The 51888-nt window shown below is 44.0% G+C and carries 43 protein-coding genes and 2 tRNA genes; 4 read left to right on the top strand and 41 right to left on the bottom strand.

Annotated elements, in window-relative coordinates:
- Positions 1–162: 162 nt before the first annotated feature.
- From deoC to pnp, 7 genes are all read right to left on the bottom strand, one after another.
- Positions 163–936 carry a deoxyribose-phosphate aldolase gene (gene deoC, locus L2755_RS15180; protein WP_248981528.1) on the bottom strand — a complete coding sequence of 258 codons (774 nt, stop codon included), beginning with the start codon at positions 934–936 and terminating at the stop codon, positions 163–165.
- 514 nt (positions 937–1450) lie between these two features.
- Entirely contained in the window at positions 1451–2278 is an 828-nt protein-coding gene (locus L2755_RS15175; protein ID WP_248981527.1) for a nucleoside-specific channel-forming Tsx family protein, read from the bottom strand.
- Positions 2279–2619: 341 nt separating this feature from the next.
- Positions 2620–3894 carry a NupC/NupG family nucleoside CNT transporter gene (locus tag L2755_RS15170; protein WP_248981526.1) on the bottom strand — a complete coding sequence of 425 codons (1275 nt, stop codon included), beginning with the start codon at positions 3892–3894 and terminating at the stop codon, positions 2620–2622.
- 176 nt (positions 3895–4070) lie between these two features.
- On the bottom strand, positions 4071–4889 hold the full coding sequence (locus L2755_RS15165; RefSeq protein WP_248981525.1) for a TatD family hydrolase: 819 nt from the start codon (positions 4887–4889) through the stop codon (positions 4071–4073).
- Between the two features lie 173 nt (positions 4890–5062).
- Positions 5063–6643: a peptide chain release factor 3 gene (gene prfC / locus L2755_RS15160; RefSeq protein ID WP_248981524.1), complete on the bottom strand. Its 1581-nt coding sequence runs from the start codon at positions 6641–6643 to the stop codon at positions 5063–5065.
- A gap of 171 nt (positions 6644–6814) precedes the next feature.
- Complete coding sequence (gene nlpI, locus L2755_RS15155) at positions 6815–7708, bottom strand: lipoprotein NlpI (RefSeq protein ID WP_248981523.1); 894 nt, start codon at positions 7706–7708, stop codon at positions 6815–6817.
- Between the two features lie 224 nt (positions 7709–7932).
- Positions 7933–10038, bottom strand: a complete 2106-nt coding sequence (gene pnp / locus L2755_RS15150; protein WP_248981522.1) for a polyribonucleotide nucleotidyltransferase — start codon at positions 10036–10038, stop codon at positions 7933–7935.
- A gap of 200 nt (positions 10039–10238) precedes the next feature.
- On the opposite strand from pnp, the gene L2755_RS15145 reads away from it, so the two are divergent.
- Entirely contained in the window at positions 10239–12290 is a 2052-nt protein-coding gene (locus L2755_RS15145; RefSeq protein ID WP_248981521.1) for a putative bifunctional diguanylate cyclase/phosphodiesterase, read from the top strand.
- Positions 12291–12386: 96 nt separating this feature from the next.
- Here L2755_RS15145 and rpsO read toward each other — a convergent pair whose 3' ends face one another.
- The 14 genes from rpsO to rlmE form a co-directional block, all read right to left on the bottom strand.
- The gene (gene rpsO, locus L2755_RS15140) at positions 12387–12656 is read right to left on the bottom strand and encodes a 30S ribosomal protein S15 (protein ID WP_202286037.1); all 270 of its coding nucleotides are present in this window, start codon (positions 12654–12656) and stop codon (positions 12387–12389) included.
- A gap of 125 nt (positions 12657–12781) precedes the next feature.
- Positions 12782–13732: a tRNA pseudouridine(55) synthase TruB gene (gene truB, locus L2755_RS15135; RefSeq protein WP_248981520.1), complete on the bottom strand. Its 951-nt coding sequence runs from the start codon at positions 13730–13732 to the stop codon at positions 12782–12784.
- Positions 13732–14160 carry a 30S ribosome-binding factor RbfA gene (gene rbfA / locus L2755_RS15130; protein ID WP_248981519.1) on the bottom strand — a complete coding sequence of 143 codons (429 nt, stop codon included), beginning with the start codon at positions 14158–14160 and terminating at the stop codon, positions 13732–13734. The genes truB and rbfA overlap by 1 nt, the downstream gene beginning before the upstream one ends.
- Positions 14161–14231: 71 nt before the next feature.
- On the bottom strand, positions 14232–16892 hold the full coding sequence (infB, locus tag L2755_RS15125) for a translation initiation factor IF-2 (protein ID WP_248981518.1): 2661 nt from the start codon (positions 16890–16892) through the stop codon (positions 14232–14234).
- A 26-nt stretch (positions 16893–16918) separates the two neighbouring features.
- Entirely contained in the window at positions 16919–18418 is a 1500-nt protein-coding gene (gene nusA / locus L2755_RS15120) for a transcription termination factor NusA (RefSeq protein ID WP_248981517.1), read from the bottom strand.
- 27 nt (positions 18419–18445) lie between these two features.
- A complete protein-coding gene (gene rimP, locus L2755_RS15115; protein ID WP_248981516.1) occupies positions 18446–18901 on the bottom strand; it encodes a ribosome maturation factor RimP in 456 nt (151 codons plus the stop codon).
- 158 nt (positions 18902–19059) lie between these two features.
- A tRNA-Met gene (locus L2755_RS15110) sits at positions 19060–19136 on the bottom strand.
- A gap of 106 nt (positions 19137–19242) precedes the next feature.
- Positions 19243–19329, bottom strand: a tRNA-Leu gene (locus tag L2755_RS15105).
- 111 nt (positions 19330–19440) lie between these two features.
- A complete protein-coding gene (secG, locus tag L2755_RS15100) occupies positions 19441–19776 on the bottom strand; it encodes a preprotein translocase subunit SecG (RefSeq protein ID WP_248981515.1) in 336 nt (111 codons plus the stop codon).
- 2 nt (positions 19777–19778) lie between these two features.
- Positions 19779–20561 carry a triose-phosphate isomerase gene (gene tpiA / locus L2755_RS15095; RefSeq protein ID WP_101089995.1) on the bottom strand — a complete coding sequence of 261 codons (783 nt, stop codon included), beginning with the start codon at positions 20559–20561 and terminating at the stop codon, positions 19779–19781.
- 186 nt (positions 20562–20747) lie between these two features.
- A complete protein-coding gene (glmM, locus tag L2755_RS15090) occupies positions 20748–22085 on the bottom strand; it encodes a phosphoglucosamine mutase (protein WP_248981514.1) in 1338 nt (445 codons plus the stop codon).
- Positions 22086–22168: 83 nt separating this feature from the next.
- Positions 22169–23011 (bottom strand): dihydropteroate synthase, encoded by an 843-nt coding sequence (folP, locus tag L2755_RS15085; protein ID WP_428847802.1) that lies wholly within the window; start codon positions 23009–23011, stop codon positions 22169–22171.
- Between the two features lie 58 nt (positions 23012–23069).
- A complete protein-coding gene (gene ftsH, locus L2755_RS15080; RefSeq protein WP_248981512.1) occupies positions 23070–25013 on the bottom strand; it encodes an ATP-dependent zinc metalloprotease FtsH in 1944 nt (647 codons plus the stop codon).
- A 69-nt stretch (positions 25014–25082) separates the two neighbouring features.
- On the bottom strand, positions 25083–25712 hold the full coding sequence (rlmE, locus tag L2755_RS15075; protein ID WP_248981511.1) for a 23S rRNA (uridine(2552)-2'-O)-methyltransferase RlmE: 630 nt from the start codon (positions 25710–25712) through the stop codon (positions 25083–25085).
- 91 nt (positions 25713–25803) lie between these two features.
- On the opposite strand from rlmE, the gene yhbY reads away from it, so the two are divergent.
- Positions 25804–26103, top strand: coding sequence for a ribosome assembly RNA-binding protein YhbY (yhbY, locus tag L2755_RS15070; protein ID WP_248981510.1), 300 nt, complete (start codon positions 25804–25806; stop codon positions 26101–26103).
- A 95-nt stretch (positions 26104–26198) separates the two neighbouring features.
- On the opposite strand, the gene greA is transcribed toward yhbY, so the two are convergent.
- From greA to dnaK, 8 genes are all read right to left on the bottom strand, one after another.
- Positions 26199–26675, bottom strand: coding sequence for a transcription elongation factor GreA (gene greA / locus L2755_RS15065; protein WP_248981509.1), 477 nt, complete (start codon positions 26673–26675; stop codon positions 26199–26201).
- 367 nt (positions 26676–27042) lie between these two features.
- Complete coding sequence (gene carB, locus L2755_RS15060; protein WP_248981508.1) at positions 27043–30264, bottom strand: carbamoyl-phosphate synthase large subunit; 3222 nt, start codon at positions 30262–30264, stop codon at positions 27043–27045.
- Positions 30265–30292: 28 nt separating this feature from the next.
- Positions 30293–31465 (bottom strand): glutamine-hydrolyzing carbamoyl-phosphate synthase small subunit, encoded by a 1173-nt coding sequence (carA, locus tag L2755_RS15055; protein WP_248981507.1) that lies wholly within the window; start codon positions 31463–31465, stop codon positions 30293–30295.
- A 175-nt stretch (positions 31466–31640) separates the two neighbouring features.
- Positions 31641–32456, bottom strand: a complete 816-nt coding sequence (gene dapB / locus L2755_RS15050; protein ID WP_248981506.1) for a 4-hydroxy-tetrahydrodipicolinate reductase — start codon at positions 32454–32456, stop codon at positions 31641–31643.
- A 63-nt stretch (positions 32457–32519) separates the two neighbouring features.
- Positions 32520–33137, bottom strand: a complete 618-nt coding sequence (bamJ, locus tag L2755_RS15045) for a BamJ family beta-barrel-assembly machinery protein (RefSeq protein ID WP_248981505.1) — start codon at positions 33135–33137, stop codon at positions 32520–32522.
- Between the two features lie 82 nt (positions 33138–33219).
- Complete coding sequence (locus L2755_RS15040) at positions 33220–34020, bottom strand: M48 family metallopeptidase (protein WP_248981504.1); 801 nt, start codon at positions 34018–34020, stop codon at positions 33220–33222.
- A gap of 582 nt (positions 34021–34602) precedes the next feature.
- Entirely contained in the window at positions 34603–35733 is a 1131-nt protein-coding gene (gene dnaJ / locus L2755_RS15035) for a molecular chaperone DnaJ (RefSeq protein ID WP_248981503.1), read from the bottom strand.
- Positions 35734–35822: 89 nt separating this feature from the next.
- Positions 35823–37748, bottom strand: a complete 1926-nt coding sequence (dnaK, locus tag L2755_RS15030) for a molecular chaperone DnaK (protein ID WP_248981502.1) — start codon at positions 37746–37748, stop codon at positions 35823–35825.
- A 300-nt stretch (positions 37749–38048) separates the two neighbouring features.
- Here dnaK and L2755_RS15025 point away from each other — a divergent pair, with 300 nt between their 5' ends.
- The gene (locus tag L2755_RS15025; protein WP_248981529.1) at positions 38049–38966 is read left to right on the top strand and encodes a DMT family transporter; all 918 of its coding nucleotides are present in this window, start codon (positions 38049–38051) and stop codon (positions 38964–38966) included.
- A gap of 122 nt (positions 38967–39088) precedes the next feature.
- Here L2755_RS15025 and L2755_RS15020 read toward each other — a convergent pair whose 3' ends face one another.
- From L2755_RS15020 to L2755_RS14995, 6 genes are all read right to left on the bottom strand, one after another.
- The gene (locus L2755_RS15020) at positions 39089–39733 is read right to left on the bottom strand and encodes a hypothetical protein (protein ID WP_248981501.1); all 645 of its coding nucleotides are present in this window, start codon (positions 39731–39733) and stop codon (positions 39089–39091) included.
- Positions 39734–40172: 439 nt separating this feature from the next.
- Positions 40173–41441, bottom strand: coding sequence for a glutamate-5-semialdehyde dehydrogenase (locus tag L2755_RS15015; protein WP_248981500.1), 1269 nt, complete (start codon positions 41439–41441; stop codon positions 40173–40175).
- Complete coding sequence (gene proB, locus L2755_RS15010; RefSeq protein ID WP_248981499.1) at positions 41438–42556, bottom strand: glutamate 5-kinase; 1119 nt, start codon at positions 42554–42556, stop codon at positions 41438–41440. Before proB ends, L2755_RS15015 begins: the two co-directional genes overlap by 4 nt.
- A 391-nt stretch (positions 42557–42947) precedes the next feature.
- Positions 42948–44384: a carbon starvation CstA family protein gene (locus L2755_RS15005; RefSeq protein WP_248981498.1), complete on the bottom strand. Its 1437-nt coding sequence runs from the start codon at positions 44382–44384 to the stop codon at positions 42948–42950.
- A 247-nt stretch (positions 44385–44631) separates the two neighbouring features.
- Positions 44632–45342: a two-component system response regulator BtsR gene (gene btsR, locus L2755_RS15000; protein ID WP_248981497.1), complete on the bottom strand. Its 711-nt coding sequence runs from the start codon at positions 45340–45342 to the stop codon at positions 44632–44634.
- Positions 45339–47015 (bottom strand): sensor histidine kinase, encoded by a 1677-nt coding sequence (locus L2755_RS14995; RefSeq protein ID WP_248981496.1) that lies wholly within the window; start codon positions 47013–47015, stop codon positions 45339–45341. The genes btsR and L2755_RS14995 overlap by 4 nt, the downstream gene beginning before the upstream one ends.
- Before the next feature lie 151 nt (positions 47016–47166).
- Here L2755_RS14995 and L2755_RS14990 point away from each other — a divergent pair, with 151 nt between their 5' ends.
- Positions 47167–47421: a DUF2492 family protein gene (locus L2755_RS14990; protein ID WP_248981495.1), complete on the top strand. Its 255-nt coding sequence runs from the start codon at positions 47167–47169 to the stop codon at positions 47419–47421.
- Between the two features lie 5 nt (positions 47422–47426).
- Here L2755_RS14990 and L2755_RS14985 read toward each other — a convergent pair whose 3' ends face one another.
- The 6 genes from L2755_RS14985 to L2755_RS14960 all read right to left on the bottom strand — a co-directional run bounded on the left by L2755_RS14985 (position 47427) and on the right by L2755_RS14960 (position 51567).
- Positions 47427–48716, bottom strand: coding sequence for an NCS2 family permease (locus L2755_RS14985; protein ID WP_248981494.1), 1290 nt, complete (start codon positions 48714–48716; stop codon positions 47427–47429).
- 622 nt (positions 48717–49338) lie between these two features.
- On the bottom strand, positions 49339–49650 hold the full coding sequence (locus L2755_RS14980) for a hypothetical protein (RefSeq protein WP_248981493.1): 312 nt from the start codon (positions 49648–49650) through the stop codon (positions 49339–49341).
- Positions 49647–50231, bottom strand: a complete 585-nt coding sequence (locus tag L2755_RS14975) for an RHS repeat-associated core domain-containing protein (protein WP_248981492.1) — start codon at positions 50229–50231, stop codon at positions 49647–49649. Before L2755_RS14975 ends, L2755_RS14980 begins: the two co-directional genes overlap by 4 nt.
- Positions 50232–50268: 37 nt before the next feature.
- A complete protein-coding gene (locus L2755_RS14970) occupies positions 50269–50565 on the bottom strand; it encodes a hypothetical protein (RefSeq protein ID WP_248981491.1) in 297 nt (98 codons plus the stop codon).
- Between the two features lies 1 nt (position 50566).
- Entirely contained in the window at positions 50567–50794 is a 228-nt protein-coding gene (locus tag L2755_RS14965; RefSeq protein WP_248981490.1) for a hypothetical protein, read from the bottom strand.
- A 155-nt stretch (positions 50795–50949) separates the two neighbouring features.
- Positions 50950–51567, bottom strand: a complete 618-nt coding sequence (locus L2755_RS14960) for a hypothetical protein (RefSeq protein WP_248981489.1) — start codon at positions 51565–51567, stop codon at positions 50950–50952.
- Between the last annotated feature and the right edge of the window lie 321 nt (positions 51568–51888).

The raw sequence follows: 51888 nt of genomic DNA, 5'->3' as shown, positions 1-51888 counted from the left end.
GGACCACAAGGTTACTAATCTTTACTGATTAAACTTGTTGTTAAGTGTGATCTAAATCTAATTAGGTGTATCAAAAGTCCGTTAGTATGTAACTATATTACGACTTTTGATACACCTAATTAGATTTAGATCACACTTAACAACAAGTTTAATCAGTAAAGATTAGTAACCTTGTGGTCCTTTTGCTACATCACCTAGCTCAAGCGTATGCAGTAGGTTGGTTAGTAAGCTAGAAGCGCCAAAACGGAATGTAGCTGGAGTCGCCCAGTCATCACCAAGAAGACGTGCAGCAACACCTAAAAACTCTGCAGCAGCTGCTGCATCTTTTACGCCGCCAGCTGGCTTAAAGCCAACCTTAGTGTTCTTTTCGCTGATAACCGTCATCATGATCTCAGCCGCTTCAAGTGTCGCGTTAACGGCAACTTTACCTGTAGAGGTCTTAATGAAGTCTGCACCAGCATCAATTGCTAGCTCTGAAGCCTTACGAATAAGAGCAGGGTCTTGTAGTACACCTGACTCAATGATGACTTTTAAGATAGCTTCATCGCCACAAGCTTCTTTACAGGCTTTAACGAGTTCGAAACCAACAGTCTCATTACCCGCCATTAGCGCACGGTATGGGAAAACCACATCAACTTCGTCTGCGCCGTAAGCGACAGCGGCACGGGTTTCCAATACTGCGATAGCAATATCATCGTTACCGTGTGGGAAGTTAGTCACTGTTGCAATCTTGATATCATCGCCACCAATCTCATTAAGCGTTTTGCGCGCGATAGGAATGAAGCGAGGGAAAATACAGATGGCAGCAGTATCGCCAGCAGGTGTCTTGGCTTTATGACATAAGTCGATGACCTTTTGATCGGTATCATCATCATTTAGCGTAGTAAGATCCATTAAACTAATGGCTTGTTGTGCTGCTTTTTTTAAGTCGCTCATAATAGCTCTCCGAGACATATTCAAATATGAAAAATTTTGATAGAAATTTGTCGTATGGCTGCGCTTAGAGGTGGCTTTATTTTGATTATTGTTTTGGGCCGGGCCTTCGAGCATTGCCAGACCTTAAATGATGAATAGTGGTGAACCATATTCAACTTAAGGTCAATATTCAGGTATCCACATTGCAACATCTTGTGCTGCAATAATCTTGACACGAGTGTCACGACTTGAATCCATGAAGACCGGGAAGGGAGATAAATACTACTTATGTCTGCCTTTCCGCGAAAAGTCCGTTTTAGCGCGTAATAAATCTTATATCAGTTTCAATTAATGCTTACCTAAACAAGCTATCTAAATATAGTCCATGCTTAAGTAAAAATTAAGATGTTTATCTAACCAAATCGATAAAAGTTTCGCTATAACTTAACGGTTAATTTTGCGGTTAAGTTAAATGAGTTAGAGCCGCGAAACATCGCGGCTCTGACATATACTTAGCTATGTTTTAAGCGACTGCTTAGAACTTGTAAGTAGCTGAAACGTAATGGCTGAAACCGCTAGATTTAAAGCCGTCTGAATCTTTAATTAGGTAAACATCTTTAAATGATTTTAAACCATAACCAAGTGCAAAGTTCTCTGAATGCCAGTAAAGTCCGTTAAACATTACACCGCCAGCAGACGCTTGAGAATCTGAAAAATCATCATCACTTGCGAATTGGTAATCTAAGTAACCCTGGTAAGAAATAAATGAACCATTATCAAAGTTAATGAATGGCTTGAACCAGTTCATAGAGAATTGGTAACCATTCCAAGCTTTAGCTTGGATTTCATAGTACTTGTAAAGGTTCACGCTTACTTTACCGAACCATGGAACCATAACATCAGCACCAATACCGATTGAAGCATTGTTCACATCACCAGCGCCTTGGCCGTAAAGGTTTGCGTCACCGCCACCCCAGTTAAATAATGTAGAAATATATACTTCTTGGATTGGACCAGCTGATAAGTCCATACCAGTCATCGCATCGATAGAGAAACGAGGGTTAAACTTCATGAACATTTTTGGGCTACCAGACTTGTCGCTATCTGGACGCTCACTTGGGTTAAACACATCAACATAACCATATAGGTCAACGATGCCAGCGCGGCCGCCGAATTCCATCTCTAGGTAATCATGGCTGCCTTCACCTGGAAGCTCATCAAATGCATACATGTAGTTAAACTGCATCCAGCTGTAATCACCAGCATGGATATCTTCGCCGCGATCTGCTGCGAAAGTTGGTGCAGACATTGCTGCTGTTGCTGCTAGTGCTGTAGCTAGCGCGATAGTTTTAACGTTTTTCATCATCAACCCCATTTATTTTATGGTTTGCTGCTCTACTTTATGAAGAGTCAGCGTTTCTTTTTTATGGCGTCGCATTTTACTTAATTTACGTCAAACTTCAACTGTATTAATGTAAAAATACGAACGCTAAGTTTTAACATTAGGACAAAGTCATGATTTATCGACAGATTAAGCTGCCATATCATTGTTATTGCCGTTTTTATGCCGAAAGGAACCCTAACCTTAGTTATTGATCATTTCGTAAAAATTCTTAATTGGAAAACGATTGACTTAATAGTGGCTCTACTCAAAGGGAGCAGAGCCTAGATTGGGCGACGATTGTCGACCCAATCTCTAAGTGCTTACAATGCTAGGAATAGACCTGCAAGTGTTGCACTCATAAGGTTTGCAAGCGATGCCGCGATAACTGCACGAACACCAAGCTTAGCAAGGTCATGACGACGGCTTGGAGCCATAGCGCCTAGACCACCAAGTAGAATTGCGATTGAAGATAAGTTAGCAAATCCACAGAGTGCGAATGAGATGATAGCTTTAGTTCTATCAGTCATAGCAAGACCTGTTTCAGCAACTACCATACCGCCATCAGCAATATCTTTAAGGTAAGGTGCGAAGTTTAGGTAAGCGACGAATTCGTTAACAATGACCTTCTGACCAATGAATGAACCAGCAACCAGTGCTTCACTCCAAGGTACACCGATTAGGAATGCAAGAGGCATAAAGATATAACCTAGGATAAGTTCCAGAGTTAAGTTCTCGAGACCAACAAGACCACCTAGACCACCGATCATGCCGTTAAGCATGGCGATAAGACCTACGAAGGCGAGTAGCATAGCCCCAACGTTAAGTGCTAAGTGCATACCAGATGCAGCACCAGCAGCCGCTGCGTCGATAACGTTAGCCGGCTTGTCAGTGTCTTCTGGCAAGTCGTCCATTTCGTTTTTAGTGTTTTCAGTCTCTGGATGGATAAGTTTAGCCATCATAAGACCACCAGGTGCAGCCATGAAAGATGCAGCAACCAAGTACTCAATCTTAACGCCCATACCGGCATAACCAGCAAGTACCGCACCAGCGATAGAAGCCAGACCACCAACCATGATGGCGAAAAGCTCTGAGTTTGTCATAGTCGCAATGAATGGACGTACAACAAGTGGCGCTTCAGTTTGGCCGACGAAGATGTTTGCTGTCGCAGCCATAGACTCAGTACGGCTTGTCCCTAGCGCTTTTTGCAATCCACCACCGATGAACTTGATGACAAGTTGCATGATGCCTAGGTAGTAAAGTACTGCGATTAAAGAAGAGAAGAAGATAATGACAGGTAGTACGCGAATAGCGAAGACGAAGCCAACACCGTTTGCGAACATAGCGTCAGTACCTAGACCACCAAATAGGAAGTCGATACCAGCTTGAGAATAACCAATAACATTGGCAACACCCATTGAAACACCACCAAGCACTTCTTGCCCAATGGGTACGTACAATACGAAACCACCGAAAGCGGCTTGAATTGCTAATGCACCAAAAACGGTACGTTTGTTAATTGCTTTTTTATTATTTGAAAGCCCGAAAGCGATCGCAAGTAAGGTGACCACCCCTACTAAACTCATTAAAATATCCATTAACCATCACCCTATTGTTAATACTTTTTAATTATGTTGTTAACCAACCTTTTTCCGCGGTCGATTATACCCGACCGGAACTCTAAAAGCGTCGTATTGATCAAATTTTTGAAGTTTTATTTCAATGATTTGGTTAGTTATTCTGATGCGAGTTACATCTGTTTAACCAAAAAAAACTAAAGGTCAAAGAGTTGCGTAACATTCAAATACAGCTGTTCTGATATAAGAACGTTGGTTTTTTTTTGTAAACTTGCCACCTTTCTGAGTAATAACGGCAAAATCAATGGTGAGTTCCGAACATTTCCACTACTTCTAGGGCTCATAGCAGGGGAATCTGTTTCTAATACAAATGCGCTAACAGGCAATTGCGCGACCGTTTGCTGCAGTTTTTTAGCGCCGTCATTTAATAGTAAACCTCCGATCCCTAGCTTGTAACCTAAATTAACATAACGTAAAGCAAGCTCTGGTCCGCCATAAAAGCCATGGATCACCCCTTTTTTGGCATTTTGGGCGTTTTTTAGTAGGCACAACATCTCTTCATGGCTTTTTACACAATGAATAATGAGAGGTAGATCAAATTCTTCAGCTAAGGTAATTTGAGCTTTGAATACTGCCAATTGTGTAGTGAAATTACTTTTATGTAACTTATCTAGGCCACACTCGCCAATGGCAACGAGTTTCTGCGGTTGACGCACGCTCAACAATAGTTGCCTGAGATTAGGTAACGTTTGTTCTGTCATCGAATGACAGAACCACGGATGTACACCTAAAGCAAAAGGACAATTATAGGCCTTAGCAATGCGAAGTTGATTAGACCATTTTTGTTCCGAAACGCCTGGGATCACAACTTGAGTGATCCCTTGCTCCCTCATTTTTTGGAACAGTTCAGCTCTATCATGATCAAATTCTTGAAAGTCTAAATGTGCGTGGCTGTCTATTAGGGGACTCACTATAATCTTTTCATTGGGGCCGGCTTTTATACTTAATGTTTCCATTTACGCTCAAGCTCCCTACAGTTTAATTCGTTCGCGCTGTGACAATTGCATTTTAGTCTATTTATACCCATAGCATTATTAGCCACTAGTGCCAATGACACTAGCCGTATACTGCAGCCAATAAAAAACCCAAGCTGTGGCTTGGGTTTTCTATTGAACATAATCAGCTGAGATTAGTTCTCACGCGTCTTAGCAAATTCGATATCTGGATAACGTTCCATCGACAGGTTTAAGTTAATCATTGTTGGCGCGATGTAAGTCAGGTTATTGCCACCATCAAGCGCAAGATTCATGCTGCACTTACGTCTAAACTCATCAAGCTTCTTATGGTCATCACAATAGACCCAACGAGCTGTCGCTACGCTAATGGCTTCATATATTGCTTCAACTTTATATTCAGACTTTAATCGACCGACGACGACCTCAAACTGCAATACACCAACGGCACCAACAATGAGGTCATTGCTATCTATGGGCCTAAAGACCTGTACTGCGCCCTCTTCAGAAAGCTGTACTAGCCCTTTAAGCAACTGCTTTTGTTTTAGCGGGTCTCTTAAACGAATGCGGCGGAACATTTCCGGAGCAAAGTTAGGAATACCGGTAAAACGCAGCTTTTCACCTTGAGTAAAGGTATCGCCAATACGAATAGTACCGTGGTTATGTAAACCAATAATATCACCTGGATAAGCGGCTTCAGCTCGGTTACGGTCACCCGCCATAAAGGTCAACGCATCACTGACATTAACATCCTTACCTAAGCGTACATGATGCATTTTCATGCCCTGCTCATAACGACCTGAACAAACACGCATAAAGGCGACGCGGTCGCGATGTTTAGGGTCCATATTGGCTTGGATCTTAAAAATAAATCCACTAAACTTAGATTCTTCCGGCTCGACAACTCGCGTTTCGGTTTCACGAGTTTGAGGCGTCGGCGCCCACTCGACGATACCATCAAGAATATGGTCAACACCAAAGTTACCCAGTGCGGTACCAAAGTAAACAGGTGTTAGTTCGCCTTTTAAGAACAACTCACGATCAAACTCATGTGCAGCACCGACAACAAGCTCCATCTCCTCGCGCACTTCGTCAGCATAAGTGCCGATAGCGTCATCAAGATCAGGGTTGTTCAAGCCTTTAATAATTCTTGAATCTTGTATTGTGTGTCCCAAACCACCTTGATAAAGGATAACCTCATCCCGTAGTAGGTGATAAACCCCTTTAAACTCTTTACCCGCACCAATCGGCCAAGTAATAGGTGCACATTTTATATTGAGCACCTCTTCAACTTCATCCATCAGCTCGATAGGATCGCGTATATCACGATCGAGTTTGTTCATAAAGGTGACAATTGGAGTATCACGTAAACGCGTCACTTCCATCAATTTAATCGTACGTTGCTCAACACCTTTGGCTGAGTCAATAACCATTAAACATGAGTCGACAGCGGTTAGAGTACGGTAAGTATCTTCAGAGAAGTCTTCGTGACCTGGCGTATCGAGAAGGTTAATTAAGGTATCATGATATGGAAACTGCATCACAGAAGTGGTAATTGAAATGCCACGATCTTTTTCCATCTCCATCCAGTCAGACTTTGCATGCTGACCTGACTTTTTGCCTTTTACTGTGCCCGCTTTTTGTAAAGCGTTGCCGAATAAAAGAACCTTTTCAGTAATGGTGGTTTTACCCGCATCTGGGTGAGAGATGATGGCGAAAGTGCGACGTTTGTCTACCTCAACTTTATTGCCTGACATGTTTACCTGTATTTATGGGAGTTTACAAAGGCGGCAATTATAGCTGTTCACCTATATTTTGGCTACCAGTACAGTCGTCTAAATCGATGCTGAAACTGATTTGAAATATCAATAGATCAATAAAAAAGCCTCCAGTAAGGAGGCTTTGTTTAAAATAAATCGCAATAACGTTTAATTAACGACCTTTGCGATAGCCGCATTAACGCGAGCAAGCTCTAAGCGTGCATATCGGTGCTCAACAAAATCGTAGATGTTAGTGGCTAGTGCCAGTCTAAAGTAGTTAGCAGCTTCGGTGTTATCACCCCGCTGCTGGGCTATCTTAGCCATATAAAAATAGGCTTCACATAAACGCTCTGCATACTCATTCGGATGCTTTAAACCCGCTTTCGCTAAAGAAAATACCGCGTCTTTATCTTTGGTCCCTATATAATAGTCAACCAGCGCCGTTGACCAAGCATCTGGATTTAATTTAGCTCGGTTTGCGGTCATTCTCTCGGTAGCGATTTGTGCGTCGACTTCCCTCTCTGCAAGGTACAGCCACAGTACACGGTAACCGTCTGATGTGTCTTTGTTATAAAATGCGGCCATGTCAGCTACTGCCAGTTCAGAACGCTCACCATAGTAAAGTGAAATGCCGCGATTAAGATAAGCGTAATCATATTCTGGTGACAGCTCTAACACCGCATCAAACGCTTCATAGGCGCTTTCGAACTCATTTTCTTGGGTGTAATAAATACCGAGGAAATTATAAGCATCGGCAAGATCAGGTTGTAACTTTAATGCTTGATGGAAATCAATTCGACTGAGAATACGCAGACCAACGCGGTCATAGATCACGCCACGATCATAATGAAAACGCGCCCGCTGTTCCTGCGTCAACTCCATGCTCGACAGTATTTCATTGAGCTTAGCTAAGGTTATTTCTAATTTATAATCAGGGGAAACTGGCGCGACTTTGATGGAGGCTTGTTGGTTGCGACCTGATTGAGTTGAGACACACCCAGTCAGCAATATACTGATCCCAGCCATCACCGCAACCATGATAGTACGCATCTTTTGATTCATCCATTTAACCTTTTGAGTTCAGCAATAGCTCCAATAATAGCAATCCCCTGTTACTACTGCTATCAAGGAATTGAAAAATAATCTCATTTACACTAATAATTAGCCTACGGTAGCGCCTATTTAGTCCTTATTTAGACAATATGCTCGTCTCAATAATGGCTAAAGTAAATGCCAGCCACAAAAAAGGAGGCCCTATGGCCTCCTTTTAAACAAACTATTATCGTTTATTCTGCAGCAGGAGCTTCAGCTTTAGGTGCAGCTTCTTTCATAGAAAGACGCACGCGACCTTGGCGATCAACTTCCATTACCTTAACTTTAACGTCTTGGCCAACTTCTAAGTAGTCAGACACATTCGCAACACGCTCTTCAGCGATTTGTGAAATATGCACTAGACCATCTTTACCAGGAAGAATGGTTACGAAGGCACCGAAGTCTACGATACGAACAACTTTACCATTGTAAATTGTTCCTACTTCAACTTCAGCAGTGATCTCTTCGATACGACGGATAGCTTCTTTAGTGGCTTCGCCATTTGAAGAAGCAATCTTCACTGTACCGTCATCTTCTAACTCAATCGTAGTACCCGTTTCTTCAGTAAGGGCACGAATTGTTGCACCACCTTTACCAATAACGTCACGGATCTTCTCAGGGTTAATCTTAATCGTGGTGATACGTGGAGCGTGAGCAGAGATGTCATCACGATGTGTACCAATAGCTTGGTCCATTACGTTTAGGATATGAACACGAGCACCATAAGCTTGCTTTAGAGCAATCTCCATGATGTCTTTAGTGATACCTTCGATCTTGATATCCATCTGCAATGCAGTAATACCGTCGCGAGTACCTGCAACTTTAAAGTCCATGTCACCAAGATGATCTTCATCACCTAAGATGTCAGAAAGAACAACGAAATCGTCACCCTCTTTAACTAGACCCATTGCAATACCAGCAACAGAAGTCTTAATTGGAACACCTGCATCCATAAGCGCAAGAGAGGTACCACAAACAGAAGCCATTGAGCTTGAACCGTTAGATTCAGTGATCTCTGATACTACGCGAATGCTGTATGGGAACTCTTCTGCAGAAGGCATAACCGCGTTAATACCACGCCAAGCTAGCTTACCGTGACCAATTTCACGACGCTTAGGCGAACCAACAAAACCCGTCTCACCAACACAGTAAGGAGGGAAGTTGTAGTGCAGCATAAAGCGGTTAGTGTATTCGCCCATGATGCTATCAACTTTCTGTGCATCACGCTCGGTACCTAGAGTACAAGTCACTAGTGCTTGAGTCTCACCACGAGTAAATACCGCGCTACCGTGAGTACGTGGAAGTACACCGGCCATCACGTTAAGACCACGAACCATATCTGGCTCACGACCATCGATACGAGGCTTACCCGCTATGATGCGACTACGTACGACTTGCTTCTCAACGCTACTTAATATCTTACCAACTTCACGTAAGTCGACATCCGCATTTTCAGCAACGAGTGTCTCGATAGCGTCACTCTTAAGTACGTTAACCGCGTCACGACGTTCACTCTTATCAGCGATCTGATATGCAGCTGAGAATTTCTCTTCTGCAAGCGCCTTAATTTTAGCGACCAAATCTGCATCAGATACAGGAGCAGTCCAATCCCATGTAGGCTTGCCTGCTTCGGCTTTAAGCTCCTTGATGGCAGTGATCACAACTTGCTGTTGCTCGTGACCATAGGCGACGCTGCCTAGCATCACTTCTTCAGCCAATGAGGCGGCTTCAGACTCTACCATCAATACTGCGCCTTCAGTACCTGCGACGATTAGGTCTAGGTCACTCTCGGCTAACTGACTAACTTCAGGGTTAAGTATATATTCGCCGTTGATGTAACCAACGCGTGCCACACCAAGTGGGCCGTTGAATGGCAGGCCTGAGATAGCTAGGGCTGCGGAAGTACCTATCATAGAGATAACATCAGGATTGATTTCAGGATCCACAGAAACTACTGTGATAATTACCTGAACTTCATTCTTGAAGCCATTAGGGAATAGAGGACGAATGGGACGGTCAATTAGACGTGCAATCAGTGTTTCGCTTTCAGATGGACGACCTTCACGTTTGAAGAAACCACCAGGGATCTTACCAGCAGCGTAAGTTCTTTCCTGATAATTAACCGTTAGCGGGAAAAAGTCACGCCCAGGCTCTTCAAATTTCTTTCCAACAACAGTTACTAATACTGTTGTATCACCCATACTCGCTAAAACAGCAGCGTCGGCTTGACGTGCGATAACACCCGTTTCTAATGTAACGGTGTGCTGACCATATTCAAAACTCTTTACGATTGGATTCACGTGAACCATTCCTTAAATTTAATTACCTTAATTACGCGCGTAAGTATACTTCAAGTTTATTCAATAGATAAAGGGAATAGATTAATGACAAAGCGGAATCTTTTCTCTAAAGTGAGCATATTACTAAAAGTATGTTTCGGAACTACGACGACTCGCCAAGCAAAGAATACATAAGCTATTGAAATAACGGAAAAGAGTTGATGAAGGGAAATTTCAAATCACTGACATGGAAGCAAACAACGCTGGTAGTTTCCGCTACTTTATTTTTTGCTGTTGCTATTTTTCTTGTTGAAATATCGCTAGTTTTTGTTAACGCACGCCAGCAACTTATCTCAACACAGCAAGAATTGCTCAATTCAGTTGAGCAACCGGCGACCAATGCAGTCTGGGCAATGGACGAAACGTTAGCAGCTCAAACCATACAAGGTTTGTTGAAGGTCGATAATATCGCTGCTGCTACCATCGAATTAGACGATGATAGCCGTTTTGTCACCGTCAGCAGTGCGCTGCCAGATGAATCATCTGCGCTATTTCAAAATATCAGTGATGAACTGTTTGGCGACCTCAATCAAATATCTCGCACGCTTTACCGTCCTTTTTTCAGTAGCAGTAACGATAAGATAGAGCTCATTGGTAAACTAACGGTCCATTATGATACACAAGCGCTAACGAGCTCGTTATTCTCGACTTTACGCTATAGTTTCTGGGCCACCTTAGCCCGCGCATTTTTACTCACACTCGTCCTATCTATTGTGTTTCACCGCTTCTTAACTCAACCGATAGCGCGCATCAGTGAAGCCATAGACAGAATAGACCCTGAGTCACCAGGCGACAATTTATTGCCAAACTCACGACCACACATGGATGATGAACTCGGTCTAGTCACCAGTAAATTCAATCAAATCTTAGTCCAATTTGCTAAAACTCAAAATAAACTGCGTAAAATGGCAACCAGAGATCCATTGACAGGCTTACCCAATCGCGCTCTTTTGCTAGAGAGCATTGCAGTGACCATTCAACGATCTCGAATACATAGAACGCAGTTTGTCCTGCTGTTTATTGACTTAGATAGGTTTAAAAACGTGAATGATTCGCTTGGCCATGCATTTGGTGATCAGTTTTTAGTACAGATAGCACGAATATTAGAAAGTGCAGTCGCAGAGCTAGGAACGGTTGCTCGTTTAGGCGGTGATGAGTTTGTTATTTTGGCCGATGAATTGACGTCTCCAGCCCAAGCTGCCGAGTTCGTCGATAAACTATTGTTGCAGCTCAATACACCGATGCTGCTTGATGAACATGCAATTCATCCTGCCGCATCAGTTGGAATATCTATCTATCCTGATGATGGTTTGACCGCTGACGATCTTATTCGCCACGCTGACATCGCGATGTATAGTGCAAAAGCAGCGGGCTCCAATCAATGGGCATTCTTCAAGCAACAGATGACAGAACGCGCAGCGGTTCGCTTAAGAACCGAAGCCTCACTGCATGACGCACTCATAAATGACGAATTTGTACTGCACTTCCAACCTAAGCTCGATATTAGAACCGGCGAACTTCTTGGTTGTGAAGCACTCATTCGGTGGCAGAAAGATGGCCGACTTATTAGCCCGATGTCGTTTATCCCCGTCGCCGAAGAAACTGGAATTATCATTCCAATCGGTCGTTGGGTGATAGAGCAGAGTTGTCGCACTATTCAGAAGTGGCAACAACAGTACAATGTAACACTGCCTATTGCTGTTAATGTCGCCTCACAGCAATTTGAACACCGAAGTCTAGTGCCTGATATAAAACAGACAGCATTACGCTACCAGATTGCAGCTGAACTATTAGAGATTGAGATCACTGAAACATCACTAATGAATGACGTACCACTGGCGATTGACAAGCTTGAGCAATTGCGCGCCGCTGGGTTTGGCATTGCAGTCGATGACTTTGGTACGGGTTACTCCTCTCTGTCATATCTACGCCATTTACCAATAACTACCATCAAAATTGATAGATGCTTTGTGAATGATTTACCACAAGAGAGTGCCATCGCTTCGACTATTTTAATGCTGGGAAAGCAACTAAATTTAAAAATTGTTGCAGAAGGGATTGAAAACGAAGCGCAGCTTAAATGGCTGCAAGAGCAAGATTGCTTAATAGGCCAAGGTTATTTCTTTAGCAAGCCCTTAGCATTAGCGGCATTCGAAGATAAATACATTAAACTCAATACCCAAGCAGCCCAAGCAGCCCAAGCAGTAACCTAATATCTCCTGCTATTATCTGTGTTAACACTTTATTTTAAGTACAAAAAAAGGAGGCTAAGCCTCCTTTTTATAGGTCAAACGTTATCTAATTAAAGATTAACGACGTAGACCTAACTTCTTGATTAGCTCTTGGTAACGAACATTTTCAGTACGCTTAAGGTATGCAAGAAGTTTACGACGTGTATTTACCATACGTAGTAGACCACGACGTGAATGGTGATCATGGATGTGCTCTTTGAAATGGCCTTGAAGGTGGTTAATCTGCGCAGTTAGCAGAGCAACTTGAACTTCAGAAGAACCAGTATCATTTTCGCAACGACCAAATTCAGCTAAGATTTCAGCTTTTTTCTCAACACTTAGTGACATTTCTATCTCCAAAATAATAATTAAAAATCTTTAGCCGATCACTAACTCAGCCAAAGTGAGCGCGTATTCTACCTATTAAGCAAAGTAGTAGCAACTAGATTTCTCTAGCGCACGACAAAACATCGCTATTGGTCAGATTCTGTTCTCAAAACGATAAGTCGCTTAGGTGCAAGTAGACCATCATCATTCATTTGGCCAACGCCAACAAACTTGCGCTCCTCACCTAAGGTGATCCGCACAAGTTCATCAACCGGTAAATTAGCCACCTGAACCGGATTCCCATTCATTAAGAAGGGAGCGATATCGTCAGAGACGTTTATCTCTTTAAAGCCACTAACCGCAGTATCCATCGGTAATAACAGTGGATCCAATACCTCTGATAAGGTTAGAGACTCCTCTTCGACCTTAGCCACAAGTGCTTCAAGCTGTGCTAGAGACACCATATTATCGTATGGGTAACCCGCGACTTGGGTGCGACGCAACATAATGACATGTGCACCACAGCCTAGCATTTCACCTAAATCATCGGTGATGGTGCGGATATAAGTCCCTTTAGAACAATGTATATCTAAGGTTAACTCATCGCCTTCAAGGCTGATGAAGTTAAGCTCAAAAACATTGATAGGACGCGCTTCACGCGGAACCTCAATGCCTTCACGTGCATACTTATATAAAGGTTTCCCTTGATATTTAAGCGCCGAGTACATTGAAGGAACTTGCATGGTTTTACCGCGAAAATATTCAAGAGCTGTATCTAGCTGCGCTTGAGTAAAATCTATTTCACGTGTTTGGACGACTTCACCATCAGAATCGCTGGTATCAGTACGTTGCCCAAGTTTAGCGGTCACCAAGTAACGTTTATCAGCATCAAGCAGATGCTGAGAGAACTTAGTCGCCTCGCCTAAACAGATAGGTAACATGCCTGTTGCTAATGGATCAAGCGCACCAGTATGGCCAGCTTTGTTTGCATCAAAAAAGCGCTTAACTCTTTGTAATGCAAAGTTTGAACTCATACCAGTGTCTTTATCAAGCAATAACACACCATCGACATGACGACCACGAGAACGACGACCCATTACTTGTCGTCCTCAGCCTTGCCGCTGTCTTGGTCAACATCTTCTTGAGTGCCGTGCTCTTGTTGCTTTGCTTTATCATTACTGATCACGCGGCTAACAAGGTTTGACATACGCATACCTTCAACCAGTGAACTGTCATAGATAAAACGCAGTTCAGGCATCACACGCAGCTTCATACGACCAGCCACAAGCGAGCGGATATAGCCCGCTGCATCATCTAATGCCTGAACTTTTTCTTTAACAAGATTTTCGTCTTCTTCAAAGAAAGTCACATAAACTTTTGCATAGCTTAAGTCACGCGAAACATCGACATCATTCACAGTGACAAAACCGATACGAGGGTCTTTCATGTCACGCTGTAGCACTTGTGCCAGCTCTTGCTGTAGCTGCTGGGCTATGCGGCGTGTACGACTAAATTCTTTTGCCATAATATATTTGCCATTTACTTTAAAGAATAAAGGCGGCTAACGCCGCCCTTATAAATAAGTTACAAGATAGGTTACAGAGTACGCGCTATCTCAACGGTTTCGAAGACTTCAATTTGATCGCCAACTCTGACGTCATTATAGTTCTTCACACCGATACCACATTCCATGCCGTTACGAACGTCGCTAACATCGTCTTTAAAGCGACGAAGAGATTCAAGCTCACCTTCGTAGATAACAATGTTCTCACGTAGAACACGGATTGGAGCACTACGCTTAATCGTACCTTCAGTAACCATACAACCAGCGATAGAACCAATCTTAGGAGACTTAAAGACATCACGAACTTGAGCAAGACCAATAATTTCTTGTCTAAATTCAGGTGATAACAAGCCGCTCATCGCGTCTCTAACTTCATCAATCAACTGATAAATGATGCTGTAATAACGAAGATCAACACTTTCTCTGTCAATCACTTTACGCGCTTGTGCGTCTGCACGAACGTTAAAGCCGATCATAATAGCGTTAGATGCTGCCGCTAGGGTTGCATCAGTTTCAGTCAATCCACCTACGCCGCGAGCGATGATGTTAACTTTAACTTCGTCAGTAGATAGCTTATTAAGCGAATCTGAAATCGCTTCAAGTGAACCTTGAACGTCAGCTTTCAGTACCAAGTTAAGCTCTTCAACTTCACCTTCAACCATATTGGCGAACATGTTTTCCAGCTTAGACTTCTGCTGGCGAGCCAACTTAACGTCACGGAACTTACCTTGACGATAGAGTGCAACTTCACGCGCTTTACGCTCATCACGTACCACAGTCGCTTCATCACCCGCAGACGGTACACCAGAAAGACCTAGTATTTCTACCGGAATTGATGGACCCGCTTCAGTGATGGCTTGACCGTTTTCATCACGCATAGCACGGATTTTACCGTATTCAAGACCACAAAGAACGATATCGCCCTGCTTCAATGTACCTTCTTGTACCAGCACGGTTGCAACTGGACCACGGCCTTTATCAAGCTTAGATTCAACCACCACACCAGCAGCCATACCTTCACGAACCGCTTTAAGCTCTAGGACTTCAGATTCAAGAAGAATACCTTCTAGTAACTCATCAATTCCTTCTCCGCTCTTAGCTGAAACGTGAACAAACATGTTCTCTCCGCCCCAATCTTCTGACATTATGCCATGTTGAGACAGTTCAGATTTAACACGTTCAGGATCAGCTTCGGGCTTATCCATCTTGTTAACAGCAACAATCAGCGGTACACCACCGGCTTTAGCATGCTGGATAGCTTCGATGGTTTGTGGCATAACGCCATCATCAGCCGCAACCACTAGAATGACGATGTCAGTCGCTTTAGCACCACGAGCACGCATTGCGGTAAACGCCGCGTGACCAGGGGTATCTAAGAAGGTGATCATGCCGTTTTCAGTTTCGACGTGATAAGCACCAATATGCTGAGTAATACCACCGGCTTCGCCAGAGGCTACTTTTGCACTACGAATGTAATCAAGTAGTGATGTCTTACCATGGTCAACGTGGCCCATGATAGTCACAACTGGAGCACGTGGTTCAACGCTTACATCGCCATTACGGTCAGCAAGCACTTGATGCTCTAGTTCGTTTTCGCGAGTCAGAACAACTTTATGCCCCATATCTTCAGCAACAAGCTGCGCAGTTTCTTGATCAAGGACTTGGTTAATCGTAACCATAGAGCCCATCTTCATCATCTGCTTGATGATCTCAGTCGCTTTCACTGCCATTTTTGAAGCTAATTCTGAAACCGAAACGGTTTCACCGATGCTAACTTCTGCTTTAACGACAACAGCTGACTTATTGAACGCGTGGTCCATTGATTCAGGTGCAACGCTACGAGCATTACGTGAATTACGTGAATTACGTGAATTACGGCTGTCACGACGGTTGTCCTTGCCACCGCGACGCTTTCCTTTACCCGTTGTAGCAGGTGCAGGGGTCGGTGCTTTACGCGGACGACGGTCACGTTTTTCTGCATTGGCATCGGCGGTATCTTCTGCAGCACGCGCTTCGGTAGACGTAGTGACATGGTGATCACCCGTTTTTTCAGCTTCTTTACGTGCTTTTTCTTCTTCAGCCCAACGCTTAGCATTTTCTTCAGCTAGTCGACGTGCTTCTTCAGTTGCTGCAACACCTTCTGCATTGGCCTTTGCCTTAGCAACTTCATCTTGTACTGTCTGCAGCTTGACAGCTTCGGCTTTAGCGGCTTTTTCATCTGCAGTTTGCACTGGAGCGGCTTCTTGCTTTGCCACTTTAGCAGCTTTTGCTTTAGCTTCTTCGTCAGCTTTTTGCTTTGCTTCAGTGTTCACTTTAGCTTCAGCTTCAGCTTTCGCTGCCGCAGCTTTAGCGTCTGCTTCAGCTTTTGCTGTTGCCGCTAGTTCAGCTTCTTGCGCTTCATCACGCTTAACAAAAGTACGTTTTTTGCGCACCTCTACTTTAACGTCCTTTGATTTACCGCCACTGCCGGCCACGCTCAGAGTTGATACTGACTTGCGTTGCAGTGTCATTTTAGTTGGTGCAGCATCGCCACCGTGTTGCTTCTTCAAAAAATCAAGCAACTGCTGTTTTTCTGATTCAGAAACCGTATCCGTTGTCGATTTCTTAATGCCAGCCTGAGAAAACTGTTCGACGAGTCGATCAGCACTTTTCCCAACTTCTGTGGCTAGCTTGTCTACTGTTGTATCTGCCATTATTTAATTCCCCTCTGTTGATCGACTTATGCTTCTTCGCCAAACCAACAGATATTACGGGCAGCCATAATGAGCTCACCTGCTTTTGCTTCTGTTAATTCTTCAATTTCGATCAAATCATCAATGCCTTGTTCGGCCAAATCTTCTAGCGTGATTACGCCTTTGCTTGCAAATACGAATGCCAAGTGTCTATCTAAACCTTCTAATGCTAGCAGGTCTTCACTTGGTGAAACACCATCAAGTGCTTCCTCAGTCGCAAGTGCGCGAGTCGAGATCGCCGCTTTTGCACGTTCTCTTAAAGACTCGACGACATCTTCGTCAAATCCATCTATTTCTAATAGTTCTGCTGTTGGTACGTAAGCAATCTCTTCTAAAGAGGTAAAGCCTTCGTCAGCCAAAACTTGGGCAAACTCTGCATCGACGTCTAGCGCCTGAATCAGTAAGTCAACCACCTTAGCGCTTTCTGCTTGGTGCTTAGCTTTCATGTCATCAACAGTCATGACGTTTAGTTCCCAACCAGACAGTTGAGTCGCTAGACGAATATTCTGACCATTACGACCAATTGCTTGCGCTAGGCTATCAGCCTCTACAGCGATATCCATTGTGTGGTTGTCTTCATCTACGATGATTGACGCCACATCAGCAGGTGCCATACAGTTGATGACATATTGTGCAGGGTTATCGTCCCAAAGCACGATATCAACACGCTCGCCACCCAGTTCGTTTGAAACGGCTTGAACACGAGCACCACGCATACCAACACACGCACCGATAGGGTCGATACGACGATCGTTAGATTTCACGGCAATCTTTGCACGGGAACCTGGATCACGAGCTGCGCCCATAATTTCGATCATCTCATCGGCAATTTCAGGTACTTCCACACGGAAAAGCTCTATCAGCATTTCTGACTTAGTGCGTGTTAGAAACAACTGAGCGCCACGCGCTTCAGGACGTACCGAGTAAAGTAATGCACGTACACGATCACCAGGGCGGAAAGACTCACGGGAGATCAAGTCTTCTTTGAACAGTACGCCATCAGCGTTAGTGCCCAAATCAACGATAACGCTTTCGCGGTTACTTTTCTTAACCACACCGACAATCAACTCACCTTCGCGGTCGCGAAATTGTTCAACGATCTGTTCACGTTCAGCTTCACGTACTTTTTGTACAATAACTTGCTTTGCCGTTTGCGTGGTAATACGGTCGAATGCTACTGAATCGATTTCATCTTCTATAAAGCCGCCAAGCTCAATTTCAGGCTCATCATATACTGCCGCTTCGAGTGTAATTTCACGGAAAGGGTTTTCTAATGGCTCGCCAGTGTCTTCAACAACCATCCAACGACGGAAAGTGGCATAGGCACCCGTTTTGCGATCAATAGCGACACGAACTTCAATGTCACCTTCATATTTTTTCTTGGTTGCTGTGGCTAGTGCAATTTCCAACGCTTCGAAAATCTTCTCGCGTGGTACACCTTTCTCATTTGAAACCGCCTCAGCGACTAGCAGGATCTCTTTATTCATTCTCTTGCCTCGTTCACCTTGAATTCATCAAAACTTAGCGATTAAATTGCCTTTACGGATGTTATCCAAAGCAACTATCAGTTCATTACCCTCTACTGACAGAGTGAGCATTTGCCCCTCGACGCCAATAACCGTACCTTTCAAATTACGACCGCCTGCGACAGGCATCGTTAGTTGTACTTTTACAGTCTCACCGGTATAGAGTTCATACTGCTGTGCAGTAAATAATGGTCTATCCACACCTGGGGAAGACACTTCTAGTGTGTACTCTGTTGAAATTGGATCTTCAACATCCATGACAGCACTCACTTGACGACTGGTATCGGCACAGTCATCAACGAAAATCCCTTTTTCATTGTCTATATATAGACGCAAGATAGAGTGCTTACCTGCTTGAATATATTCCAAGCCCCAAAGCTCGTGGCCTAATGCTTCAACTGGTGCTTTTAGCAGCTCTACCAGTTTGCGTTCTAATGTAGCCAAGGTTACCCCCAGAAAAACAAAAAAGGGCCTAATAGCCCAGTAAAAAGTCACTTATCATGACAGTTGTGTAAGTCCCAGATAACAAAAAACCCCGTAATGACGAGGTTGATAAATCCAGAACCTGTACAGTATAGGATCTAAATCCTTTACTGGGAAGCTGGTTGCGGGGGCCGGATTTGAACCGACGACCTTCGGGTTATGAGCCCGACGAGCTACCATACTGCTCCACCCCGCGACAACTTGTGCAAGTATATTGAGAATCATCTCGACTTGCAATAACAAAGCGCCTAACTCGGCGACTTTATTATCTTTGACTTGGTCATTAAACAAAATCAAAGATTTGGTGCGGATGGGGGGACTTGAACCCCCACGAGCTTGCGCTCACCAGCCCCTCAAGCTGGCGTGTCTACCAATTCCACCACATCCGCATAATTTCTACGTCGATTGTTTTAAGTAATGACTACGTTGAGAGGTTAATAGTCATTTAAACAATCTCTACTAATCGATTTGATTAATAGTATCCATAAGTTGCTATGGATTTAGTCAGGGATTTTATCTTCTGACTTTTCAGCTTCTTGCTGAACTTGCTCAACAGCTTGTGCTGCGTCGCTACTCAAATCGTCCCAAGCGTTTTCAGCTTTTGTGTGGTTTGCGCTTAAGTTACCGATGGTTAAACTTAAGGCAAAAAACGCAATTGCTAAAACAGCTGTTGAACGAGTCAAGAAGTTACCTGAACCTGATGAACCGAAAAGAGTATTCGATGCGCCAGCGCCAAAAGAGGCACCCATGTCTGCACCCTTACCTTGCTGGATTAAAATAAGTCCTACTAGACCTATAGCAACCAACAAGTATATAACCATTAGAACTTCATACATATTTATGCGCTCATCGCTATCGTACATAGACTGAGAAATTCAGTAGCATTGAGGCTAACACCGCCAATCAAGCCACCGTCTACATCTGGCTGCGCAAATAAATCCGCAGCATTACTCGGTGTTACGCTACCACCGTACAAGATCCTGATATTTTCTCCGATAAAGGGAGAAACTTCAGAGAGGCGTTTGCGAATAAACGCATGAACTTCTTGTGCCTGCTCTGGCGTAGCGCTCTTACCTGTCCCTACAGCCCAAAGCGGCTCATAGGCGATAATCGCGTTGTCAAAAGCCATGGTGCCATTTTTTTCAATGACGATATCTAACTCTTCCGCAATAACTTCAAAAGTACGTCTTGCTTCACGAGCTGGACCTGATTCACCAACACAGAGTATTGGGGTCAAACCATGTTTTTGAGCTGCAGCAAATTTCTCTGCTACGATATCACTCGTCTCTCCGTACATACGGCGACGTTCTGAATGTCCGATAATAACATATCGACATCCTGAATCTTTTAACATCTGCCCAGATATTTCGCCAGTATAAGCACCGAAGTCATGTTGACTGACATTCTGCGAACCCATTCTGACAAGACAACCATTTAAGGCTTCTTTATTTTCATCTAGCAGCTGTCGAACACTTTCTAAATAAATAGAAGGCGGACACAGAACCACTTCAGCTGAATCATTTTGGAGCTTGGTAGCGAATTTTTTGAATAACTCTTGCGCTAGTTGCGCACTGCCATTCATTTTCCAATTACCAGCAACCATCGGACGTCTTAGTGCCATCACGGTCTCCTCTGAAAGCGGCGTGAATAATAGCGAACCACTTGTTAAGTTACAATAGCTAAAAGCGTAATTTTTAATAAACTCGGTTAGAACGCATATTTTTTACCCTACCAAGGAGTTATATTGACAATACAACTCCTTTAAGCAGCCAAATCAAGGTTTATGCAATTAACCTCTGTCGAATATTTATACTAGGTTACGAACTGCATCTGCAATATAGTTGGCAAACTTAATGACATCATTTTCGTCATCACCTTCAACCATCACTCTGAGTAAGGGTTCGGTGCCCGATTTTCGCAGCAGAACTCGACCTCTAGCGCCAAGTTTCTGTTCAACTTCAGCTTGAGCCGCTAGCACTTCTGCTGACGTTAGTGGGTCATCGCTGCCTTCAAAGCGCACATTGACCAACACTTGAGGCAACATAGTAATACCCGCGGTTAAGTCCTCTAAATTTGCATTTTGACGACGCATAGCAGCAAGTACCAAGATCCCCGCCACAATACCATCACCGGTGGTGCCATGATCTAGATTTAAAATATGACCGGAGTTTTCTCCACCAATTCTCCAGTCATGCTCTTTTAGCAGCTCCATCACATAGCGATCGCCGACTTTTGAGCGAACAAAAGGGATATCCAGTGCTTGCAGCGCAAGATCTAAGCCTAAATTAGACATTAGCGTACCAACAACTCCGCCTTGCAATACGCCACGCTTTTGCGCGTCACATGCCAAGATATAGAGAATTTCGTCGCCATCAATCACCCGTCCATGACGGTTAACCATCATGATGCGGTCACCGTCACCATCAAGCGCGATACCTAAATCAGCATTCTCTTCCAGCACGGTTTCGCAAATCTTAGCCATAGACGTTGCACCAACGTTATCGTTGATGTTCAATCCATTTGGCTTATCACCAATAGCGATAACTTCAGCGCCAAGCTCTTTAAAGACACTTGGCGCTATGTGGTAGGTTGCACCGTGAGCACAATCAACAACGATCTTTAGCCCACTTAATGTTTGTTCTGCTGGGAAATGGCTTTTGCAATATTCAATATAACGGCCAGCGGCATCATCTATTCGAACCACCTTGCCTAACAGATGAGATTCAACGCAGGTTAATGGCTTTTCCAATTCGGCTTCGATTTCAAGCTCTACCGCATCGTCAAGTTTACTGCCATCGGTATAGAAAAACTTAATACCATTATCATAATAAGGGTTGTGTGAGGCACTGATCACAATGCCCGCTTCGGCGCGAAATGTACGGGTCAAATAAGCGACCGCCGGTGTTGGCATAGGGCCTATTAGCATCACATCGAGACCAGCGGCTGACAGTCCTGCCTCTAGCGCCGATTCAAATAGATAACCAGAAATACGGGTGTCTTTTCCTATGATGACTTTACGGGTGCCGGTTCGAGATAACACGCGCCCCGCAGCCCAGCCCAACTTCAGGGCTAATTCAGGTGTCATTTTACCCGCACCGACTTTACCGCGAATACCATCAGTACCAAAAAATTGTCTTTGTTTCACGAAAACTCCAAACTTAATCGCTGTGGGTAGAATAGAATGCACAGATCCTACCAAGTATTACTTTATTTAAGCTGAACGCCTGCTTAGCTTAAATCCATGTGATTTTTAGTGGCGCTTAACACAGCCATCATATCGGCTGTTTCTCGCACATCATGCACTCGCACAATGTTTGCGCCCGCCTGCAATGCCAACATATTACCAGCCAGAGAAGCACTTAGTCTTTGTGATACTTCACGATTAAGTAATTGGCCAAACATGCTTTTTCGAGACAATCCGGCCAGAAGCGGAAGCTCAAACGCACTGAATTCTGCTAAACGCTGTAGTAGCTGGTAATTATGCGCTAGTGACTTACCAAAACCAAATCCGGGATCGAGTACAATGTTATTGCGCTTAATACCAGCTTCAAGACAGGCCGTAATACGTTCCTCAAAAAAAGAGCTTATCTCTTTAACAATGTCATCATAAACTGGCGCGTGTTGCATGGTTCGTGGTTGCCCTTGCATATGCATTAGGCACACAGGAACACCAAGCTCAGCTGCCGCCGCTAATGCGCCAGGCTCTTGCAACGCCCTAACGTCATTAATGAGGTGCGCACCCGCAGCTACAGCAGCTCTCATGACCACAGGCTTACTAGTATCGATTGAGATCCATACATCATGAGTTTTAGCGACATACTCTATTAGCGGTAGTACACGAGCAAGCTCGTCAGCTTCAGACACATCCTTAGCACCTGGCCGAGTAGACTCACCGCCGATATCGATAAAAATTGCCCCATGGGCGACCATATTGTCAGCCTGGTGGCAGGCGGTTTCAAACGAAGAAAACTCTCCACCGTCAGAAAATGAATCTGGAGTGACATTAAGGATCCCCATAATCGCTGGGGTGGATAAATCTAATGATTTATTGCCACAGGTTAATCTCGACAAAATAGAGCTCCATAAACAAGAAAACCCCATAAAGGGGTCTTCTTAAATTGTCTAAAGATTACTTAGCAGGTGATTCGTCAACATCACTTACATCGGTTTTATTATCTTCAGTGTCCTTAACGTCGTCTTTCTTTTCAGAAGATGCGTCATTACTGTCATCATCGTTAGCCTGCTTATCTTTTTCCCATTCAGCAGGTAAACGAACTTCTCGACGTTCCATTAAGTCATCAATTTGATTCGAATCGATGGTTTCATACTTCATCAGTGCGTCTTTCATTGCATGAAGGATGTCAATATTATCTTTAAGATACTGTTGCGCTCTATCGTAGTTAGCCGATATCAGCAGCTTAACTTCTGCATCGATAATACGCGCAGTGTCGTCCGACATATGCTGTGACTTACCCATGCTGCGGCCTAAGAAAACTTCGTTCTCATCTTCAGCATAAAGTACTGGACCTAACTTTTCAGAGAAGCCCCACTGAGTCACCATGTTACGTGCTATCGATGTCGCATATTTAATATCCTGCGAAGCGCCGGTAGAGACTTTCTCACTACCGTAGATGATCTCTTCGGCTAAACGTCCACCGTAGGCAACAGAAATCTGACTTTCTAGCTTCTGTCTGCTTTGGCTAATCGCATCAGCCTCTGGCAAGAAGAAAGTCACACCTAACGCACGACCGCGCGGAATGATAGTCACTTTATGTACCGGATCATGCTCTGGCACTAGGCAACCCACTATCGCGTGACCCGCTTCATGGTAGGCGGTCATCTCTTTCTCTGCTTCAGACATCACCATAGAACGGCGCTCAGCGCCCATCATGATCTTATCTTTAGCGCTTTCAAACTCTTCCATACTCACGACGCGACGGCTGTTACGAGCAGCAAACAATGCGGCTTCGTTGACAAGGTTCGCCAAATCGGCACCAGAGAAACCTGGCGTACCACGGGCGATAACACTTGCCTTAACACCGTCAGCCAATGGCACTTTACGCATATGGACTTTAAGAATTTGCTCTCGACCACGCACATCAGGCAGGCCGACAACCACTTGACGGTCAAAACGACCCGGTCGTAATAAAGCCGCATCTAACACGTCTGGACGGTTAGTCGCTGCGATAACGATTACGCCTTCATTACCTTCAAAGCCATCCATTTCAACCAGCATCTGGTTCAAGGTCTGCTCACGTTCATCATGACCGCCACCGACACCCGCGCCGCGCTGGCGACCAACAGCATCGATTTCATCGATAAAGATGATACATGGAGATGACTTTTTAGCTTGCTCAAACATGTCACGTACTCGCGACGCACCGACACCAACAAACATCTCAACGAAATCAGAACCTGAAATAGTAAAGAATGGCACTTTAGCTTCACCCGCAATGGCTTTAGCAATGAGTGTTTTACCGGTACCTGGTGGACCAACTAACAAGACACCAGTAGGAATTCGGCCACCTAACTTTTGAAAACGCGCTGGCTCTTTCAAGTAATCAACCAACTCTTTAACGTCTTCTTTCGCTTCATCACAACCAGCAACGTCAGCAAAAGTCGTTTTAATTTGGTCTTCGCTCATCAATTTGGCTTTACTCTTACCAAATGACATCGCGCCTTTACCACCGCCGCCTTGCATCTGACGCATGAAGAAAATCCACACACCAATGAGCAGTAACATTGGGAACCAAGAGATAAAGATTTGGGTTAGGAAACCCGACTCTTCAGCTTCTTGCCCCTTCATCATGATACCTTTACGGTTCAGATCATTGATCAAGTCAAGATCTGGCAATGGCATGATGGTGACAAACTTCTCACCAGTGCGCATTGTTCCTTCAATGGTACGTTGATCACTTTTCACTTCGACAGTGCTAACCTGCCCAGCGTTAACGTCATCTAAAAAGGTAGAATAGTCCATCTTCTGCTTATTAGAAGAAGAGGGGGAATAGCCCTGAAACACTGACATCAAAACAACAGCGATGACAACCCAGAGAATTAAATTTTTAGCCATGTCACTCAAATTACTCGACCTCTTTTAAAGTCTTTCGAAAACTAATGTTAGAGTACTTACGATAGATTACTATAACTTGTACCCCGTCGCCACAAGATAGACTTCTCGCGATCGTGCTCGCGATGAATCTGGCTTACGTGTTTTAACGGTTTTAAATGCTTCTTTAACTATTTTCATGTATTCGTCAAAGCCCTCCCCCTGAAAGACTTTAACAGCAAAACAGCCATTAGGAGCCAAAACTTGATGGCACATGTCTAATGCGAGTTCGACTAAATACATAGCACGGGGTTGATCAACTCCGCCTGTGCCACTCATGTTGGGCGCCATATCAGATAATACGACATCCACTTTAGCGTCACCGACTCGAGTCAGTAGCGCTTCAAGTACTTTCTCTTCGCGGAAGTCACCTTGCAGGAAATCAACTCCTACAATTGGATCCATAGATAAAATATCACAGGCGATTACTTTACCTTTGTCACCCGCGAGCTTAACAGCCACTTGTGACCATCCTCCTGGTGCCGCTCCTAAATCGACCACCGTCATGCCTGGTCGTATAAGTTTATCTTTCTCCTGGATCTCCTCTATCTTAAAGGCCGCGCGCGACCTATAACCGCGCTTTTGCGCTAGCTTGACATAGTGATCATCGAAATGTTCTTGCATCCAGCGTGAAGAACTGGCCGATCTTTTTTTACCTGACATTTAAAATCCGCAACAATTGAGAGTTACACAAAGCATATATAAGGGTAGAATAGCGGCTTTTCAACAGTAACTCAGCATAAAGTTGGTATAAATGAACTTAACAACCAAACAAAAACAGCACTTAAAGGGCTTAGCGCATAATTTGAAGCCTGTAGTGATGCTTGGTGGCAACGGTCTGACTGAAGGTGTACTGGCTGAAATTGATAGTGCACTCTCTCATCATGAATTGATCAAAGTGAAATTAGCCTCTGGTGACAGAGAGCTTAAAAATGCAATCGTCGACGCCATTGTACGTGAAACTCAAGCTGTAAACGTTCAGCTTATTGGTCACGTCTTAGTACTGTTCCGTCAGTCTGAAGAAATGAAAATTGCTGTGCCTAAGGCAAAGTAATACATAAGTAATCGATTACTTATGATGTAAAAAAGCCGCTAATTTTAAATTAGCGGCTTTTTTTATTTATCTAACATCCAATTGGCTAATAAGCGTTAGATATATTCGACTTTAATAATTTCAAAGTCGTTAGCACCACGCGGGGTGGTAATAGAGATTTCATCATCAACGCTCTTACCAACCAAACCGCGGGCGATAGGCGAACTCACTGACAGTAAGTTTTCTTTCACATTCGCTTCATCTTCGCCAACGATGCGATAAGTCACTTCTTCATCGGTATCGACGTTTAAGATAGTCACAGTGGTACCGAAAATAACCCGACCGGTATTTGGCATTACCGTCACATCAATAACTTGTGCATGAGACAACTTGCCTTCAATATCACGAACCCGAGCTTCACACAGCCCCTGCTCTTCTCGAGCGGCATGATATTCAGCGTTTTCTTTCAAATCGCCAAGCTCACGTGCTTCACCGATTGCTTGTGCAATTTTCGGACGACGATCAAACTTTAACATCTCTAATTCTGCGCGCAGTGTTTCAGCACCGACGACGGTCATTGGAACCTTACTCATAAGCTTCTTTCGTCTCCTTTAAAACAAAAGCAGTCCACGCTGACTTTTAAGCGGTCAACGGGGTAATAATCTGGTGGAATTGAGTCATTGTAAACGCTAAGAGCGAAACATGCACTCTATGGAATCGATAGAGCTTACTCAACCTTGTTAATACTTGCTAGCAAAGTCAGATAAATTTTCATTAACCGAGAGTCCCTTCACCTAATTTACTAGATGACTTCGACCTCCACGTCATCAGTCTGCAGTTAAATCTCACTAAGTAGAAGTTGAACACGGATTATTTTCAATAACTATAGCTTGGCCATAGCCTCTTAATCAACCATAAAAAAGGCCGCAAAAAATGCGGCCTTTTTAGTACAATCAAAATTTACTTAGCAATACGTTTATGTAGCTCTTGTACTGATGTCACGTTGGTACGGTCATCGGCGGCATGGGCCATACACGTTGCAAATGCAGCATTCAGTGTCGTGGTGTAGTTCACTTTATAACGCAGTGCACCGCGGCGAAGCTGACGCGAATCTTCAATCGCCTTACGACCTTCAGTGGTATTAACAATGTAGGTGTATTCGCCATTCTTAATACGGTCAAGAATATGCGGACGACCTTCGTGTACCTTGTTTACTAGGCGTGGGTTAATACCCGCTTCACCTAAGATAACCGCAGTACCGTGAGTCGCATCGATCTCATAACCCAGTTCAATCAACTTAGCGGCTAAATCAGCAACCCGTGCTTTATCACTGTCACGCACGGACAGTAATGCACGACCAGACTTAGGCACTTCAGACGTCGCACCAAGCTGTGCTTTAGCATAAGCTTCGGCAAACGTGTCACCAACGCCCATCACTTCACCTGTCGAGCGCATTTCAGGACCGAGTAATGGATCAACTCCTGGGAACTTGTTAAACGGCAACACCACTTCTTTCACAGAGAAAAACGGCGGAATGACTTCCTCGGTAAACTGCTGTGACTTAAGACTTTGACCCGCCATAACACGTGCCGCTATCTTAGCTAACGGAATGCCAGTCGCTTTCGATACGAAAGGAACTGTACGCGCCGCGCGTGGATTAACTTCGATCATGTAGATCTCGTCATCCTTAATGGCAAACTGTACGTTCATCAATCCGATTACGCCCAGTTCCATTGCCAGCTTACCCACTTGCACACGCATGCGGTCTTGAACATCTTGACTTAAGCTGTAGGGTGGCAGTGAGCAACCAGAGTCACCAGAGTGAACACCGGCTTGCTCGATGTGTTCCATGATAGAACCGATAACCACGGTTTCACCATCACAAATAGCATCAATATCGACTTCAATGGCGTTATCAAGGAAGCGGTCTAGCAATACAGGCGATGCATTGGAAACACTCACCGCTTCATTGAAATAACGACGCAAGTCTTGCTCGTCATAAACAATCTCCATTGCGCGGCCACCCAATACATAAGATGGACGAACAACCAGCGGATAACCGATACGTTCGCCAGAAATAACAGCACCTTCAACAGTCGTTACCGTATCGTTTTCAGGTTGCTTCATGTTTAAACGTTCAATCGCTTGCTGGAAGCGCTCACGGTCTTCAGCACGGTCAATAGCATCTGGGCTAGTACCAATAATCGGTACGCCAGCAGCTTCTAAATCACGGGCTAATTTAAGCGGTGTTTGCCCACCGTACTGCACGATAACGCCTTTTGGCTTTTCGATGCGGACAATTTCAAGCACATCTTCAAAAGTGATTGACTCAAAATACAGACGGTCTGAAGTGTCATAATCGGTCGATACCGTTTCAGGGTTACAGTTAACCATGATGGTCTCGTACCCGTCTTCACGTAGCGCTAACGCCGCGTGTACACAACAGTAATCAAACTCAATACCTTGACCAATTCTGTTAGGTCCGCCGCCCAAGATCATGATTTTGTCACGATTTGATGGGTTAGCTTCGCACTCTTCTTCATAAGTAGAGTACATATAAGCCGTATCAGTCGCGAACTCAGCCGCACAAGTATCAACACGCTTGTAAACGGGGTGAATTTCAAAACGAGTACGTAGCTTACGCACCTCAGACTCACTCACACCTGCAAGCGCTGCTAAACGAGAATCGGCAAAGCCTTTGCGCTTTAGCTTACGCAATACATCTGCAGTCAACCCAGCAAGACCGGCTTCAGCAACTTCTGTTTCAGACTTAAGCAGGTCTTCAATCTGCACTAGGAACCAAGGGTCAATATTGGTTAAAGCAAAAATATCTTCAACCGATAGGCCTGAGCGGAATGCGTCGGCAATGTACCAAATACGCTCAGCACCCGGCTCTTTAAGCTCATGACGAATACGCGACATAGCATCAGGTTCAGTGATATCGATTTCAGGACAAAGGCCGTTTTTACCGACTTCAAGACCGCGTAATGCCTTTTGCAGCGACTCTTGGAAAGTACGGCCAATCGCCATCACTTCACCAACCGACTTCATTTGAGTGGTTAGACGGTCATTTGCACCGGCAAACTTCTCAAAGTTGAAACGTGGCATTTTGGTAACCACATAATCGATAGCTGGCTCGAATGACGCTGGCGTCGCACCACCGGTAATGTCGTTGCTCAGCTCATCTAGTGTAAAGCCAACTGCCAGTTTGGCTGCTATTTTAGCAATCGGGAAGCCCGTCGCCTTTGATGCCAAAGCAGATGAACGCGATACACGTGGGTTCATCTCGATGATAACCATGCGGCCATCTTTCGGGTTGATGCCGAACTGTACGTTAGAACCACCGGTTTCAACACCGATCTCACGCAGAACCGCAATAGAAGCGTTACGCATCAACTGATATTCTTTATCCGTCAGTGTCTGCGCAGGAGCAACGGTGATTGAATCCCCCGTATGCACACCCATTGGGTCGAAGTTTTCAATGGCACAGACAATGATACAGTTATCATTACGGTCACGTACCACTTCCATCTCGTACTCTTTCCAACCAATCAAAGATTCGTCGATAAGCAGTTCACTGGTTGGCGACAGGTCCAGTCCTTGAGTACAGATCTCTTCGAATTCTTCTATGTTATAAGCAATTCCACCGCCGCTGCCACCCATGGTGAAAGACGGGCGAATAATACACGGGAAACCCAAAGTTTCCTGCACCGCGAATGCCTCTGCCATCGTATGGGCAAAACCCGCACGTGGACACTCGAGGCCAATAGCTTTCATCGCCTTATCGAAACGGCCACGGTCTTCGGCTTTATCGATTGCATCGGCTGTCGCGCCAATCATCTCGACATTAAACTCTTTCAGCACGCCCTTGCTTTCCAGCTCCAGGGCACAGTTAAGCGCCGTCTGGCCACCCATTGTAGGCAGAATCGCATCTGGGCGCTCTTTAGCAATAATGTTGCGTACAACTTCCCAGTGAATTGGCTCGATATAAGTTGCATCGGCCATCTCTGGATCAGTCATGATAGTTGCAGGGTTAGAGTTAACAAGAATAACTCTATAACCCTCTTCGCGTAGGGCTTTACAGGCTTGAGCGCCTGAGTAGTCAAACTCACAGGCTTGACCAATAACAATTGGTCCAGCCCCTAGGATAAGAATACTCTTTATATCGGTACGTTTTGGCATTGCTTAAATCTTCTCCCGGATGAGGTTACTACTTGGCGTTCTGGCGATACAGTTCAATCAAATCAATGAAGTGATTAAATAGTGGCGCGGCATCATGTGGTCCTGGGCTTGCTTCAGGGTGACCCTGGAAGCTAAACGCTGGCTTATCAGTAAGGTGAATACCTTGCAAAGAACCATCAAACAATGACTTGTGAGTTACTTTGATATTGGCCGGCAGTGTTGATTCATCTGCAGCAAAACCGTGGTTTTGGCTAGTGATCATCACATTGCCTTGCTCGATATTACTCACTGGATGGTTGGCACCATGATGACCAAATTTCATTTTTAAGGTTTTAGCGCCTGAGGCTAGTGCTAATAACTGGTGACCTAAACAGATACCAAAAACCGGAATTTCGGTCTTTAAAATCTCTTGAATCGCAGCAATCGCATAATCACAAGGTTCTGGGTCACCTGGACCATTTGATAGGAAAATCCCATCTGGGTTCATCGCTAATACTTCCGATGCTGGTGTTTGTGCTGGTACCACTGTGACGTCACAGCCACGGTCAACGAGCATGCGCAATATATTACGCTTAACACCATAATCATAAGCAACGACTTTATACTTAAGCTCTGCTTCAGTCTTATCAGACGGCAAGCCACCAACAAGACGCCAGCTACCGCTGCGCCATTGGTAGGCTTCAGTGGTGGTAACTTTTTTGGCTAAGTCCATGCCTTTTAAACCAGGGAACGCTTTAGCTGCTGCTAACGCCTTGGCTTCATCTAGGTCACCCACAAGAATACATCCTGCTTGGGCGCCTTTTTCTCGTAAAATACGAGTCAATTTGCGGGTATCAATATCCGCAATACCAACCACATTATTGGCCTTTAAGTAATCACTTAAAGATTGCTGATTGCGGAAGTTACTTGCGATAAGCGGCAAGTCTCGAATAATCAGGCCACAAGCATGAACAGAAGACGATTCAGTGTCCTCATCATTTGTGCCAGTATTACCGATATGTGGGTAAGTTAACGTTACGATTTGACGTGAGTACGATGGATCAGTCAAAATTTCTTGGTAACCAGTCATTGAAGTGTTAAATACCACTTCACCAACAGACATCCCTTCAGCACCAATTGCAGTGCCAGAAAAAACGGTTCCATCTTCAAGTACGAGTAAGGCAGACTTTGTCAACGCGACCTCCGGAAAGAGCCAAATCATTGAAATACAATGTTTTTTGTGTTTTTTTAAAATACCAATTTTCGCTAAAATACGAAATTTTGACAAATTCCGCAGATTTTATATTGAAAATTGCTATCCGTCTATAGCGGAACTGTGCTTTTATCAAAAATGACTGTTCGCGCAAAAAAAAACCGCTAATAGCGGTTTTCAATATTTACTGTTTTAAGCCAAGGACTTGCTGCATGTCATAGAGTCCGACGTCTTGAATGGCTAACCAGGATGCAGCACGCATCGCACCGTTAGCGAACGTCATTCGACTCGATGCTTTATGGGTAATTTCAAGTCGCTCGCCAATATCGGCAAATAATGCGGTGTGTTCACCAACAATATCGCCTGCGCGTATGGTAGAAAAACCAATGGTTTCTCTATCGCGCTCGCCAGTGATCCCCTCTCTGCCATATACGGCACATTTTTCAAGATCACGACCTAAGGTTTCGGCGATAACTTCGCCCATTTTTAGCGCTGTGCCTGAAGGTGCATCTTTCTTATATCTATGGTGACCTTCGATGATCTCGATGTCGCTATAATGCCCCATCACTTCTGCAGCAACTTCAAGTAGCTTCCACATAAGGTTTACACCGACAGCCATATTGGGCGCCATCACCATTGGCACTAGTGTAGAGTATGCTGAAATTTGCTCTTTTTGAGCTTGATTGAAACCTGTGGTGCCAATAACAATAGCTTTACCATGTTTAGCACACCACTCAGCGTGGATGACGCTAGCCTCAGGCGATGTAAAGTCAATGAGTACATCAAAATCATCGACGGCCTTATCTAGTGAATCGGTAATCGCAACATTCATTGCGCCCACACCTGCAAGTTCTCCAGCGTCAACACCCATCAACGTAGAACCCGCACGCTCAATCGCAGCGCCTAACAAAATAAGATCATTTTGTTTTGCCGCTTCAATAAGAGTTCGTCCCATACGACCACTGCCGCCGGTAATAGCCACTCTTACTTTTTCAGTCATCTCAGTCACTCCCTGCAAATGTCAAAAAAAAGCCTAAGGATTAACTTAGGCTTATTGTCTAACTTAGATAATTTCTAACAATTCAACTTCGAATACCAAAGTTGAATATGGTGGGATTGAAGCACCCGCTCCACGCTCACCGTATGCAAGGTGATGTGGCACGAACAATTTCAACTTAGCACCAGTAGGCATTAGTTGTAATGCTTCAGTCCAACCAGCGATAACGCCAGAGACTGGGAATTCGGCAGGCTCGCCACGAACAACTGAGCTATCAAATACATCACCAGAGGTGAAAGTACCATGATAGTGAACACGTACAGTTGAATCATAACCAGGCTTGTCGCCGTTGCCTTCAGCAATAACTTCATACTGTAGACCAGACTCAGTAGTAGTGACGCCTTCACGAACAGCATTAGCAGCTAGGTACTTATCACCCTCTTCTGATGCAGCAGCGGCAGCAGCTTCTTGAACTTTCTGGATACGTTGGCTGATTTCAGTAAATGCGATTTGCATATCTTCCATAGCAACAACACTTTCTTTACCTTCGAAAGCGTCAGCCAGACCCAATTGAACAGCAGAAATATCGATACCTTCAAACGAGTTAGCAGCTAGTTGCTCACCAAGTTGACGACCAACACCGTAACTTGCTTGATCTTCAATGGTACTGAACTTATCAGACATAATGGTTGTACTCTCAATGATTCAATGAATTTTCGCGCGCAACTTTAGCATATTTTCTGTGATATAGCCCTAAAAAGCGTAGCTATTTTGGCCTCTGGCAACTATTTTTCACACTCACACGATTAGCTTCATAAAGCGGTTGAGCTTGCGCCTGCATTTTTTGTAGCTGGCTAATGCGCTGCCCATGGGATGGATGGGTTGAAAGCAGTTCTGGCCCTTGCTCACCACCCGCTTTGGCCATATTGCGCCACAGTTCGACACTTTGGGCGGGATCAAACCCTGCTTTCGCCATCAACTCGACCCCCATAATATCAGCTTCACTCTCCTGCTCTCGACCGTAAGGCAAGGTATAGCCCACTTGTACACCCAGCCCTAAGGCCGCCATGTACACCTCTTGATTTGAAACACCGCCGACGCCTAAAGCAAGATCTGCTAGTTGCATTCCTGCCCCCGTCATCTGTGCGCGCGACACTTGTTCATTACTATGGTTAGCCAGCACATGGGCCACTTCATGACCAATGACGGTAGCCAGTTGGTGTTCATTTACCGCTACATCAAGCAAACCAGCGTAAACCCCGATATGGCCTCCAGGCAGTGCAAAGGCATTCACTTGTTTAGAGTCGAATACGATCACCTCCCAACGTTGACTCTGATCCGGTAACGCCCGGGTAATTCGGCTCGCCACACAATCAACATACTGGTTGAGTGCCATATTATTGCTGAGCTTTTCTCTCTTTTTAAGCTCAGCAAAGGATGAATCCCCCAGCTTCGACATCTCTTGAGCTGAAAACAGTAGCGTTTGGCTGCGGCCTGTCGGCGACTGATGCGTCGCACAGCCTGAGGTGATTAATACAGCAAGAAGTAATAGCGGAAATATTTTCATCAATGGGTAGTCCTTTGTAATGCTAGACCTGGATTCTAGGTTCTAGGTGCTAGGTTCTAGGTTCTAAAAAGATTCTATCAAACTTTCATTAATTTTTGACTCTAGAGTATTACCACAATTAACCATCCTTAGATTATGGCATAAGTGTTCCAGACACAAATACCACAATTAACCATCCTTGGATTGTGGCATAAGTGTTCCAGACACAAATACTACAATTAACCATCCTTGGATTGTGGCATAAGTGTTCCAGACACAAATATCACAATTAACCATCCTTGGATTGTGGCATAAGTGTTCCAGACACAAATACCACAATTATCCATCCTTGGATTGTGGCATAAGTGTTCCAGACACAAATACTACAATTAACCATCCTTGGATTGTGGCATAAGTGTTCCAGACACTTATACTACAATTAACCATCCTTGGATTGTGGCATAAGTGTTCCAGACACAAATATCACAATTAAGTGATACCGATGGCTATTAATTAAAGAGGGATTTTTGTTCTTCCATAAAAAAACCTCGCAAAGCGAGGTTTTATAAATTTAATTTTCAGCGATAGCGCTTTGAAATCAAATTAGCTATTCAGATCTTGGAAGAACTTTTTAACACCGTCAAAGAAGCCATCAGCTTTAGGGCTGTGTTTCTTTGATTGGCCTGTCAGTGTCGCTTCAAATTCAACTAATAATGCTTTTTGGCGCTCGTTAAGATTGACAGGAGTTTCCATCACAACCTTACATAGCAGATCGCCTACTGCATGACTGCGAACAGACTTCACACCTTTACCACGCATGCGGAACATACGGCCAGTTTGGGTTTCAGTCGGGATCTTAAGATTGACCTTGCCATCAAGTGTTGGCACTTCAATCTCGCCGCCTAACGCCGCCTTGCTAAAGGAGATTGGCACTTCACAATAAAGGTTATTACCATCTCTTTGGAAGATCGCATGCTCACGTACACTGACCTGAACATATAGGTCACCCGGAGCTGCACCATACTCGCCCGCTTCGCCTTCACCAGATAAACGGATACGATCGCCATTATCAACCCCGGCAGGGATCTTAACCGATAAGGTTTTACTCTTCTCAACACGACCTTCGCCATGACACTGATTACAAGGGTCTTTAATGATCTTACCGCGACCATGACAAGTTGGACAAGCCTGCTGAACAGCGAAGAACCCTTGACGCATCTGCACTTGGCCTTGGCCATGACAGGTGCCACATGTGGTCGGTTTTGAGCCTTTCTTAGCACCGCTACCGTCACAAGGTTCACACGCAACCAATGTTGGAATGCGCAGTTCTTTGCTGAGCCCTTTAACCGCTTCTTCTAAAGACAGTTCTAGGTTGTAACGTAGGTCGCTACCACGTGCAGCTTGACGTTGCCCGCCGCCACGACGGCCGCCACCGAAGATATCACCAAATACATCGCCAAATACGTCACCAAAATCAGCACCGCCATGACCGCCACCACCACGAGAAGGATCAACGCCTGCGTGACCAAACTGGTCATAGGCCGCTTTCTTATCGCTATCGGTTAGGATTTCATAAGCTTCTTTAGCTTCTTTAAAGCTAGCTTCTGCTTCTTTATTACCTGGGTTACGATCTGGGTGAAACTTCATTGCTAAACGCTTATAAGCTTTTTTCACTTCGCGTTCGCTGGCGTCACGTCCGACACCTAATACTTCGTAAAAATCTCGCTTTGACATAATCTCATGCTTTCTTTGCTGGAGTTGCACGAACGGGCGTTAGAGTTTCCTCATAACGCCCGCTGGAATAAATTAGGAGTTAACCGTCATTATTTTTTGTCGTCTTTCACTTCTTCAAACTCAGCGTCAACAACATCATCACCTGCGTGAGCGTCTTGTTGAGCTTCGCCTGCGCCTTCTGGTTGACCTTGCTGTGCTTGCGCTTTAGCTTGGGCAATTTCCATTAGCTTAGAAGAGGCTTCCATTAGTTCTTGAGTCGCTTTTTCAATCGCTTCTTTGTCATTGCCTTTAGTGGCAGTGTCAACAGCAGCCATTGCAGCTTCAATCTTCTCTTTTTCGTCGCTTGGTAAGTCTTCACCGGCTTCTTCGACTTGCTTCTTAGTTGTGTGAACCATGCCATCAGCCTGGTTACGCGCAGTCACTAGCTCTTCGAATTTAGCATCTTCGTCAGCATGAGCTTCAGCATCACGCACCATAGCTTCAACTTCTTCTTCACTTAAACCTGAAGAGGCTTTGATGGTGATATTCTGCGCCTTGCCCGTCTTCTTGTCTGTCGCTGATACATGCAAGATACCATCGGCATCGATATCGAAAGCAACTTCAACTTGTGGCATACCACGTGGAGCTGGCTCAATACCTTCTAGGTTGAATTGGCCTAGAGACTTGTTGCCGCTTGATTGCTTACGCTCACCTTGAAGTACGTGAATAGTCACAGCACTTTGGTTGTCGTCAGCCGTTGAGAATGTTTGTGACGCTTTAGTCGGGATAGTGGTGTTCTTCTCGATAAGCTTAGTCATTACGCTACCCATAGTCTCAATACCGAGAGACAGTGGCGTAACGTCTAGTAGCAATACGTCTTTAACTTCGCCTGATAGTACGCCTGCTTGAACTGCAGCGCCGATAGCAACCGCTTCATCAGGGTTAACATCTTGACGTAGCTCTTTGCCAAAGAATGAAGAAACTTCTTCACGTACTTTAGGCATACGAGTCTGACCACCAACAAGAATCACTTCGTTGATATCAGAAACTGATAAGTCAGCATCTGCTAAGGCAACTTTAAGTGGCTCAAGTGTGCGAGTAATCAGGTCTTCAACCAGTGACTCAAGTTTTGCACGAGTGATCTTAACCACTAAATGCTTAGGACCTGTTGCATCAGCGGTGATGTAAGGCAGGTTAACTTCAGTTTGTGTTGTGCTTGAAAGCTCAATCTTCGCTTTTTCAGCAGCTTCTTTAAGACGCTGCATCGCTAGCGGATCGTTACGTAGGTCAAGACCTTGCTCTTTTTTGAACTGTTCAGCAAGATACTTAATCATACGGTTATCAAAATCTTCACCACCTAAGTGAGTGTCACCGTTAGTCGCAAGCACTTCAAAAGTTTGCTCGCCATCAACGCTGTCGATTTCAATGATAGAGATATCAAATGTACCACCACCTAAATCGTATACCGCAACGATGTTATCGCCTTGCTTCTTATCAATACCGTATGCAAGTGCTGCAGCTGTTGGCTCGTTGATAATACGCTTAACTTCAAGACCCGCGATACGACCAGCATCTTTAGTTGCTTGACGTTGTGAATCGTTAAAGTATGCAGGAACAGTAATAACCGCTTCAGTGACTTCTTCACCGAGGAAATCTTCTGCAGTCTTCTTCATCTTCTTCAAGATTTCAGCAGAGATTTGTGGTGGCGCCATTTTCTTACCTTGGGCTTCAACCCAAGCATCGCCATTATCAGCACCAACAATTTTGAATGGCATGATGTCAACATCACGTTGAACTTCATCATCTTTAAAACGACGACCGATAAGACGCTTAATAGCATATACGGTGTTAGTTGGGTTTGTTACAGCCTGACGCTTTGCAGGTTGGCCAACTAAAGTTTCATCAGCAGTGTATGCGATGATTGAGGGTGTAGTACGATCGCCTTCAGCATTCTCTAATACGCGAGCTTTGTCGCCATCCAATACTGCAACACAAGAGTTTGTTGTGCCTAAATCGATACCAATAATTCTACCCATGGAGTCCTCCGAAATCGTCTTAACTAATTTGTTATCTGGTAATAGAAATGGGGTCAGACTGAATCGTTTTCAAGTCTTATATTTTGCCCATCTCGTCTCTTGGTTACCTATATTGGGACGTTTGAAACGAATACAAGGGAAAATGGTAAATTTTGTCATTTGATTGCGGTTTTTTGATCTCACCCTCAGTTCCAATTATTCGCGAAACGTATAATGCATACAATCGAATAAGGTATCGTTCAGTTTAACGTCTGTGATAGCTGAGCGCTTGAATGTAGTCTCGAAGTAGAGTAATTGAAATTGAAACAATCCCATCAGGCTTATGCTTTCGGCATAGGTGCAATATTGCTGTGGTCGACCGTAGCAACGGCTTTTAAAATCGCCCTGACACATTACACCCCTCTGCAGCTGGTGTTAGTTGCTGTGACGACCTCTATTGTGGCGCTCGGATTTATCCTGGTGGCACAAAATAAGTTGTCATTGATTAGAGAGCAATTTGTTAGTCGGCCACTATTTTATCTGCAAACCGGTTTACTCAACCCTTTCTTGTACTATTTAGTGTTATTTAAAGCCTATGACTTATTACCCGCACAGCAAGCATTGTCGCTTAATTACACTTGGGCCATTTTACTGCCACTGCTGTCAGTGCCTTTATTGGGACAAAAGCTAAGAAAGAGTGATATCACCGCAGCCCTTGTTGCCTACTTGGGCGTATTTACCATTGCAACTAAAGGTAATTTGATTGGGTTTGAGTTCGAAAGCACCACTGGAGTGATACTCGCGCTAACAAGTACCCTGCTGTGGTCTCTCTTTTGGATCGTCAATACTAAAGATAAGGGCGATCCTGTGGTGAGCTTACTACTCAGTTTTCTGGTTGGTCTGCCCTTTATTGTCACGGCAGTGCTCATGACGCAGACGCTGCCGACGTGGAATGTAGAAGGCATACTTGCCGGTATTTACGTTGGTCTGTTTGAGATGGGGGTCACCTTTGTTTTATGGCTCATTGCGCTAAAGAAAGCCGAGCGTACCGCCAGCATTACTACACTGGTGTTTATCACCCCGGTATTGTCGATTGGCTTTATTGCTTGGATATTGCAAGAAAATATCGAGAGAAGTACTTATATAGGCTTAGTGTTAATTTTAACGGCACTCGCACTGCAGCAAGTCCTGCCCAAACTCGGTCAGTGGCGGGCAAAGAAACGCATTCCAGTACAATAATGAATATGTAAAATGGCAAGTACCTAATCCCAGTATAAGACACAAAGAAACCGGCATATCGCCGGTTTCTGTATAGCCGTATATTGCTGAGACTTAAGCCCGCAGCAGATAAAACCCCTAAGCTAGCGTTTCACCACCACTATCTCACCCACACCAACATTAATGCTTAGATCCCCATTGCCACCCGCGTCTGTATGCGAGTAGGACTGGTTAATAATGCCTCTCTTAACAACAAGTCGCTGGCCTAGTTCAGTAATGGAGACTTCACCCACAGCAGAATCTAATTCAACATGACTAAATAAGGTTTGATGCTCTACTCTTGCACTGCCAACGCCGAGATCGATATCGATATCACTTGTCATCCCCGACACTTCAATTTGGCCGACGCCCATTTCTAGCACTAATGCAGCCTGCTTGGGTAAGTAAACGATCCATTCTTGCTGAATGTTATCTTGCTCACTAAGCCCAATGCTCAGCTCTTGTGGGTTGTTATGCGCATCGATTTTAATATTATCGAGGTCAGTCTTGCCCCAGAAAAAAAGCCAATGACTATCTGAGTCATCCACCACGACTTCGACTCTAATGTCATTGTCGTCTGTGGCTATAATTTTCGCAGACCCCAACTCCATATCAAAGCTCACCGCTTGTCCATCATACTCATAGCTCTGGGTCAGTGTTCGACTCGAAGCGGCATAAGCCATACTAGATGTCACGCCAATTACTAGACACAAGCTGGTTAGTAGCGCTTTAGTTGATTTGATTTGCATAGTTAAGTCCTTTTATTACTAATAGTGAGTGCTTTAGCATTATCTTCTAAGTTAACGACATCAATGCAAGCAATAGGCCAAAAAACATCAACACAATTAAAATCAAACAAAAACAAAATAAAAGCAAGTAAAAAGAAAGGCATATAGAGTGACAAGATACTTTACTCCCCAGAATAAAGAACTTAGTAATGACCCCAGTCAACAATAAATAGTCTTTCTGATTAAACGATAAGGCTTTTCACTATGACTAATAGTGTATTGATATTAATAACTGCAGCTTGATCAATTTAATGGCGCTGGTAATTAGGGGCTGCCATGACGGGCACAAATTTTTTTACATCTACACGATACAAAAAAAGCCGCTTTCGCGGCTTTTTCAATCAAACACCAGTATCTGTTTGCCAATAAGCAACATTACAAATAGCAGCCACCAGCATGATTAACCTCGGACGGTATAATCTCCCCAAGCTAACCACTTATAGGTTGTCAGTGCTTCAAGCCCCATTGGGCCTCTAGCATGTAATTTTTGTGTACTGACTGCGACTTCAGCACCTAAGCCGAATTCACCACCATCGGTAAAGCGGGTACTTGCATTAACATAAACGGCTGCAGAGTCTACCGCGTTCATAAATTTGCTGGCGGTATGAATATTGTCAGTCAAAATACCCTCTGAGTGACCACTCGAATATTGACGGATATGCGCAATGGCGTCATCAAGCGTGTTAACCACTTTTATACCTAGGTTTAACGACAACCATTCGGTTGAAAAGGTTTCGTCGGTTGCCGCTAGCACCTCTTGCTCATTCATCGCCATAACGGCTTGAGTTTGTTCACAGCCATAAAAGCTAACACCTTTAGTTGCTAACTGTTTACATAGCGCCGGGATGAAACTCTGCGCATTTTTTTGGTGCACCAATACTGTATCTAGAGCATTACAAACGGTTGGGCGCTGTACTTTAGCGTTTTCTACCACTGAAATTGCCTTTGCGAGATCCGCCTGCGCATCAACAAAAAGATGGCAGATACCGATACCGCCCAAAATAACCGGAATAGTGGCTTGTTCGGCACATAAGCGTTGTAAGTTCTGCCCGCCTCTTGGCACTATCATGTCGACATATTTATCGAGTTTTAGTAAGCCTGATACCAAACTTCTATCAGGATTATCAATAAGCTGCACACAATCCTCAGGTAGACCTTGCTCAAGTATTGCGCTGCGAATGACTTTGCACAGGGCTCTATTTGACGCCAAGGTTTCTTTGCCACCACGCAGTATCACTGCATTACCGGTTTTTAATGCTAAGACGGCGATATCGACGGTCACATTCGGCCGAGCCTCGTAAATGACACCTATGACGCCAAGCGGTACGCGGCGACGAGATAAGCGCAGACCATTATCCAATAGCCTACTATCAATTTCGCTGCCCACGGGGTCAGTTAGACCAATCACATTATCAATATCGGCTATCACACTGAGCAATCTTGACTCATCTAATAGCAAGCGGTCTATCATCGCAGCTGACAAACCGTTAGCTTGAGCTTGCTCAACATCTTTTTGGTTCGCAGCGATGATCTCAGACTTTGCATAGGTTAACTTACTTGCAATTCCACGTAATAAGGCCGTTTTCTGTATGCCTGTTAAGCTCGCTAGCGCATAGCTTGCCGTCTTCGCCTTTTGACCAAGGCTATTTAGAAATTCGCTATTACTCATAACACCACCATATCGTTGCGGTGAACCACTGCATCACCATAATCATAACCGAGCACCGACTCGATGCTATCTGAATGTTTACCCGCTATCAGCCCTAAATCTTTTGAACTATAGCGACTCATACCTTTGGCGCGGACTTTACCTTTAGCATCTGTAAGCTCGATGGTATCGCCACGTTGAAACAGACCGTCAATCGCTGTAATTCCTTTCGAGAGAAGACTTTTTCCTTTATTTGTTACCGCTTCCACCGCACCGGGATCAAGTATGAGTTGTCCACGGGTTGCGGGGCCAGCCAAGATCCACTGTTTGCGACTCTCTAGTGGATTTTTTAATGCTGCAAAATGGGTACCCACTGGATTTGAACAGACCACTTTTTGAATAACATTTTCATGATGACCCGAAGCAATCACCACATCGACACCTGCCCGTCTGGCAATGTCGGCAGCTTCTAACTTGGTCGCCATTCCACCAGTACCCAGTCCTGAGACAGCCCCCCCCGCAAGCATGCGTAAGCTATCGTCAATATTAACCACTTGCGTGATTAATTTTGCATCTGGGTTTGTGCGCGGATCGGCATCAAATAAGCCTTTTTGATCGGTCAACAAAATAAGCATATCCGCATCACAAAGCAGCGCCGCTCTTGCTGATAGGTTATCGTTATCACCGACTTTAATTTCAGCCGTTGCCACTGCGTCATTTTCATTGATGATGGGGATGATGCCATGGGCTAACAGTGCGTTTAACGAATCCCTTGCATTAAGGTAACGCCCTCTGTCATGAAGATCTGCGCGGGTCAGCAGCAGTTGGCCGACGTGTAAACCATAAATACTAAATAACTGAGACCATGCAAGGATCAATTGACTTTGGCCAACAGCTGCCAATAATTGCTTGCTCGCTATGGTATCGGGGAGTTTGGGGTAGCCTAAGTGTTCTCTCCCTGCGGCGATAGCACCAGATGTACACAGCACAACCTCGACACCCGCCTTCATCAAACTGGCCATTTGACGTGCAAGTTCGACTAAGTGTGCCTTGTCTAATTTTTGGCTGCCAGATGTCAGCACACTCGTTCCCAACTTTACCACTACGCGGCGGTAACCGATCTCACTTAAGTTCATTTTTATCTAGCTAATATGCATTGAATAAACCTTATACCTAATCTACGTTTGAATTGGTAGTGAGTACCAACAAAGAGTCGTAAAATAATAAGATCAATTAGATATAACTCATGTTATTGATGTTAAATTCAGCCATATGGCAGTAGAAGGTTAGAATAGATAAGAATAGATAAGAATAAAGCCACCCATAGTGGGATTCAACTTGATGAGGTTTGAATTATTTGAACATGTTAAAAGCTTGACAAACTTGCATAAAAAATCCGAGACCTAGAGATAGGGCTCGGATCCTTAAGCAATTAGAAGTTCAGTCAACCGCTCGATAAATCATCAAATGAACGGCATTACAGTCACATGACTGGCTTTTTAATGGCCTCAGCTAAACGGTCAAATGTTAAGTTTCTTCGATGACGCCTTCATCACCCTTGCCCTTAGTCTTGATGATAATCAATGAGGCAATGACAGCAGTAGAGACAAGACCCGCTATGGTTGAAATAGTGATAGGCAGCCCTGCACCTAAGGTGTGTGAGCTCAGCAGGAAGCTAATCACTACCGTAGTCATGAACATGGCCGGTACCGTACAGATCCAGTGGAACTTGTTGTGTCGCAGCAAGTATGCTGAGGCAGTCCATAGCATCATGACCGCAGTCGTTTGGTTTGCGACACCGAAGTAACGCCAGATAACACCGAAGTCAACTTGAGTCAGAATTGCACCCATGATGAATAGCGGGATGGCTAGCATTAAACGCTTAGGTAATTCAGTCTGTGGTATCTTGAAAAATTCAGCCAGGATTAAACGAGCTGAACGGAAGGCTGTATCGCCAGAGGTGATAGGCAGAACAATAACGCCTAAGATTGCCAAAAAGCCACCGACGGTACCCAGAAGCCCTGTTGATGCTTCATATACAACGTTTGCCGGGTTACCCGCCATCCCTTCGTTAAGACCTTCAACACCACCGAAGAAAGACAGAGCAATCGCACACCAGATAAGCGCAATGACACCTTCACCTATCATGGCGCCGAAGAAAACAAAGCGACCATTAGTTTCACTTTCTACACAACGAGCCATTAAAGGAGATTGAGTCGCATGGAAGCCAGATACTGCACCACAGGCAATAGTAATAAACAGTGCAGGCCACAAAGGCATATCATTAGGATTAAGGTTAGTCAGGAAGTCGCTAGCTTCAAAGCCTGGTAAGAGTGTGTATTCACTCGAGACCATGATGGCAATAGTCAGACCTACTGACATGAAGAGCAAAAGCGCACCGAAGAATGGATAGAACCTACCGATGATCTTATCGACAGGTACAATGGTAGCGATAAGATAGTAAGCAAAGATAATGCCTAGGAAGATTGATACATCCCAACCGGTTAGCTTTCCTAGTAGTCCTGCGGGTGCCGAAATAAATACCACACCAACAAGCAATAATAAGATGATGGCAAATACATTCATAAAGTGCTTTGCGCCTTTACCTAAGTATTTACCTGCCAGATTCGGAACTGACTGACCGTTATTACGAACAGACAACATACCGGAAAAGTAATCATGAACGGCACCGGCAAAAATACAACCGAAGACAATCCATAACATGGCCGCAGGGCCATAAAGAGCACCGAGAATAGGGCCAAATATGGGTCCTACACCTGCGATATTGAGCAGTTGAATAAGGTAGACCTTACCCTTGGACATCGGCACGAAATCAACGCCGTCTGTTTTAGTAAATGCCGGTGTTTGGCGTTGAGCATTGATCCCGAAGACCTTCTCTACGAAAGCACCATAGATAAAATATCCACCTATAAGCAGGCCGACACACATTAGAAACCAAACCATAATTACACTCCCCCATTTTGAATTGCTGTCAGTGTAAAGAGGTTTGTCATTTAGAAAATGGAGAATAAGGTGAGTGGTCAGATTGAGAGGGTTAACGGTTTAATATCGACCCTAAGTGGTTTTTCCTTGTTACAGACCTGGCGGGGTGTTTGCTGAAATGTTAAACATTTTAAAGGCAGAGCTTAATGAACTCCGACAGCGCCCGTTGCTTTTTATAGCATCCGATTCGCCTAAAAAACCCAACAGATTATAGGAAACCAAATATCTGCTTCAGTGGTTTTAAGTAACGCCTTGAAACAGGCACTTTAGCGCCTGAGACTGTTGTGACTTCCGCTCCGGTTTCCTGGATCTCTATTTCAGATATTGCTTCAGGACTTATCAGGTACTGTCGATGACATTTGATTAATGAGGTTTTTTCTTCCAGTACTTTTAAGGTCAAATGCGTATGTACTTGCTCCTTATCAGTTGCAACATGAACACCACTGAGATCGCTAAATACAAACTCTACCTCTTTAATCGAGATCACCTTAAGTTTACTTCCGCTATAGCAAGGGAGATGAGCTAACTGCTCAGGTGTAATAATACTGACAGATCTTGGTTTAAGATCTTTTCTGACGCGATTTAATGTCTGTTGCAGCCGTTTTTCATCAATGGGTTTTAACAGGTAATCAAAGGCGTGATTATCGAAGGCCTTGATAGCAAATTCATCGTAGGCGGTGACGAAAACGATACGTGGCATGATATCGGGATCCAGCATGCCAATGAGTTCAATCCCGGTGATCCTTGGCATTTGAATGTCCAGAAAGATCAATTGGGGCTTAAGTTTTGTGATCATCTGCAGTGCTTCGATAGCATTACTGCATTGGCCAATGATCTCTATATCTGAGCTTTCACTTAGTAGGTCGGCTAACTCTTCTCGAGCATAATGCTCATCATCAATAATTAGCGCAGTGATCACGTGTGTGTTTCCGTATAGGGTAGCTTAATGCTGACTCTGGTGTATTCATCTTTGCGACAATCGACATCTATACCAAATTCAGATCCAAACTGATTTTGAATTCGTTTATGAACCAAATTCATCCCCAGACCCTCCGAATTGTTATCTAACTGGTATAGCCCTGCATTATCAATTACCTCTAATATTAATAAATCATCGCGTACCTTGCCAGTAACGCTTATAAGACCGTGATCTAACATATGGCTAGTACCATGTTTTACTGCGTTTTCAATAATGGGTTGTAGGGTAAATGCGGGCAGGCGAAAATGAAGCAGTTGATCAGGGATATCAATCTCAACGTTTAGTTTATCGATAAAACGTGCTTTCTCGATGGTCAGGTATGAATCAATATGCTCAAGCTCGTCCGAAAGTGTCACGAGTCCAGTGGTGCGTTTGAGGTTAATTCTTAAAAATTGAGATAATTGCTGGATCAGTTGCCTTGCCTTTAAGGGATCTCTTTTTGTGATCGCTGCGATGGTATTGAGCGCATTGAAGAGGAAGTGAGGATTAACTTGTGCCTGCAATAACTTCAACTCTGCCTGAGTGAGCATATTTTGTTGACGTTCGAAGCGACCAAATAAGATTTGGTTCGACAATAATCGACCAATTCCTTCACCCAGCGTTCGGTTAATATTGAGAAATAGCTTATTCTTTGGCTCGTAAAGTTTAATGGTTCCAATGACCTCATTTTCACAACGAAGCGGGATCACTAAGCTGGAGCCTAATCTACATTGTGACGAGATAGAACAGGAGTAAGCCATATTGACCCCATCGGCAAACATGACACAATTATTATCGATGGCATCTTGAGTTATTTTCGATGATATCGGAGTACCAGGAATATGATGGTCGGCGCCAGTTCCGATAAAGGCCAATAGGTGCTCTCTATCGGTTATCGCAACGGCTCCGACGTGGGTTTCTTCGATGATTATTTGGGCTACCTGAGTACTACTTTGTTGATTGAATCCCTTCGATAATACTCCGACGCTGCGCTCGGCTATTTTTAAAGCTTGAGTCGAGAATGCGGATGAGAGTTTGTCGAACATGGTTTTTTGATCTCTTACCATACTCATAAACAGGGCTGCACCGATGGAGTTCACTAAGAGCATAGGTAGGGCTATCTGTTTGACCAGTTGCCATGCATCGTCAAAAGGTTGAGCGACGAGTAAAATCACCCCCATCTGCAGCATTTCAGCACAAAAGGTTACCAGACAGACCAACAAAGGGGCGTAAATCAGTTCACTTTTGTCTTGCCTGCGTAAATAGAGACTGATTATGCCCGCTGAAAACCCTTCGAGAGTCGTAGAAATTGCACAGGCCACATCGGTAAAACCTCCCAAGCTGTATCGGTGTAATCCTCCCGTGAGTCCGACTAAAAAACCTGTCACCGGACCGCCTAACAGCCCGCCTAAGACGGCACCCATGGCACGGGTATTGGCAATAGCATCGTTTGTCTGTTCACCAAAGTAGGTTGCCATGATGCAAAAGCCTGAAAAAATCAGGTAAATGAATATTTTGTGAGGCAACCGGGTTGCAGCTTCTGCAAAGAACTTAAATAAAGGAGTCTTACTGACAAGATAGACCATCACCAGGTAAAGGCTCATCTGTTGGGTTAAAAGTAAAATCAACGACATGATAAGTATTCCAATGAGTCATTGTTGGCATTCAGTAGCAAGATATGCAGAATATCAATTCAAATTTCGGTTGAGATCGATCTGTGAATGTAAGAGCAAAGTCTAATTTTCAAAAATTATTCATTAAAGATATAAATAGTTTTTACCTCATATGAGACTGCGTATATCGAACTCAGTACATGCCCATGAAGTCATGGCATTAATGTTACCCCTTGAGAAAGCGATTAGCAAAGAGGAGCTAACACTCTTGATGCATAAGTCGTTAGAGGCTCATGCTTATTATCACACCGTTTCAGCAAGAGCGATGACTGCTGCACAGTGGCGTGAATTTTATACCAGCCAAAAAAAGCCACACAAGGTGGCTTTTAGTTGGTCGCACTCAATAGACGCTATTCTTGAGTTTTAGCGCGCTTAACCATAGATAAACTTGGCGATAAACAGTGCCGCTAATACCAGCACACCAAAACTTAAATCTTTATAACGGCCGCTCATTAACTTGATCACCGCGTAAGAGATAAAACCCATCGCAATACCGGTAGCGATTGAAAATGTCAGCGGCATTAAAATACAAACCACTACCACAGGCGCAGCTTCGGTAATGTCTTCCCACTCAACATGCACCAAGCCTGACATCATCAAGATAGCGACGTAAAATAGCGTTCCGGCGGTGGCGTATGCTGGCACCATTCCCGCCAGAGGAGAGATAAACAGTGAGCCCAAAAACAGTAGCCCCACCACGACCGCAGTTAAGCCTGTTCGCCCACCCGCACTCACGCCCGCCGTGCTCTCAATATAACTGGTGGTGGTAGAGGTTCCCAACATCGCCCCCGCTATGGTTGCTGTACTGTCAGCGGTTAACGCTCTGTTTAAGCGTGGTAGTTTACCCTTGTCATCTAAAAAGCCACCTCGCTGCGCAACAGCAATCAAGGTGCCTGAAGTATCAAACAGGTCGACAAATAAAAATGCGAATACCACCGACAACATGCTCACTTCAAGCACACTCGACAGGTCCATCTTCATAAAGGTAGGCATGATCGAGGGCGGCATCGCCACCATTCCCTGATACTGCACATCGCCAAATAACAGCCCAAGGCCGGTCACTGCTAATATACTAACAATAACCGCAGACTTCATCCCTCTGTGCACCATGGCAATGATCAAGAAAAAGCCCAGTACCGCCATCACCGCAGGAAATGCAGTCACATCCCCCATGGTCACCAAAGTAGCCGGACTTGCTACAACAATCCCCGCGCTTTTTAAACCAATCAGCGCTAAGAACAAGCCGATACCCGCTGCAATACCGATACGCAACGACATAGGGATACTATTAACAATCCACTCTCGAATACGTACCAGAGACAGGACTAAAAAACAGATCCCCGAAAGAAACACCGCACCTAACGCGGTTTCCCACGAATAACCCATTTCGCCAACAACCGTGTAGGTAAAAAAGGCGTTCAAGCCCATTCCTGGTGCAAGCGCTATCGGATAATTAGCAACAATTCCCATAATCAAGCAACCAATAGCCGCGGCTAAACAGGTGGCAACAAACACCGCACCATGGTCCATTCCCGCATCAGCTAACATCATAGGGTTAACAAAGATGATATAGGCCATGGTTAAAAAAGTCGTTAATCCAGCAACAACCTCCTGTTTTAATGATGTTTTATTTTCTTTTAGTTTGAATAGTTTTTCTAGCATGGAACAAGGTTCCTTGATTTTATTATGTAGGGATAAGTGTTAGGGCAAATGTTTACGAACTGTTAAATACGCACATTTTCAGGCGATTATACGGGCAGATAATAGATCAGGCTAGCTATTTACAGTCGGTTAGAACGGGTTAATTTTTAAGGGCTTTTCTGGAGGTTTTGCAACAAAGTTTATTGGCATAAAAACAGTGACTGAATGGCCGTTGATAGTTCCAACAACAATGGCATTTCCTACGTCCGTGTAGGTCAGATTCAGGAGGTAGAGCAATGCAGGGAGCAATTGCCGAGTGAAGCTTCTGGCCCGGGACCCAGTGCCTTTAAGTCTGAAATTATCAGGCCATATTGAAATTGCAGACCATGCGCCCTGTGTCTTAGCAAGCCGCCACAAGTACGTCCATGTAGGCTCTGCTAAATCATCCGTGATTTAGAAGCTTGCACGCCCCACAGCACATGCTCTGCCAGCAAGTTCAATGTAGCGCCTGACACGTTTTTGGACAAAACCAAGTTAGAGTATCTACTTAATTCGATGAAAAACGAATTAATTTAAGTATAAAACAGCACTGGCAGTATGCTCTAGATTACAGGCCAGATTATCTGTGCCACATCAATTCCTATTATCTGCGCTTTTCCTCATCTTTTAGGATCTGGCACTTAAGCTCACCTATTTGATATAACTGATACACAAAAAAAGTTGGCATCAACAATGTCGACAACAATGCTAAGAACATCATTAATGCAACTAATTTCGCCTTAATTCCAGTATAAATTACCTTATCTTTTGGGATTAAAAATTCTTTAAATGGCCAAGCTGATTTTATTAAAGATAGAATCTTAAATGCGATAAACCATAAGAACACAGTTAAAAAGGCATAGAGTAAAACTTCATAATTAGATAATGCACTGCAGACAGTATGAATGTTATTCATAATGAAGGTACCAGCCATAATAGCCCACATCCTGCTTCACCTATCAAATGACCAGTAACCTGCCCAGCAGTGTTGTTTTCAGTTCCATAACTGAAAGCCAGTTTTCTTTTTTGAGCATTAAGCTTGCTTAACATTTCAGTTAGTTTTTCCCTTCTCTTGATATCTTTTACATCACAAGCTGTGATTTCAGTATTTACTATATTTATTTGTTCATTTAACGGTTCTAATAAATCACTAAGTTGACTATTTGATTTATACCAACTAACTAAGCCTGAACCAGCCACAATCACAGTGCAACTTCCTCCCAAGATGGCCGATTGCCCATTCGGGTCAATAAATCCAACTGGATTTCCATCAGCATACTCATATGTATTAAATCCACCTCGCAGCCCAATCGGAGCTTTTGTTAGCCAGCGGCCAGTTCGAGGATCATAGTCTCTAGCTCCGAAGCGAGTAATATCAAGATCTTGGTCATATAAACCACCCGCAAAACCGAATGGCTGAAATGCTGGGTTAGTATCATTTAAGATATTACCGAAGCTGTCGTAATCTATCCTTTGTGCTATGAGCCCTTCATCCAAAAACTCCTTAACTGATCTGACATGTTGTACCTAATAATTAACCAACAACAAATAATGTAACCCCAAATACTGCTAAAGGAGTAAATAAATTCACTAATGCCATCTTCATTAAAGTATGTTTCATTGTCTGTTTATTTATTAATAGAAATATTATGGCTAATAATGAATACAATACAGCTCCAGATCCATAATATAAACAATTGAAAAAGGCGCTCAATGCAAAGTCTGTTTTTTCTTCCCCTTCAGAGGTAATCACTTGTAATAAAAGATAAATAAGTTGAACACTGACTATCAGAGGTAGATTGACTAATACTTTTTCTAATATTTGACTCATATCATTTAACTTTTACCTCTACTCCGATACTAAGAAGGGTATTAAACAAACTTGATGGCAGATCAGGTATGTGTGAACCAATTCGAGTATCTACACCAATTTCTCGTAAGCTGTCTCGAATAAAGTCAACACAACTCGCATCTAAAGCCCCATAACCAGTACCACCCTCCAAAGTTTTTACTAAATTCACAAAGGCAATATCTTGTTGTAGTGTAGTTGGGATGTACATTGTTCTCAATGCTATACCATTATTCTCACCCACATTCCCCAGTTAAACGTTAACAACTGTCAGAATTCGTGTTGGCCCGCTCTCAATTCATCAGTGCAACTTATCCCACAAAACAAATTGCTATTTAACATTGCACGTGAGGATTACGACCCCTTTTAGCGCCTGTATAAACGATAGAGTGAATAGAGCAATAGAATCACGCATAAAGCAACTTCTACAATTTTTATATGTGCGCGTGACTTTATTACGTCAATGTTTCGACGATGTTCTCGCATTTTGGTTATATCTTCTGGCGAAGGAAGGTAATTAACAACCGTTCCCTCTACAGTAACATAAACATCATGATGCTCTTTCCAGATATAGCTTTGCTGCGCAATCGCTTTAGTCATATCAGATAATTCATGTATTGGTATTTTTTCTGATTCTACTAACGGCCCATAATCTTTAGAATCAAATATATGAGCAGGGCCTTCATTTAGTATTTTAACTAAAGCAAATGAGTCCACAACTTTAGTTGCTGACACAAAAGAATACACCAACGGTGAAACAAGCAAGCATATGAGTAATACATTTCTATTTTGACCGCTTTGCTTTCGTAAAATGATGAACAAAACAGAAAGGGATAACCCTAAAAGGCTTAATGCTCTCATTATCAATCCAGATGCAAAGTACAGCTCTCTTTTTTGGCCTATCTCAGTGAATAGCAATGAAATCACATATTCCGAGAACCAGTAAAGCAAGACTGACAAAACGAACACGATTAGTAACTTCATGATGACACCATTGAGTCCCAACATGCTAGAAAAAAACAAACATAGCCAGCCATTGATAATCAATAACATAACTAGCTTTCAAGCAGATATCAATACTCAGTATCTTTCAAATCATCAGATGAAACGTTTTCAATATTGCGGCTGCGAAATACTGTGAAAAAGGAGTGAATTTCAGGATTTAGTCAGTTTTAAGGCGTTGAATATTAACTTTGCGAAATAGCAAAGCTAAGTGGTCTTGAGGTGAGCTGTTGGAGTCTAGTCTACTTGCATATACTGACAACTATTTGAAAAGTGCCGTCGGCGCTTACCTAGGTGTTCACA

The sequence above is a fragment of the Shewanella abyssi genome, from assembly GCF_023284025.1.
Taxonomy (GTDB): domain Bacteria; phylum Pseudomonadota; class Gammaproteobacteria; order Enterobacterales; family Shewanellaceae; genus Shewanella; species Shewanella abyssi.
This window is presented reverse-complemented; position numbering and strand designations above follow the sequence as displayed.

What these genes read in the sequence shown, in the direction of transcription:
- deoC (WP_248981528.1), bottom strand. Translation starts at nt 936, where the DNA reads ATGAGCGACTTAAAAAAAGCAGCACAACAAGCCATTAGTTTAATGGAT.
- L2755_RS15175 (WP_248981527.1), bottom strand. Translation starts at nt 2,278, where the DNA reads ATGAAAAACGTTAAAACTATCGCGCTAGCTACAGCACTAGCAGCAACA.
- L2755_RS15170 (WP_248981526.1), bottom strand. Translation starts at nt 3,894, where the DNA reads ATGGATATTTTAATGAGTTTAGTAGGGGTGGTCACCTTACTTGCGATC.
- L2755_RS15165 (WP_248981525.1), bottom strand. Translation starts at nt 4,889, where the DNA reads ATGGAAACATTAAGTATAAAAGCCGGCCCCAATGAAAAGATTATAGTG.
- prfC (WP_248981524.1), bottom strand. Translation starts at nt 6,643, where the DNA reads ATGTCAGGCAATAAAGTTGAGGTAGACAAACGTCGCACTTTCGCCATC.
- nlpI (WP_248981523.1), bottom strand. Translation starts at nt 7,708, where the DNA reads ATGAATCAAAAGATGCGTACTATCATGGTTGCGGTGATGGCTGGGATC.
- L2755_RS15145 (WP_248981521.1), top strand. Translation starts at nt 10,239, where the DNA reads ATGAAGGGAAATTTCAAATCACTGACATGGAAGCAAACAACGCTGGTA.
- rpsO (WP_202286037.1), bottom strand. Translation starts at nt 12,656, where the DNA reads ATGTCACTAAGTGTTGAGAAAAAAGCTGAAATCTTAGCTGAATTTGGT.
- truB (WP_248981520.1), bottom strand. Translation starts at nt 13,732, where the DNA reads ATGGGTCGTCGTTCTCGTGGTCGTCATGTCGATGGTGTGTTATTGCTT.
- rbfA (WP_248981519.1), bottom strand. Translation starts at nt 14,160, where the DNA reads ATGGCAAAAGAATTTAGTCGTACACGCCGCATAGCCCAGCAGCTACAG.
- infB (WP_248981518.1), bottom strand. Translation starts at nt 16,892, where the DNA reads ATGGCAGATACAACAGTAGACAAGCTAGCCACAGAAGTTGGGAAAAGT.
- nusA (WP_248981517.1), bottom strand. Translation starts at nt 18,418, where the DNA reads ATGAATAAAGAGATCCTGCTAGTCGCTGAGGCGGTTTCAAATGAGAAA.
- secG (WP_248981515.1), bottom strand. Translation starts at nt 19,776, where the DNA reads ATGTATGAAGTTCTAATGGTTATATACTTGTTGGTTGCTATAGGTCTA.
- tpiA (WP_101089995.1), bottom strand. Translation starts at nt 20,561, where the DNA reads ATGGCACTAAGACGTCCGATGGTTGCTGGTAATTGGAAAATGAATGGC.
- ftsH (WP_248981512.1), bottom strand. Translation starts at nt 25,013, where the DNA reads ATGGCTAAAAATTTAATTCTCTGGGTTGTCATCGCTGTTGTTTTGATG.
- rlmE (WP_248981511.1), bottom strand. Translation starts at nt 25,712, where the DNA reads ATGTCAGGTAAAAAAAGATCGGCCAGTTCTTCACGCTGGATGCAAGAA.
- yhbY (WP_248981510.1), top strand. Translation starts at nt 25,804, where the DNA reads ATGAACTTAACAACCAAACAAAAACAGCACTTAAAGGGCTTAGCGCAT.
- greA (WP_248981509.1), bottom strand. Translation starts at nt 26,675, where the DNA reads ATGAGTAAGGTTCCAATGACCGTCGTCGGTGCTGAAACACTGCGCGCA.
- carB (WP_248981508.1), bottom strand. Translation starts at nt 30,264, where the DNA reads ATGCCAAAACGTACCGATATAAAGAGTATTCTTATCCTAGGGGCTGGA.
- carA (WP_248981507.1), bottom strand. Translation starts at nt 31,465, where the DNA reads ATGATTTGGCTCTTTCCGGAGGTCGCGTTGACAAAGTCTGCCTTACTC.
- dapB (WP_248981506.1), bottom strand. Translation starts at nt 32,456, where the DNA reads ATGACTGAAAAAGTAAGAGTGGCTATTACCGGCGGCAGTGGTCGTATG.
- bamJ (WP_248981505.1), bottom strand. Translation starts at nt 33,137, where the DNA reads ATGTCTGATAAGTTCAGTACCATTGAAGATCAAGCAAGTTACGGTGTT.
- L2755_RS15040 (WP_248981504.1), bottom strand. Translation starts at nt 34,020, where the DNA reads ATGAAAATATTTCCGCTATTACTTCTTGCTGTATTAATCACCTCAGGC.
- dnaJ (WP_248981503.1), bottom strand. Translation starts at nt 35,733, where the DNA reads ATGTCAAAGCGAGATTTTTACGAAGTATTAGGTGTCGGACGTGACGCC.
- dnaK (WP_248981502.1), bottom strand. Translation starts at nt 37,748, where the DNA reads ATGGGTAGAATTATTGGTATCGATTTAGGCACAACAAACTCTTGTGTT.
- L2755_RS15020 (WP_248981501.1), bottom strand. Translation starts at nt 39,733, where the DNA reads ATGCAAATCAAATCAACTAAAGCGCTACTAACCAGCTTGTGTCTAGTA.
- L2755_RS15015 (WP_248981500.1), bottom strand. Translation starts at nt 41,441, where the DNA reads ATGAGTAATAGCGAATTTCTAAATAGCCTTGGTCAAAAGGCGAAGACG.
- proB (WP_248981499.1), bottom strand. Translation starts at nt 42,556, where the DNA reads ATGAACTTAAGTGAGATCGGTTACCGCCGCGTAGTGGTAAAGTTGGGA.
- L2755_RS15005 (WP_248981498.1), bottom strand. Translation starts at nt 44,384, where the DNA reads ATGGTTTGGTTTCTAATGTGTGTCGGCCTGCTTATAGGTGGATATTTT.
- L2755_RS14995 (WP_248981496.1), bottom strand. Translation starts at nt 47,015, where the DNA reads ATGTCGTTGATTTTACTTTTAACCCAACAGATGAGCCTTTACCTGGTG.
- L2755_RS14990 (WP_248981495.1), top strand. Translation starts at nt 47,167, where the DNA reads ATGAGACTGCGTATATCGAACTCAGTACATGCCCATGAAGTCATGGCA.
- L2755_RS14985 (WP_248981494.1), bottom strand. Translation starts at nt 48,716, where the DNA reads ATGCTAGAAAAACTATTCAAACTAAAAGAAAATAAAACATCATTAAAA.
- L2755_RS14980 (WP_248981493.1), bottom strand. Translation starts at nt 49,650, where the DNA reads ATGAATAACATTCATACTGTCTGCAGTGCATTATCTAATTATGAAGTT.
- L2755_RS14970 (WP_248981491.1), bottom strand. Translation starts at nt 50,565, where the DNA reads ATGAGTCAAATATTAGAAAAAGTATTAGTCAATCTACCTCTGATAGTC.
- L2755_RS14965 (WP_248981490.1), bottom strand. Translation starts at nt 50,794, where the DNA reads ATGTACATCCCAACTACACTACAACAAGATATTGCCTTTGTGAATTTA.
- L2755_RS14960 (WP_248981489.1), bottom strand. Translation starts at nt 51,567, where the DNA reads ATGAAGTTACTAATCGTGTTCGTTTTGTCAGTCTTGCTTTACTGGTTC.